The 57,671-nt window shown below is 41.4% G+C and carries 41 protein-coding genes and 3 pseudogenes (1 of these 44 running past the window's edge); 16 read left to right on the forward strand and 28 right to left on the reverse strand.

The features are described 5' to 3' along the window. Nucleotides 1-127: pseudogene (locus EAE92_RS09865) on the forward strand (IS256 family transposase); the annotation flags it as partial. Between the two features lie 1,287 nt (nt 128-1,414). On the opposite strand, the pseudogene EAE92_RS09870 reads toward EAE92_RS09865, so the two are convergent. The 11 genes and pseudogenes from EAE92_RS09870 to EAE92_RS09920 all read right to left on the reverse strand — a co-directional run. Then, nucleotides 1,415-1,687, reverse strand: a pseudogene (locus tag EAE92_RS09870) (ISNCY family transposase); the annotation flags it as partial. A gap of 117 nt (nt 1,688-1,804) precedes the next feature. Then, nucleotides 1,805-2,803, reverse strand: a complete 999-nt coding sequence (locus tag EAE92_RS09875) for an Rpn family recombination-promoting nuclease/putative transposase (protein ID WP_214067961.1) — start codon at nt 2,801-2,803, stop codon at nt 1,805-1,807. A gap of 1,714 nt (nt 2,804-4,517) precedes the next feature. Beyond that, on the reverse strand, nt 4,518-5,267 hold the full coding sequence (locus EAE92_RS09880) for a creatininase family protein (RefSeq protein ID WP_036782223.1): 750 nt from the start codon (nt 5,265-5,267) through the stop codon (nt 4,518-4,520). A 17-nt stretch (nt 5,268-5,284) separates the two neighbouring features. Beyond that, the gene (locus EAE92_RS09885; RefSeq protein WP_214067962.1) at nt 5,285-6,154 is read right to left on the reverse strand and encodes a beta/alpha barrel domain-containing protein; all 870 of its coding nucleotides are present in this window, start codon (nt 6,152-6,154) and stop codon (nt 5,285-5,287) included. A gap of 98 nt (nt 6,155-6,252) precedes the next feature. Continuing rightward, complete coding sequence (locus EAE92_RS09890) at nt 6,253-6,738, reverse strand: hypothetical protein (RefSeq protein WP_214067963.1); 486 nt, start codon at nt 6,736-6,738, stop codon at nt 6,253-6,255. A gap of 129 nt (nt 6,739-6,867) precedes the next feature. Beyond that, nucleotides 6,868-8,658 carry an aminotransferase class III-fold pyridoxal phosphate-dependent enzyme gene (locus EAE92_RS09895; RefSeq protein WP_214067964.1) on the reverse strand — a complete coding sequence of 597 codons (1,791 nt, stop codon included), beginning with the start codon at nt 8,656-8,658 and terminating at the stop codon, nt 6,868-6,870. Nucleotides 8,659-8,710: 52 nt separating this feature from the next. After that, a complete protein-coding gene (locus EAE92_RS09900) occupies nt 8,711-10,408 on the reverse strand; it encodes a beta-ketoacyl synthase N-terminal-like domain-containing protein (RefSeq protein ID WP_246545119.1) in 1,698 nt (565 codons plus the stop codon). A gap of 108 nt (nt 10,409-10,516) precedes the next feature. Continuing rightward, nucleotides 10,517-14,593: an SDR family NAD(P)-dependent oxidoreductase gene (locus EAE92_RS09905; protein ID WP_214067965.1), complete on the reverse strand. Its 4,077-nt coding sequence runs from the start codon at nt 14,591-14,593 to the stop codon at nt 10,517-10,519. 1 nt (nt 14,594) lies between these two features. Continuing rightward, nucleotides 14,595-17,891 carry a non-ribosomal peptide synthetase gene (locus EAE92_RS09910; RefSeq protein ID WP_214067966.1) on the reverse strand — a complete coding sequence of 1,099 codons (3,297 nt, stop codon included), beginning with the start codon at nt 17,889-17,891 and terminating at the stop codon, nt 14,595-14,597. Between the two features lie 114 nt (nt 17,892-18,005). Beyond that, on the reverse strand, nt 18,006-19,598 hold the full coding sequence (locus EAE92_RS09915; protein WP_214067967.1) for a beta-ketoacyl reductase: 1,593 nt from the start codon (nt 19,596-19,598) through the stop codon (nt 18,006-18,008). A 141-nt stretch (nt 19,599-19,739) separates the two neighbouring features. Then, nucleotides 19,740-21,110, reverse strand: a complete 1,371-nt coding sequence (locus EAE92_RS09920) for a condensation domain-containing protein (protein WP_214067968.1) — start codon at nt 21,108-21,110, stop codon at nt 19,740-19,742. 559 nt (nt 21,111-21,669) lie between these two features. Here EAE92_RS09920 and EAE92_RS25375 point away from each other — a divergent pair. The 3 genes from EAE92_RS25375 to EAE92_RS09940 all read left to right on the forward strand — a co-directional run bounded on the left by EAE92_RS25375 (nt 21,670) and on the right by EAE92_RS09940 (nt 22,979). Then, on the forward strand, nt 21,670-21,840 hold the full coding sequence (locus tag EAE92_RS25375; RefSeq protein ID WP_422616052.1) for a Tn3 family transposase: 171 nt from the start codon (nt 21,670-21,672) through the stop codon (nt 21,838-21,840). Nucleotides 21,841-21,957: 117 nt separating this feature from the next. Beyond that, nucleotides 21,958-22,104, forward strand: coding sequence for an Hcp family type VI secretion system effector (locus tag EAE92_RS09930; protein WP_214067969.1), 147 nt, complete (start codon nt 21,958-21,960; stop codon nt 22,102-22,104). Nucleotides 22,105-22,376: 272 nt separating this feature from the next. After that, nucleotides 22,377-22,979 (forward strand): hypothetical protein, encoded by a 603-nt coding sequence (locus EAE92_RS09940; RefSeq protein WP_214067970.1) that lies wholly within the window; start codon nt 22,377-22,379, stop codon nt 22,977-22,979. On the opposite strand, the gene EAE92_RS09945 is transcribed toward EAE92_RS09940, so the two are convergent. From EAE92_RS09945 to EAE92_RS09980, 8 genes are all read right to left on the reverse strand, one after another. Then, nucleotides 22,954-23,859, reverse strand: a complete 906-nt coding sequence (locus EAE92_RS09945) for a DUF4225 domain-containing protein (protein ID WP_214067971.1) — start codon at nt 23,857-23,859, stop codon at nt 22,954-22,956. The genes EAE92_RS09940 and EAE92_RS09945 overlap by 26 nt on opposite strands. Before the next feature lie 14 nt (nt 23,860-23,873). Next, nucleotides 23,874-24,305 (reverse strand): Hcp family type VI secretion system effector, encoded by a 432-nt coding sequence (locus EAE92_RS09950; protein ID WP_236548224.1) that lies wholly within the window; start codon nt 24,303-24,305, stop codon nt 23,874-23,876. Nucleotides 24,306-24,684: 379 nt separating this feature from the next. Then, complete coding sequence (locus EAE92_RS09955) at nt 24,685-26,199, reverse strand: MFS transporter (protein WP_214067972.1); 1,515 nt, start codon at nt 26,197-26,199, stop codon at nt 24,685-24,687. A gap of 172 nt (nt 26,200-26,371) precedes the next feature. Continuing rightward, nucleotides 26,372-26,977, reverse strand: a complete 606-nt coding sequence (locus tag EAE92_RS09960; RefSeq protein WP_036808733.1) for a DUF1062 domain-containing protein — start codon at nt 26,975-26,977, stop codon at nt 26,372-26,374. Nucleotides 26,978-27,580: 603 nt separating this feature from the next. Further along, entirely contained in the window at nt 27,581-28,879 is a 1,299-nt protein-coding gene (locus EAE92_RS09965; RefSeq protein ID WP_214067973.1) for a type II toxin-antitoxin system HipA family toxin, read from the reverse strand. A 3-nt stretch (nt 28,880-28,882) separates the two neighbouring features. After that, on the reverse strand, nt 28,883-29,134 hold the full coding sequence (locus tag EAE92_RS09970; protein WP_046395246.1) for a helix-turn-helix domain-containing protein: 252 nt from the start codon (nt 29,132-29,134) through the stop codon (nt 28,883-28,885). A 216-nt stretch (nt 29,135-29,350) separates the two neighbouring features. Beyond that, nucleotides 29,351-30,130, reverse strand: a complete 780-nt coding sequence (locus EAE92_RS09975; RefSeq protein ID WP_214067974.1) for a ribonuclease T2 family protein — start codon at nt 30,128-30,130, stop codon at nt 29,351-29,353. Nucleotides 30,131-30,217: 87 nt separating this feature from the next. Beyond that, on the reverse strand, nt 30,218-32,173 hold the full coding sequence (locus EAE92_RS09980) for a bifunctional 2',3'-cyclic-nucleotide 2'-phosphodiesterase/3'-nucleotidase (protein WP_214067975.1): 1,956 nt from the start codon (nt 32,171-32,173) through the stop codon (nt 30,218-30,220). Nucleotides 32,174-33,835: 1,662 nt separating this feature from the next. On the opposite strand from EAE92_RS09980, the gene EAE92_RS09985 reads away from it, so the two are divergent. The 5 genes from EAE92_RS09985 to EAE92_RS10005 all read left to right on the forward strand — a co-directional run bounded on the left by EAE92_RS09985 (nt 33,836) and on the right by EAE92_RS10005 (nt 41,096). Further along, entirely contained in the window at nt 33,836-36,718 is a 2,883-nt protein-coding gene (locus EAE92_RS09985; RefSeq protein ID WP_214067976.1) for an aldehyde dehydrogenase family protein, read from the forward strand. Between the two features lie 216 nt (nt 36,719-36,934). Then, complete coding sequence (rdgC, locus tag EAE92_RS09990) at nt 36,935-37,846, forward strand: recombination-associated protein RdgC (protein WP_105399777.1); 912 nt, start codon at nt 36,935-36,937, stop codon at nt 37,844-37,846. A 690-nt stretch (nt 37,847-38,536) separates the two neighbouring features. Next, the gene (locus EAE92_RS09995; protein ID WP_036808718.1) at nt 38,537-39,388 is read left to right on the forward strand and encodes a class I SAM-dependent methyltransferase; all 852 of its coding nucleotides are present in this window, start codon (nt 38,537-38,539) and stop codon (nt 39,386-39,388) included. 134 nt (nt 39,389-39,522) lie between these two features. Then, nucleotides 39,523-40,596 carry a Fic family protein gene (locus EAE92_RS10000; protein ID WP_246545120.1) on the forward strand — a complete coding sequence of 358 codons (1,074 nt, stop codon included), beginning with the start codon at nt 39,523-39,525 and terminating at the stop codon, nt 40,594-40,596. Nucleotides 40,597-40,664: 68 nt separating this feature from the next. Continuing rightward, a complete protein-coding gene (locus EAE92_RS10005) occupies nt 40,665-41,096 on the forward strand; it encodes a DUF29 domain-containing protein (RefSeq protein WP_036808713.1) in 432 nt (143 codons plus the stop codon). A 372-nt stretch (nt 41,097-41,468) separates the two neighbouring features. On the opposite strand, the gene EAE92_RS10010 is transcribed toward EAE92_RS10005, so the two are convergent. From EAE92_RS10010 to EAE92_RS10030, 5 genes are all read right to left on the reverse strand, one after another. After that, the gene (locus EAE92_RS10010) at nt 41,469-43,223 is read right to left on the reverse strand and encodes a GH39 family glycosyl hydrolase (RefSeq protein ID WP_214067977.1); all 1,755 of its coding nucleotides are present in this window, start codon (nt 43,221-43,223) and stop codon (nt 41,469-41,471) included. Between the two features lie 546 nt (nt 43,224-43,769). After that, nucleotides 43,770-45,518, reverse strand: a complete 1,749-nt coding sequence (locus tag EAE92_RS10015; RefSeq protein WP_214067978.1) for a GH39 family glycosyl hydrolase — start codon at nt 45,516-45,518, stop codon at nt 43,770-43,772. A 586-nt stretch (nt 45,519-46,104) separates the two neighbouring features. Beyond that, nucleotides 46,105-46,443 carry a helix-turn-helix domain-containing protein gene (locus EAE92_RS10020; RefSeq protein ID WP_036808705.1) on the reverse strand — a complete coding sequence of 113 codons (339 nt, stop codon included), beginning with the start codon at nt 46,441-46,443 and terminating at the stop codon, nt 46,105-46,107. Further along, nucleotides 46,440-46,745, reverse strand: a complete 306-nt coding sequence (locus EAE92_RS10025; protein WP_214068024.1) for a type II toxin-antitoxin system RelE/ParE family toxin — start codon at nt 46,743-46,745, stop codon at nt 46,440-46,442. Before EAE92_RS10025 ends, EAE92_RS10020 begins: the two co-directional genes overlap by 4 nt. A gap of 70 nt (nt 46,746-46,815) precedes the next feature. Further along, nucleotides 46,816-47,985, reverse strand: a complete 1,170-nt coding sequence (locus EAE92_RS10030) for an RNA-guided endonuclease InsQ/TnpB family protein (RefSeq protein ID WP_214068025.1) — start codon at nt 47,983-47,985, stop codon at nt 46,816-46,818. A 190-nt stretch (nt 47,986-48,175) separates the two neighbouring features. Between EAE92_RS10030 and EAE92_RS10035 the strand changes: the two are divergent. Continuing rightward, nucleotides 48,176-48,352: pseudogene (locus EAE92_RS10035) on the forward strand (hypothetical protein); the annotation flags it as partial. A 366-nt stretch (nt 48,353-48,718) separates the two neighbouring features. After that, nucleotides 48,719-49,399, forward strand: coding sequence for an ImmA/IrrE family metallo-endopeptidase (locus EAE92_RS10045; RefSeq protein WP_246545122.1), 681 nt, complete (start codon nt 48,719-48,721; stop codon nt 49,397-49,399). 104 nt (nt 49,400-49,503) lie between these two features. Here the strand turns inward: EAE92_RS10045 and exbD are convergent, their stop codons facing one another. Then, nucleotides 49,504-49,929 (reverse strand): TonB system transport protein ExbD, encoded by a 426-nt coding sequence (gene exbD / locus EAE92_RS10050; protein WP_015835631.1) that lies wholly within the window; start codon nt 49,927-49,929, stop codon nt 49,504-49,506. Nucleotides 49,930-49,932: 3 nt separating this feature from the next. After that, nucleotides 49,933-50,892: a tonB-system energizer ExbB gene (exbB, locus tag EAE92_RS10055; protein ID WP_214068027.1), complete on the reverse strand. Its 960-nt coding sequence runs from the start codon at nt 50,890-50,892 to the stop codon at nt 49,933-49,935. Between the two features lie 357 nt (nt 50,893-51,249). Here exbB and metC point away from each other — a divergent pair, with 357 nt between their 5' ends. The 5 genes from metC (at nt 51,250) to dkgA (ending at nt 55,677) form a co-directional block, all read left to right on the forward strand. Further along, complete coding sequence (gene metC / locus EAE92_RS10060) at nt 51,250-52,443, forward strand: cystathionine beta-lyase (RefSeq protein WP_214067979.1); 1,194 nt, start codon at nt 51,250-51,252, stop codon at nt 52,441-52,443. A gap of 143 nt (nt 52,444-52,586) precedes the next feature. Continuing rightward, nucleotides 52,587-52,937, forward strand: coding sequence for a type II toxin-antitoxin system PrlF family antitoxin (locus EAE92_RS10065; RefSeq protein ID WP_214067980.1), 351 nt, complete (start codon nt 52,587-52,589; stop codon nt 52,935-52,937). A 5-nt stretch (nt 52,938-52,942) separates the two neighbouring features. Next, on the forward strand, nt 52,943-53,440 hold the full coding sequence (locus tag EAE92_RS10070) for a type II toxin-antitoxin system YhaV family toxin (protein ID WP_214067981.1): 498 nt from the start codon (nt 52,943-52,945) through the stop codon (nt 53,438-53,440). Nucleotides 53,441-53,853: 413 nt separating this feature from the next. Then, nucleotides 53,854-54,525 carry a DedA family protein gene (locus tag EAE92_RS10075; RefSeq protein ID WP_214067982.1) on the forward strand — a complete coding sequence of 224 codons (672 nt, stop codon included), beginning with the start codon at nt 53,854-53,856 and terminating at the stop codon, nt 54,523-54,525. Nucleotides 54,526-54,798: 273 nt separating this feature from the next. Further along, on the forward strand, nt 54,799-55,677 hold the full coding sequence (dkgA, locus tag EAE92_RS10080) for a 2,5-didehydrogluconate reductase DkgA (protein ID WP_214067983.1): 879 nt from the start codon (nt 54,799-54,801) through the stop codon (nt 55,675-55,677). 98 nt (nt 55,678-55,775) lie between these two features. Here the strand turns inward: dkgA and ftsP are convergent, their stop codons facing one another. Then, nucleotides 55,776-57,197 (reverse strand): cell division protein FtsP, encoded by a 1,422-nt coding sequence (ftsP, locus tag EAE92_RS10085; RefSeq protein WP_214067984.1) that lies wholly within the window; start codon nt 57,195-57,197, stop codon nt 55,776-55,778. A gap of 388 nt (nt 57,198-57,585) precedes the next feature. Then, nucleotides 57,586-57,671 carry the 3' portion of a 1-acylglycerol-3-phosphate O-acyltransferase gene (locus EAE92_RS10090; RefSeq protein ID WP_214067985.1) on the reverse strand. The gene runs 658 nt beyond the window's last position, so the window shows 86 of its 744 coding nt (coding positions 659-744); its start codon lies off the right edge, out of view — the gene reads right to left on this strand; it ends in the stop codon at nt 57,586-57,588.

Below are 57,671 nucleotides of genomic sequence, written 5' to 3' on the forward strand. Positions count from 1 at the left end.
ACTGCTTTATCTGGGGCTTCTCAATGCACAGGAAAAATGGACAATGCCAATACAGAGCTGGAATCTAACGCTGTCGCAACTCTATATTTACTTTGAAGGACGTTTGGATAATGTGATAACGTTGTAACCGCTCAATTAGCGTGACACAGAATTCTGAACGCCCTCTAATAAATGCCAATATAATATTGTAAATAACCAGATTCGTATTCTGTTAAATAATTTTTTTGGATCTTTATGCCAATTGCCTATGAGCAATTATTTGACATTTTATAAACAAGTCTATTTCCCGATTGAGAACGTTATTAAAGCCAGTCTCTTTAAGAAAACAGCTTACCTAATCTATTCATATTCTTATTTATTCCCCCTGATTACATAAGCATTAATAGAGTCAAGTTTTTTTCACTGATGGTTTTATGATTGGCAGGTTTTAAACTGTTATTAAAACGCATTATTTTAACATCTGGTTTTAATCGGTATAAAATTTTAAATGGTATCTTTACCACTTTCGACGTATGCTTTCTATTAAGTTTAATCATACCCACTATCTATTTTTACTGATCATAATAATCACTTATCTGTTTGGACATTCATTATTTTTTATCCATTATTTCCCAACGCGCATTAATACTGACTCTGTTTTACCGACAATCTTGAGTGGTTTTAATAAGATCCACTATTTATTTTATTGATAAATCAGCCAGTAAATGGCCTGATGATATAAAGATATCCCTTTATGTTTTTTCAGATAATTAATTCAACCATTATAACTTAAACCCTATTAAACTAATCTATCAACCAATTTTTTATTGCGTTATTTTTATAGATTTTCTCGTAAAATAACAACAAAAAAGCATCTGAACATCCTCCTATTAGTTATATAAAATCTTTAATATCTCCCCATTATCACTTTTAAATAATTGTATCGGATTAGGTAAACGTAAAATAATCGAAGGATAGTATCGCAGATAAATGTATTAAATATGACAGAAAGTCGGATTTTTTTAGCCACTCTGTATTCTTTTAAAATCTGGCATTAATGAAGCACCTATTTTTTCAGTCCTTAGCTAACTACCCTCCTTGGATTCATATAACAAATAAAATATTAAGGTATAAATTTCTTATATCTTTTCATAAACATAAACGACTTATAGATTAATTTCACAGGTAATAAGGAATATGCAATAGGAATAATAACTACTACAACAGAACGAGTATTTGTTTCCACAAACAACTCACCTAATCGCTCTCCCCATGTTATTAGGGTGTCATTTCGTCCTCTATAAAGTTGCTTCAGTATGACCGGTTTCAGCTTCGCTGGGCAAACGTAAAAGTCCCTCGTATAGCCATCATCCTGAATAAGAACAAAAACGCCGATCTTGAACATCGGCATTTTGCTGTGGAAGAGAAGATTAATTTAATGCTTTAACGCTTCAATTTTATCCCGGCTCAGGCCGGTATTGGTGACAATAATATCTAAACTCACGCCATGCCGTAGTAAGGCACGAGCCGTTTCCAGTTTACCTTCCTTTCGACCTTCCTTTCGACCTTCCTCTCGGCCTTCCTCTCGACCAGCCTCTCGGCCTAGCTCAATACCTTGCTCAATACCTTGTTCGCGCCCTTTTTGTTCAAGCTGTTCTGCAATAGTCATCAACATTGTTTTATGCTCCGGAGATTGTTGCTTTAGTCTGACCGGTTTCAACTTCGCCGGGCAAACATAAAAGTCCCTCGTATAGCCATCATCCTGAATAAGAACAAAAACGCCGATCTTGAACATCGGCATTTTGCTGTGGAAGAGAAGATTAATTTAATGCTTTAACGCTTCAATTTTATCCCGGCTCAGGCCGGTACTGGTGACAATAATATCTAAACTCACGCCATGCCGTAATAAGGCACGAGCCGTTTCCAGTTTACCTTCCTTTCGACCTTCCTCTCGGCCTTCCTCTCGGCCTTCCTCTCGACCTGCCTCTCGGCCTAGCTCAATACCTTGTTCAATACCTTGTTCAATACCTTGCTCAATACCTTGTTCAATACCTTGTTCGCGCCCTTTTTGTTCAAGCTGTTCTGCAATAGTCATCAACATTGTTTTATGCTCCGGAGATTGTTCAATCAGTTGATGGACAAAGTGTGAGATATCCAGCGTATGTCCATTCAGTAAAATATAGCGTAATACAACATTGCGCTGCTCGATTGTATTATACCCTCCATTCAGGAGTTCCACCAATTGGGGGACCCATTCCAGCATATCCCGGCAGCGGATGTGTTTTTGCACCAGCTCCATCAGGGCAACCCCTTTATGCGTCAGGATCTCTTCATCGCTGAGCACACTGACGTCCACCAACGGAAACGCCTGGCGGTATAAGCGGGCAGCCTGTTCGGGGAACGTAAAACAATCCAGCCACCGATTTGAGTAAGGATACGGTCGAACCTCACCATGATAAAACAGCAGAGGCGCTACCAAAGGGAGTTCAGTATGGCCTTTTTTCAGGTGAGCCGACATAGCTGACATGGCATAATACATCAGCCGCCAGGCCATCAATGGGTCAGGGGTGGACTGATGTTCAATCAGGCAATAGATATAGCCTTGTCCCCGAGCCGTTTCAACCGAGTACAGCACATCACTGTGCAGTTGACGTAAATGCAGGTCCACAAAACTGCCGGGTTCCAGTTTCAATGTGGCTAAATCACACAACGACTGGACCTCTTCGGGCAGATAAAAGGATAAGAACTCCCTGGCCGTTTCAGGCTGCGTTAAAAAATATTTGAATAATACATCATGGTGAGGCCGTTTTTCTTTCTTTGCCACAATCTGTTTCTCTATTTATCTATTAGTCATCGCCACTTATTGTAAAAGCTATAATATCTCTGGAAAACTCGCAACCAAGTTACAAAAAACATTTTCCCAGATTTTCTCAGGCAAGTCTTTACCGAATGCATTAATAGAAGAGCCTAAAGAATAAAATACCAGCAAAGAAAAAACGAGAAACTTGGATTCACATAATAAGTGCAACATCGTTAATCCGGAAGTAAACATACTCGTATTCCCTTAAATCATTTTCTTGGGGATTTTTATACCTATTTACCATAATAAATTATTTAATTATTTTATAAACAAGTTTTTTCAATTGAAAACGTTATTAAATCCAGTCCCTTTAAGAAAACAGATTATCTGATTAATTTATTCATATTCTTATTTATTCCCCCTGATTACATAAGCATTAATAGAGTCAAGTTTTTTCACTGATGGCTTTATGATTGGCAGGGTTTAAACTGTTATTAGAACACATTGTTTTAACATTGGATTTTAAGCAGTATAAAATTTTAAATGGTATTTTTACCACTTTCGACGTCTGATTTATGTTAAGTTTAATCATACCCGCTTTCTATCTTTACTGATCATAATAATCATTTATCTGTTTAATCATTCATTCTTTTTTATCCATTATTTACCAACGCGCATTAATACTGATTCTGTTTTACCGGCAATCTTGAGTGGTTTTAATAAGATCCACCCTTTATTTTATTGATAAATCAGCCAGTAAATGGCCTGATGATATAAGGATATTCCTTTATGTTTTTTCAGATTTTTAATCCTACTAAATTAACCATTCACCTATTTTTCATTACGTCATTTTTATAGCTTTAATCGCTCCGCATTATCACTTTTGAATAGTTGCATCAGATTAGGTAAACGTAAAATAATCGGAGGATAGTATTGCCGATAAATGTATTAAATATGACAGAGAAGCGGCTGTTTTTAGCCACTCTGTATTTTTTTAAAACCTGGCATTAATGAAGCACCTATTTTTTTTAATCCTTAGCTAACTAATTATCGGTAAAAAGCAGTTTCAATTGTCTGGAAGTGAAAATGCAAGTAAAAAGATAAGCTGAGCCATGTTAAAAAGATGATAAACCGAACCTAGAGCCTGTAAATAATTCTACTTTCCACCTCGTATTTAACGATGCCATTTTCATTAAACTGATACTTGGTTTTCTCATTTTCACTTTAATAACTCTATGTTTCTTTTCTATACTTTAAAAACATAGAGAGTAAATGGTGTGTTAATGGCATTAAAATCAAAGCATATTTCTTTAATCATTTTTAATGCTGTTAATCTGGTTAATCTGGTTAATCTGGTTAATCTAAAATCTTATCTGCTTTCTTTAACGATTATCTCTGATTTTCAGTAAACTTCTTAAGACCATGTAAAATAAACTTAAAACCTGTTTTTCATGATGTTTTCTCTTCCAATGCCAACATAGCATCGAATTTTTTATCCGCTGAAAAAGAACATTAACCACTTCTTTTTATCTTTGATGATAAAAGTTTTTACCTGTTTTTTCATAATACGCTTGCCACTTTTTTCCCGATGTTAAAACCATACTGATAGACAGAAAACTACGCCTTAAACCTTTCCCTGAAAGACAAAGTTTTAAGGCGCATCTGATAATATAAAAGCAATAAACTTTTCCCCAGTAGCCAGGGCAAAATCAAAAAGACACAGTGATATTACGACTGATTAATCCGCAGTAACCAGTTCCAGTATTTGCTGCCTGACATGCTCGAAAATGAGTTCGCCTATCTCCGCACTTGAGCCGGATGTTTTAGAAAGAACGCCTCTCGTTGAAAACTCTTTTTTAATCGGTACTTGATAGATCCCGGCACGTGGCGGTTTATCGTGGTCAGGTCGCTCCGCTCTCACTAAATCGGGACGTAAATGCAACATTAAACTCGTTTCTGTTAACCCCGCATGTTCAGCGTGCCAACCGGGAAAATCAACTAAATGTTCACGTGTCCAATCATCAGAGACCAAACTCCACCAGCTAAATACGATAACGGAACGATCGTTAAAATGCCCCTCCGCCCGTAATGCGTCTACTGCTTCGAAAATAAAACCTTCATTTTCAAAATGACCATTAATGATCACCAGTTGTTTAAAGGGTAATGAACACAAGCTTTTAATTGTTCGGTTGATATAAGCGGTAAATGTTGATCCATCCAGATAAATCGTGCCAGGAAATTCAAGTCCACCACCACTCTGTGGCAGTGATCTGGCAGACACCGGCTGTACCGGCAAGGTGAAGCCATTAATATCCTCTGCTAACACACGAGCAAAGGCTTCTGGGATCACTGAATCCACATTCAATGGCAGATGAGGCCCATGCTGTTCAATCCCGCCAATCGGCCATATCAACGTTTTACCTTCAACCGCGGTTAAAACCTGCTCACTGGTCAGTTCCGCAAATTCTCTAATTTTATTATTATTCATGATGTTATCCCTTTTTCTCATACTTTTTCTGACGTTATGGCTTGCGTATATTCATGAACAATGCGCTGCAATGTTTTATACATATGCCGATGAAGCGCGGTATAAACCTGAACCGTATTCGCCCCTGCCATTAGGTATTCATGAACATCATTACCATCCTGTACGCCTCCCGACCCAAGTATCGGAATCGTCACCCCTCGCTTACGCAGGTTATAAATAGCGGCAAGCACCATTGGTTTGATCCCCGGCCCAGAGTATCCGCAAACCCCATTAAGCAGCGCTTCGCCATTCGCGGTGTCGAATGCAATTCCCGAAATGGTATCGCTCAAGGTTATCGCATCAGCTCCTCCTTCCATCGCAGCTTGAACTCGCCCATACAAATTATCGCCAAGCGAGAGTTTGACCGCAAAAGGGGTATCCGTTCGCTCCTTCACCGCTTTGGTGTAGTTGAATACACGTTCCGGTGTATCTTCTGTGAAGTCGTCCGCATGCAAGCATGAAATACCCAACTCCAAAGGGGCATCGGTCACTTCCGAGATACGAACAGCCAATGAAGCTAACGCCGCAGGTGATTCAGCATGGATAGAAACTATTACCGGAAGTTGTTCTTCCTTAAATTCACGTAGCAGCGTTAACCAATATTCAACGGTTTTCTTCGAATATGTCGTATTGTTCAACATCCCTGTACTGAACAAGTAGGTCTTTTCCGTATGCAATTTTTCTGAGCGCGGGTAAATCGTTTTTGTCACGACCGCCCCCGCGCCGTGAGCGATGAACTGGCGAATATTTTTAGCTTGATCAGAAAGCAGGCCCGACCCAACAATAATTGGGTTTTTTATCTTCATTCCTAAAACATCATAAATCGGTTCAATAACTTGATTTTCCATCGTAACTCCACAAATTACCCATTCAAGCAAACTTGTTATTAATCCGCCTTTCAATTCAATAGAAAGGCGGTATATCTCCAAAAGGCGCTCAATAGCGACTAAACTGCAAAATTCCTGAAAATCTCACCAATTTGCCGAGGATTATGACGAAAATCTTGAATGTCCAATTTCGACAAATTGCAAATATGCTCCAATCCTTTTAATAAATGGCTACCGCCACGCACTATCGGTAGTTTGGTGATCAATAAGACGGGCCGTTTCAGGGCTGAAGCCCAACCAAGTTCAATATGCGTACCGTCGGTGCGCAATAATTCATCATCCTGATGAACCGGAAGAATGGGCATGAAAAAATCACACTGCTGCATCCATTGGAAATCCCGTTTCGATACCATCTCCGGCGTATAATTTGGGGTATCAATGCCAAATTTCTCAGTTAAATGTGCCGAAAATACCTTGCCATTCAGTGTCTCTACCGTCTTAACCGCCAGTTGGATGGTCATTCTCAACTCTTCATGAAAACCACCATCGTAAATTGCGGATTGAATCGGCCCACCAATGAAAACGCTTTTGTTTGCCAAAGGCATAACGCTCTCCTTAATTTTCTTTACCCAACAGACTATGAGCCGTCGTTTCAAAGCACCGAAATCAGCACAGCCAGAGGATAGGATGCTTAATAGTTCAATAAGTTATCGCTCACAATAATCTAGTTTGATCTAGCTATATCGAGGAAGCAGGTTGTTTTCCTCAAGTTCATCCAAACTATCCACAAATGCCAAATAAACTTTTTCCAGATGAGTGTCATCATGTGCATCGGAGATAAACCAGCAACGCCATTCCCAGATATAAACTCCTCTCATCAACAGGTTGTAGTAAAGCAAATCCATGTTGTCGCGATGAATTAATCTAAAAAATGAGGAAAACGATCTTGCTTCGATGGGAACCCGACGACTTAAGAACAGTTGGTTCAAACGTGAAACAAACCATTCAGTACGTCGAGTCAATGCTTTGGTAAAAGATTCCCCTCTCCTTTTGATCTCCAACAAAGTGGCTTTGGCGGCAGCCATGCAAAGCGGATGTTGAAAATAGGTCCCGCCAAAGAATGTCGGCTCCGCTGCGGGGAAGCTGTCATCGTTGAAATTCCAGTTTCCGCCGTCAATCGAATCAAGCATATTCTTCCTACCGGTAATGACGCCCAATGGCATTCCACCACCTATCGTTTTGCCATAGGTCACAATATCCGCCTCAATGCCGAATAATCCCTGGATACCCGCTGGATGGGTTCTGAAACCTGTCACAATTTCGTCAAATATCAGCAGAATATCTAACTCTCTGGTCGCCAGACGCAAACGCCGCAAGTAATCTGGATTGCTCAATCCTGGGTCACGAGTCGGCACCGGCTCTACCAGCACTGCGGCAATATCGGTGCTATTCGTTTTGAGAAATTCAATGGCTTCATTAGAACCAAACTCAAACACCGAAACATCCGCAACCATATTTTCAGGTATGCCTACTGAAACAGGTTTTGTCGTATTTACTTCATCATATTCACTGGCTCTCGCCAGTACCGCATCCCAATGTCCGTGGTAACTGCTAGAAAAAAGGACAATATGATTACGACGAGTAAGCGCCCGAGCTGCCCGAACCGCATTCATTACCGCTTCCGTTCCACTATTGACAAAAGCGACGCGATCCATGCCGGTAATCTCTTTGATCAGTTCAGCCACTTCCAAGCCTATCTCATGCCGGGTTCCCAAACCAAAACCGTTGTCTATTTGCTGAGTAAGCGCTTTAACTACAAAGGGTGGGCTATGACCAAATAGATGCGCGCCAAACCCCATCGTCATATCGATGTAATCATTGCCATCAATATCCTGGACGATAGGACCGGCAAACTTGGTGCAGACAATCGGGTAAAGCAGCTCTTTTATGGAGGGTTTAAAGCCAATCCCAGAACGGCTGTCCGCAATATTTTTACGTACCGCTACCGAATGCGTTTTTGATTTAATCGTTCGCTCGTTATATTTAGATATAAATGAAGCCAGATATTTTTTTCTCTCCTCAGATTCAATCGGTAGCGCACTTCTCGACATCCATTGAAAAAAGCGTTCTTTGTTAGCCGGTGGAATATTTGGCGTATCGGATTGAGCAACTCTTTTTTCTTGATCAGCCAAGACAGGTTGAGGCTGAATTACCGCATGGTTATCTTCCGCAACTCTGTTTTTACCCACCACAATATTATTTTTATCCGCAATAATATTGCTTTTACCCGCCAGCAAAATATATTCACTGAGTTGACGAACTGTTTGTAATTCTGCGAAAAATTGCCGTACTGAAAGTTTTATACCAAATCGTTTATGAATAGGCTCCAATGCTTCAAATAACAGCAGTGATTCCGCCCCCAATTCAACTAACGGTATTTCCAGTTTTATCTCTTCTTTCGGTAAACCAAATGTTTCTGCAAAAATAGAGACTATTTCTCTCTGAATAATTTCAATATTACTCATATATCAACCTCACTTTCCTCAAAATGAAGACGATCTCTACCCGTTTTACAGCTCAGATTGCCGTTCTTTCAAATGGATAAGTTGGAAGCGGGAGCCGTTTACGATATTCGCTCTGGTAAAAAATATCCCAATTGATACTTCCTCCGACCTGCCAGACAGAGGCAGGCGAAATATACATCTCTTGCAATTCACTCAACGCAGGGGCTACCACCAGGGATTTATCTAACAGGCCCGATATCAGTTCATGAATATCACGTGCGACAATCGCCTTGCGTATGGGTAAATGTCGTCGGCCACGCTGCAAGGTAAATGCCACATCAGCAATATTCACGGCTGGATACTGTTCAAAATATTTCACTAAATCCAAAATTTTTTGCGCTAACGCTGCCTCGGTACGTGCACTCAGCGGGATCAGATGTGCCGCCGCCGAGGAAGGTGTGTCAGGCTTTGTCGCCGGTGGTTCGGCAACGACAACATGAACATTTGTGCCGCCGATCCCAAATGAGCTAACACCAGCAATTCTCGCCGCCTTATCGTTATCCCAGTCTCTGGATTCAACAGGCACATAAAACGGGGATTCAGGGTCCCGTAGTTCAACACAAGGAGATTCACAATTGATTGACGGCGGAATAATGCCTAAATTGACAGCATAGATGGCTTTTATCAGCCCGGCGATACCCGATGCACAATCAGCATGACCAAGATTGGATTTAATCGAGCCTAAAGCACAGGATCTGGCCGATACATCGTCAAATACCCGACCTAGCGCCCGTAATTCAATTCCATCACCAACAGGCGTGCCGGTACCATGCGCTTCAATCAAACCAATTTGATCAGCTCGAACATCAGCCGCGGCAAGCGCACGACGGATCACCTGCTCCTGACCTGAAACACCCGGAGCGCTATAACCCGCCTTGACCGCCCCATCGTTGTTGATGGCCGATCCCTTGATAACCGCTAAAATCGGCTCGCCATTAAGCAGAGCATCCTCCAGACGGCGTAATACCACGAATGCGGCGGCATCAGAGAAAATCGTACCGTCAGCTTTCTCGTCGAATGCGCGAACTCGTCCCGTTGGGGACAATATTCCCCCCGCATGGTAAACATAGCCAACATGAGCCGGATATCTGACGCAAACACCCCCTGCCAGCGCCATGTCACTTTCACCTAGCAACAAGCTGTTGCAAGCCATGTGCACAGCAACCAGCGAACCTGAACAGAAAGTGCCTACACTGACAGCAGGCCCTAAGCAGTTGAGCTTATACGCCACACGTGTTGCCAAAGCATCGACAGAACTTCCGCCAAATAACAGCATGGCGTCAGCAGGGGAATGGTTCAGCGTCGGCGCGACCTGCCAGGTACTCCGGCGAGAGCCGATAAACACTGAACAGATCCCTGCATCTGCCCCGCTGGAATAACCGCTAAGTTCAAGTGCCTCATGGCAAACCTCCAGACAAATCCGTTGCTGAGGGTCCATTTTAGAAACTTCTCTCGGCATTATTTGAAAATAGCTGTAATCAAATGCCTCTGGATCTTGGAGGTACCCACCACGCGGAACGTAATGCAATCCAGTTTCATCAGTATTAACGCCACGATGATGAAGTTCTTCATTGGTATAACTCGAAATCAGTTCTCGTTTCCCTAAGATCGCCTTCCAAAGATCTTGACTCGAGTCCGCATTAGGAAAACGTCCTGCTATGCTGGTAACCGCAATATCTGTTGAATAATGCATTTGTGTTTTTGATTTCATGCTAATTCCCTTTCCCGAACATGTTGGTCTTGCTGATCCGCGCTAGAGCATGATTTGCGCTAAAGCGCCCTGCTTTGATTGCGCTTTGTTTCTATTTGCATCGTTTTTTTATTTGCATCGTTTTTTCTCGACTTGCATCGAAAGAGACGCCACGGTGCTCGATTCGAAAAGATCAACCATAGATACCGCAACATTAAAATGAGCCTTAACTAGTCTCACCAACTCAGCCCCGACCAGTGAGTCTCCCCCTAAATCGAAAAAGTTCGATTCATGATCAACAGGGCAGCGCAGCACATCACGCCAAATGGCTGCCATATCATCGATAATGGATTTATTTGATGCCGAGGGAGATGCCATTGCAGGCTGCGCCGTATCCGCCGGCAATGAATTTTCCACAATATCATGCAACCGCTCATTCAAAGGTACGGTGGAGACGGCAAAACGCGGCTCTGCGTGGCAGGCGGAGAAAATAATATCCAATGCATTAACGACATCGGCATGATGTAACGGGCGAGCACGATTTGCGCTGTATTTGAAGCTATTTGATTCATCCCAACCTTCCCATCCATCCCAATCAATGGAGAAATAGGGTTTATCCAAGTGATGAGTTGAAGCAAACGCGGCACAAGCTTCGTTTGCCGCTGTATAAGGCGCAAGCCCCAATCCCCCCGCGAACACTGACAAAGATGAGACAAAACAACCAAACTTCAGAGGACGATCGGCAAATATTTCATGCAAAACAGCCGCCCCTTTTAACTTTGGCTGCATCAATTTTTCCCAATCATGATGGTCAGAATTTTGTAGCCACTGGATCGTTGCTTGACCAGAAGGCCCGGCGGCATGGACAAAGCAATTCGCTGCCCCCAGTCTGGATTCCACTCGGGCAAGTTCCGCCAGCACACCAGCTTTGTCTGTCACATCGGCGGTAATCACGGCAAAATCCGCCCCCATATTGCGCAATTGCGCTACCCGTTGGCTCTGCAACGTATCAGACTGAGTGAGATCTCTGGGTGTCTGACCGAGCAGGATAAGTTTCGCGTTAAACTTGGTGACCAGATATTGCGCAATGCCAAAACCAACCGTTCCTAATCCTCCGGTCACTAAACAGATCATGCCAGATGAAAGATTTTCGCTAACTGCCGGGTTTACAACGTCAAAATAGCGTTCCCAACGCCAACCCTGACGCATAGCAACCACATTCTGATCATGAGCAGTGAAAAGTTCAGCCACGATATATTGAGCATCATTGAGAGAGCTAAGTTCTTTGGCAGGTGTGTCGATAACTTTCATTATCATGCCAGGCAATTCCTGGCTGATCGCCGGAATGGATGCCAGCGCCGTAGCTCGCTCAACACTCCGTGGTTCGCTGCCCATCACGTCAACAAAACCGGGGCCAATCAATGTTAACGACATGGTTTTATTTCCCACGTGGGAAAACGCTTTCACCCAATTAAATAGCGTAAATGGGAATGGATTTTTCGCTACCGGCAGGTCATCCGTTGACGGGATATCGCCCAAAATGAAGAGGATATGATCGGGCGTATGTGCTTGTTGTTCCTTCAACCTTAGCATCAAACGCTGAATATTGATGGGATCATCAACGTTGACGCTAAACGCTGTTTTATGGAAAGCTGTTTCATCGCAAGAAGTGGCACGATCTTCATGCACTTCAAACACATTTTGCCCCCGTTCACGCAGTACATCCGCAATCGGACAAATTTCTTTATCGCTGTTATCGTAGAAAATCAGCCAGTTATGCTTAGTCGCCGATGATGATACCGGCGACAGGCGCTGTGTTCGTTTCCAGCGTTCAACATAAACGCCGACTGACTCGTCGGAAGTTTCAGAACTTGCTATAGGTTGACCATCAGGCTCTGGTTTGTACTCGGGTAATGTTGAATCTGTGTACCAGCAGCGCCGACGTTGCAAAGGTTGAACCGGTAGTGGGATACGTTGAACAACCTCCCTATCCCGCAATATCGACCAATCTATCACCACACCACGTTGCCAGAGCTTGCCGACCAGTTTGACTAAAGCCAGATCGTGCTCTTCATGGGCAGTCTCCAGACGAATAATATTTTCAGGGTTTGCCACGATTTCAGAGAAACTATCAGGCGAATAGTCCAATGCTAATATCACGTCATTTGCTGATATGACTTCATTCTGTTGCTGTAAGCTGGGAGAGGCTCCATTAATTAAGATAGCCTTCACATTATTGCCATCAATCATGCCGTGATGTTTAGACCAAAAACTTCCGGGCAAAGCGATACCACGCTCAGCGGAATGTGATGTCGCGTTTTCTAGCAATTTATCAACGACTTCAGGCAGGGTCAGCATGCCTAACGAGCAAGCAACCGCAAGGTCGTAACGACTATCGGATATGATGAATATTGGCGTCGAAATCATCTTCCGCCAACAATTGATCGCCGCGATTATCGCCACAAGATTGGCAATTTTTCCCTTCTCGCCATCATTTACTGTCATTTCAGCGATATCGATTTTACCGATGTCACAGGAAACATCTGTCGGCAATTCAGCAAGTAACCTATCCACTTCTTGCCAATAGCCAGGTATCTGCGCTGATAAGGCGGCTCGAATAATAGGACCAAGCGCCACCACCAAACGTTGTGGTTCAGAGATTTTTGCTGTGACGGTGAAATCTGCATTTTTAATACCATCAATCAACATTTTCACATCTTTAGCATACAAACAGGCTCGATATGGCTGATCGGCACGCCCTTCCGCATAAGTAAAAGCCACTTCATCAATATGCGTATCCGGTTCAGCCTCCAGCGTTTTTGCCAAATCGGCGCTCAATGTGTTCAAGGCATCGGCACTGCGCCCCCCTAACGGAACAGCTCGCCAGCCAACGTTATTTTGGCCTGCCCTTCGTACCGGCGCTTGTTCCAAAATCATGTGAACATTACTGCCACCGGCGCCAAAAGAGCTAACCCCTGCCCGTCGTGGTCCTTTTATCGGCCAGTTGATGGGAATCGTGTTGATAATGAAGGGACTTTGCTCAAGATTCATAGCAGAGCTAGCCCTGTTGAAAGTCGGATGTGGGGCAATGGCGCCGGTCTTGAGCGCCATTATCGTTTTGGCTAATCCGGCAACTCCCGCCGCCGCCGCTAAATGACCTACGTTAGCCTTGATCGATCCCAACGCACAAAATCTCTCACGATCCGTATTCTGGCGGAAAGCTTGACAAAGCGCGGCATATTCCACCGAATCCCCAAGCGGCGTTGCGGTACCATGCGCCTCAATCATTCCTAATTCATCCGGCCCAACACCGGCGAGCGCCTGAGCATCCAAAATCAGTTTTCGTTGCCCATCCACCCCCGGCGCCGCAAAGCCCGCCCGCGCTGAACCATCATTATTCGCTGCTGAACCGAGGATCACCGCATGGATGGTATCCCCATTGCTAATGGCTTCATCCAATGGCCGTAGCGCCACCAGCCCCGCTCCATCACCAAAGAAAGTCCCTGATGCCTTCTCATCGAACGGTCTACAATAGCCATCTTCCGAGAAGATCATATCGTTCTGGTAAAAATAACCCGGTCGAGAATAGGCATTCACAGAAACACCACCGGCGAAAGCAATCTCGCACTCACCAAGCAAGAGACTTTGTATCGCCATATGTACCGCTGTCAGTGACGTCGAACAGCCAGTCAAAACAGCCACACTCGGCCCGTTAAAACCGAGTTTGTATGAAATCCGGGCCGGGAGATAATCCTTATCATTAGTCAGCATAAGCTCGGTCCCCATTATTGAAACCAGATCACACTCAGACTTAATGACATTAGGCAAATAGGTATTCATCGAACTCCCGGTAAAAACCCCGATACGCGGGCGTCGGAAAGGATTACCATAACCCGTCGCTTCGGCCAATTCCCATGCGCATTCAAGCAGCATTCGATGTTGAGGATCGAGCAATTCAGCTTCTCGCTGGCTGATTGAAAAGAAATCCGGGTCGAATAGATCAATATCCGGTAAACACGAATCGACAGGAACATAATTTTTTGCCGTGAATATATGCCGTGCTACCCCACGGCGAATCAGCTCTTCCTGACTATATCTTTTGGCAAGTATTCGTCCTGCAACAAGATTTTCCCATAGCGCATCTAAGCTATTCGCCACAGGTAATCGACAAGTTACGCCAATGACGGCAATCGCATTATCAGACATCTTATTCCCCTTTCAGCAAGTGAGTTTGTTTCTCTTTCAACGCTTTTCTTGCATTCAACGTTTTCTGACGTCGTGTTTGGGTTGATTTATCCGCAACTTCTACCGGTGTCACCGATTGCAGAGGGCTTAGAAAATAATTAGCCAACTTTCGAATGGTTGGAAAACGGAACAAATCTGCAAGCGCCAAAGCGCCACATCCCGGTAATTGAACAAGTTGTGCATGGATTTTCGTCAGTGCCAGTGAAGTACCGCCGATATTAAAAAATGCGTCATCCAGCCCGACGGTTGATCTTCCCAACACGTCACACCAAATTCTCGAAATTTCAGCGAAAATCGAATCAGCAGGTAACACAGGCGCCGGTCTCAACGAACTGATATCGGTCAATTGTCCCGCTTTAATCAAGCCATTTAATGCTTTTCTGTCGATTTTGTTGTGAGCATTACGCGGCAATTCATCAGCCAACATAATCCTGCCAGGCAACATGTAGATGGGAAGATAAGCCTTGAGATGCTCACGAATAGCGGACTCTTCGGGAAGGTTATCCTTACTGACAGGGACGAATATTGCGACTAAACGATCTAACCCGTCGTGAGATTCAATAATAACGGCGGCGTCCGCAATAGCGTGATGGCGATTGAGGCAATCCTCAATCTCAGCAATTTCAATTCGATAGCCCGAAACTTTTACCTGATCATCCACGCGGCCGCAAAAATGGATTCGTTCCCCATCCCAATAGGCTAAATCACCGGTTTTATAGATACGTCCATGATGAATATAGGGATCGGCAATGAAACGTTGATCAGTTAACTGTTCAAGACCAACATAACCACGGGCAACGCCACGACCGCCAATGTAAATTTCGCCAACCTCACCTATCGGGGGTGTTTGCCCCGCAGGAGTTAAAAGATAGACCGTTGCGAAGTTTAACGGCTTGCCAATGGGGATCACATTGTAGCCAGTCAGCTCTGCCGTTACTTTCTCCACGGTGGTGTAAATTGTTGCCTCCGCCGGGCCATACATATTCCACAATGTCCACTGTTCATCCAAATAGGGCCGAATCGTGGCACTGAGTAGCGCTTCACCACAAATTACCCAATGCTTTATCGCATAAGCCCTTGGCCGAGCCTGAAACTCAGATAACAGACTTTTCAAACTGGATGGCGTTTGGGTGATAATCGTTACCTGCTCTGCCGCGATCAGATCCAGCAACTTGTCAGGTTGGTTGCGCATATCATCGGGCACAATGACTAAAACCCCACCGGAACACAGAGCGCCCCAAATTTCCCACACAGATAAGTCAAAGCTGGCTGCATGGAACCACGTCCACACTTCGCCTGGCGTGGGGGCTAAATATTCGTCCATTGCGTTAAAACAGGAAACAACACTGTTGTGTTCAACATCAATGCCTTTGGGGATTCCAGTGGAGCCAGAAGTGAAGACGCTGTATGCGATTGAAGAAGGCGTGCAATGATCAAATGTACAGTGATCAGGTGTACTGTGATCAACTCGCCCTGTCGCAATGGTCATCAGCTTAGCTGTACACCCGTTATCTGAGTCAACATCAGCGTTAACAACGATAACCTTCATCTCTGATTGTTCGACAATCTGCGCCAGACGGTTCTGCGGCAATCTGGGATCTAACGGTACGTATCCCGCGCCCGCACGCATAATAGCAAGCATTGCCACCACCGCTTTCGGTGAAGGCAACAATGCAATCCCGACGCGATCGCCGGGCACAACCCCATTTTGTCTAAGCTGAACAGCGACCTCCAGCGACCAACGCTGCAAATCCAAATAAGTTAATGTATCGGCGCCATAACGAATCGCTATTGACGCCGCTTGTTGCGTCACCCGTTGATCAAACAGCGAAACGAGGGTTTGGTTTGATACTTCTGGAAGAACGCCAGCATTAATCGGGCCTGATGGCAGATTGTAATCCTCTGATTCTGGCGCCAACAGAGTATTCATCTCTTCATCAGGATTTGCCATCAACATCTCAAGCACTTGCTCGAAGCGCTCTGCGAATATCCGAAGGCCCAAATGTGAGAAAAAATGTTTATCCGCTTTAAACTCACATCTTAAGTGGGAACCGGCATCCACAAAAAACAGGTCAATATCAAGCTGGCCTTCCTGCTGACAAACCCTGAATGGGGAAATAGTCTGTCCCGCCCATGATGCCTGAACAGAATCGTCAGCCATCTCCAGCGCAGCCCAACGCGATTGCCCCACCTGCCCTAACATATTCACCGCTGTCTGAAACAATGGATTACGATCATCATATCGTTCCACAGCCAGGTGTTCGACCATTTGGCTGAGACAAAAATTTCGATTATCAAGGGCCGATAACAATCGCTCCTTCGCTGCCAATAGGAAGTGGTTAAATGTCTGTTCGACGGATAAACGTATGGGCAATACATTAAACAAACAGCCGACAATGTGCTGATGAACCGAGTGACGCATCGATACCGGCACCCCCATAACGATATCGGCAGCTTTTGTCTCTCTGGCAATGTAAACACTCCATGCGGCTAACATGACCGTGAAGACCGATCCACCTATTCCTGAAGCAAGCCGCTTGATTTTTTGGGTTGTCTCTTCACCAATGCTAAACAGAATGGATGACTTGTCATTAGTGCCTTTACGCCAAAAACTATCCCATTGCAACACGGCTGGCGGCTGCTTTAAACATTCACTCCAATAAGCTTTCGACTCCTCCGCCGCTTCACTTTGGTAATACTCTCGTTCTTTGACGGCATAATCCTTAAAATCCTCTGCGGGCGGCAACCAGGAATCATCATCTTCGCCAAGTTCAGCCAGATAATAGTGTTCAAGCTGATCCCACATCAGCCCCAGTGAAGTAAAATCCGACACAATATGGTGAACACACATATGTAAAACGTATTCTTCCGCACCGACGACGTAGATACCAAAACGCAGACACGACGCTTTTTCTAATTGAAAAGGGATGGAATGAAAGTTCTGAACCGCATCCTCAAGCGCCTCCTGGCTCAAGTTCGTTGTATCGAAAACCTCCAATGCCGGCGGTAAGTGTTCGTTAATGACCAACCTTGGTTCGCCATTCACATTAACGAAAGTACTTCTCAGGGTGGCATTCTTAGAAACAAGCCGGTTGACCGCGTAACGAAAAGCATCAATTTGAAACGATCCGTGAATACGGAATGCCATGGAAATATTATATTTGGAATCGCCAGGGGTATAGTTGTCAATGAACCATAAGGCTCTTTGTTGCATGGACAGCAATTCTTCATCACTAATCTGTGAGTAATCTTTATACATAACGTGTCAAGCTCCATAAATACTTAAACAGTATCCCTACCCTCTGGCTAAGCCAGCCTCGTTACGGAGAGGGCAAAGTTTGTGCTTGGTGTTACTCCATCAATCAACGGCTCGTCAGAAATAGCGTTTCAACTTTTCAACCAGCTCAGAAATGCTACAGTCGTCAAAAAAGACGGACATGGGGACTAATTTCCCAATGATCCCACGCAACCGCTGAGCAATCGTCACCGCCGACATGGAGTCCATATCAATTTCACTCAATTTCGTGTCGGCAGTCACGTTTCCTCCTGCAACCAATTTTTTCAGCTCTTCTATCACTATTTCAGTCATCGCCTGACGTTGCTCTTCATGAGAAGGTTTTTCAGGCGTGACCATAGCATTATCACTTTGCGTAGAACTGAAAGCGGACTCTATATCATTCACCGGCTCTTGCTGGTAAATCAGCCGCTCCAGAGCAACCTGACTAAAGTTTCCAGCAATCAGCCCGGCATAAGGAGCAATATCCGCTCTAATGACGGTATCCATGACATTTTTAATATTCCCCCCAGGCTGCCATGCGATCGCCATGCCTGATAACCCAGTCGCGGCCCGATATCTCATCAAGGCATCCACGAATGCGTTCGCGGCAGTACATGCCCCCTGACCTGCAACGCCAATAATCTCTGACAGTGAAGAAAATGTCATGAATCCATCCAGGTTTAACCCTTGAGTTGCCAGATGTAGGTTCCAGCTTCCCGCTATTTTCTGGCGGAAAACTTTTTCAACCGAACGGCTGTTTAACGTGGTAAGCAGTGCGTCTTCAACAACGCTTGCCAAATGGTAGATCCCCCGTAAAGGGTGCCCCGTTCTATCGATACGTCGCAACACCGCTTTGACGTCCTCGATATCGGCTACATCACCTTGGAACAAACGGAGATTGCAACCCTGTGCTTTTCGCTGTTCAGACTCAGTAATTAAATTAGCTGGCGGAGCGGAGTGCCCCATCAACGTGACGTGCCTTGCTCCGGCCGCAAACAGACTATCCGCCAGCATACGCCCGGTATCGCCAAACCCGCCGGTGATAAGATAGTTTGCATTCTGTTTTATCTCCGTCTTTTCTTGGCTAACCGCTAGCGGTCCAACCTGACGCTGCCAAATACATTGATCATGAATGAGAAACTCTCTCTGTTGATGCTGATTTGCCATGATGGCAAGAACCGATGTTATCTCTTCGTTCCCAACCTGTTTAACCGGCAAATCAATCAAGCCAACGTCAACAGAGGAATACTCTTTCGCAATGACCCAACCTAATCCCCATAAACTACTACCAGACAATACTGTATTAAATTGCTCGCCAGACCCCTGCACACCTTGGGTAAGGACCCAAAGCCGCGGTTTTGCATCGTGATGGCGCTCAGCAACTTTATTAGCAATAAGGCGTAAACTTTCGAACTCACGTAATTCATTAGCCACAATATCCGCAGCGTTCAAGAATTCTTCGTGGCTAGCCAAATAGATCAGGGTGCCCGTGTCCCCTATTGAGTCAATTTGGGAGGCAGGATCTGCTCTAAGATCAATATCAACGACATCTATGCCTTTCGCCTCAATCAATTCCTTCACCCGGTGAGTAAAAGCGGTGTTTCTGCTAATGACAGTACATTGAGTTAATAACGGAGCTTCGGGCAATACGATATTACGTTTCACCCAATCCAGATTGAATAGTTGCATGCCACTCTTCTCCAAACCACGAAACAAAACATCACACGTGTAGCCCGTTTAAGCTGCACATTATCAAAACGCATCGGGCTTTCGTCCCCTATGCGTCAAATTTTACGCCCATAAAAGGCGAAAAAACGGTGAGATATGCTATTAATAACCAGAGAAAAACGGCTGTTCAATTCCAAGTTCTCCAATCATTTCTAACCAAAGATCCATTAAACGAGGTGGTAAAATCTGTAGATGGCAATCTGGCCTGGAAGAAATAGTGACTTCCATCATATCGGCATAGATCTCTATATCCATGCTCAATGGTATCTCTTGCGCATCTTCATCGGGTTTCCCAATACGTATTTTTTCAGGCGACAGTTCATAGCCAATAACATTGGGAGACCGTCGTTGATCACCAACGAAATTGAAAGAAATTGCAGGAAGTTCAGGCCATCCAAAGATGGAGTTAGGTACAAAGTAAGTCGCAGCATAATCCGCCGCTTTTTCCATCGCGTTATTGAACTCTTGTACCGCGTGCTGGAGAGTGCTATCCAACGATGGCTCTGGATCAATATTAAACTTAACTGTGATTGGAAATGATACTGACCCGACAAGATTAGCCACCGAGGTTTCCCAATATCCCACAAAATGAGGACTGACCCACAACAGCATATTCAGGCTGCCCTTCCCAAAAACAGCCGCCAGCGCCTTTAACCAACTACCTAACAATAAATCCGCAACACTGACGCGATGTCGTTTAGCCAAAAGGCGTATCCTATTTAAAGCTTCGCCATCAAGCTGCCTGATTTCTGTGACGGCTTCAGACAATCTGCTAATGGGGAGTGACTCAACACTTCGCCCACCGAGAATATTCAGGGTAGGTTGTTCAACTTGTTGTTCATCATCAGGGATAACAGCTTTTACGATTTGCCGATGTCGTTCATACAACTCAGCACAAAATTGCTCGTAATTTGTGGCACTCTCAAGGGTAAGGGGCTGACCACTCACTGACATTCTGTATGCCTTTGAAAGATCTCGCCATAAGATCCGGCTGGAAATACCGTCACAAACTAAGTGATTGAATATCAATACCAATCTTTGATCACGGGCACAATTGCCATCAAACAGGCAGTAACGCAATAACGGCGGATTTGCCAAATTCATGGCGGCCCTAACCTCAGCAATGTAGTTTGATATTAAGCGTCGGCGATCACATGGACTATCGGCTGGCTCTCTGACTTCAAAAGCTTGATGCAATAATTCACTGTCAGGCGGCACGAAATCCATCTTCATATCCATCCCGCTACCGATAAACCGTGCTCTCAGAATAGAATACTTATTCAATAAATATTCAATCGCTACCTTGAGGTGTGCCGGCTCCAATCGCTCCAAGGGCATTAATACTTCACCGACACATAATTGATCAACTCTCAGCGAATATCGCAAATCATATAATTGCCCTAATTGAACACGCATAATATTCACCTTTCCATTGCAAGCCCGACGGGCAGAAACGAAATGTGCAGATTCCATACTCTATCTGCATATAAACTAGTCGAATAACACAGCGTTTACTTTTGACTACCAGAGAAAGCGAACATGCAGAGTAAAAAAACGGGAATTGATAACCCGGTTACCCCACATGGAATGATAATTTGCGTCATTTATTAAGGTACTAAAAATACAGTGACGATTTTAAAAGTAGCAATAAAAAAGGAAACCTCCACGAATCAATCCAGATATTTGAGCTGGACCAAAATAATTAATCCATTATTACTATTAAATAAGTAATCCGGTTAACGTTTTGCTTTAACCATATCTTCACTTTCCGGCTTTTATGAATGCAATAGTTATATAAAATCAACGTGATACTTTCGGCATGGAGATATTAGATTTACTCCGTTATATTTTCCGTTTCTCGTATTAAGTGCCAGACGGTTGTGCCCGGTTCAAGTTGTTCACACAGAAAGTCCAACCAGGCCATACCGGGTCATGCCCTCTTGTTCTTTTAGGCACACTGGTCTGACTTGTGGAAGCTATCACCTCTAGTGTTATTTGCTGCCAGCCCGCCTAGCTTACAAACTCACTTCGGATGGTAAACAGCAGGTCAAGGAGATCTGTGATAAAGCGGGACTCCATCGTCAAGAGCACTCATGTCCTCAATCTGATTGACGATATGGCACTCAGAAAAGCGATCCGAAGTGCCCGAAACCGCACAGAAGCCTATCATCAGCTCCAAAGTAACCAGGTCAGCATTATTTAAATAAATCTAGACATTAATATTTATGTCATACATGATATATCTAACGATGCATCAGTTTTTATTGACTATTTTCAAATAAAGGCTTACTTAGGAATAAGTAACAAAGGAGGACGTGTTATGCAGCATACCACTTACATGGAAATTACAGGGGCAAATCAAGGGTTGTTGTCTAGAAACTGTTCAGACAATGATACCCATAAAGATAAAATACAGGTTAATTACCTTGAGTTATCAAAAGGTATTGATGACTTAAGTTATATATAAACAATAATTTTAGAAAAAATTTAGATAGTTCATCCCCTTTATTACTTAATGCTATTGATAAAAATGAAAATTTAGAATTGACTATTTTTCAATATGTTGATGGAAAAATAGCACATGAATTTAAATTTAAAAATGCGTTTATAGAAAGAATAGATACTAAGTTTTCAGACGACAGTTCTCCTTATGAAAAAATACAAATAAAAATAGCCTGATAACTAACATGGGTGATGGGCGACAGGAAATACTATCGCCCATAAAAAAGAGAGAAAATTATGAAAATGAAAAATAACAACATTTACCTATTAAATAAATTATCACAAAAGGAAAATAAATCCTTAAGAGATGCCTATGAAAGAGAAATGAAATACATAAGGGATGAGACTGAAAAAGAAAATAAATCTTTAAGAAATAAATATGAGAAAAAAATTAAATCTTTAAGAGATAAACAAGAAAAAAAAATCACATCGTTAAACGATGAACATCATGAGGAAAAAATTAAATCGTTAAACGAGGCATATGAGCAGGAAGTTCAATATTTAAACGATTCATATGAGCAGGTAATAAAACTTTCCAACGAGGCATATGAGCAACAAATCAAATCAACAGATAAATATGATGAGTGGCTTAGTGATTTGTTTCGTTGGGATCTACCCACAATAATCACACTCAACTCCATAATCATATTACTTTATTTCGTAAGCATATACGCAAGTAATAACAACCCATATGTAATGTTTTACATTTTTGCATCAATATATTTCGTTGCTATAATCCATATACCCATAGTAATATCATTAGATAAAAAAATTAGTTTCCTTTTATACTTAAAGGCAAAAATAATTTACCTTTTCAGTTATTTTCATCTTTCTCATTAAAAAGATATTTATCTAACAGCAAGTATGCTTTAATTGCCGTATTCCCAGTTTTATAAGTAAGCACCGCTTTATCACTGGTAAACATTTTTCTGTTATAATCACTTTCCATATATTTGAATAACCTAACTCCCCCCTTTTCAGTGAACAATCTATGTAAAAGTGGTACTTTTTCAAGACCACTTTTTGTTTCCACAGGTAAGTTTATAATTCTTTTAGAAGGATTATATTTAGCAAAAGCTGCAAACCCAAAATAAATACCAACGCCAAAGTTTACAGTATCATACGCTAATTCCCCAGAACCCTCATCAGCGCCCAAAAAAGAGAATCCTTCTTCTGTAAAATATTTAATGGGATTTACGGGATTAACTTCACCATCTGTAAATTCATACATGATATTGCTTGCCCCTTCCACTGCGTCGCCAATCCCTGTTACTGTCCCTAAAACTCCCATACCTCTAGACTCCATTTTCTTTACCCTCCCCACCTTCGTGCGAAAAGACATAACTCCAGCTCCGAACTGTACAATGCCTCCAATAATTTTTAACCCATTTTTACCATAAAATAGAAATCCATTTCCTGAATATTCTTGAGTCTTTAAATATGTTTTCCTATCTTTTTTTCTTCCTTGTTCATAACCATACCTTTCCGCATCCAATTCCATTCTTATTTCGGCTATGCATCTTTTTATGTCAGCCCAGTACTCCTGGCGCCCTTGATTATAATTATATAAGGCAATTTGAAAATCACTCCTTATCAATCTAACCACCTGACTAATTTCACGTAAATAGTTATTTTTAAGATCAACATATTCCAACAAATAAGCTGCTGAATATCTGGATATTTTAATTAATTCATCACCATAATAATCAAACTGTTTCATTGACGGCATTATCATTAGTACACCCTCTCTTCCCATATACTATAGGAGCTAGTCCCGGCAGTCACATGTTCCCACGTAATAGATTTAAATTTAATGGATAGAGATTCTTCTGGTTGTGCGTCATTATGTGTTATAGAGTTTGGACAAAAGAAATTTATATTAACCAAAGATGCCTCGGTTAATTTAACTTTATAATATAATTCAAGCCCACCACTCATCGAAGTTCGATAAAAGAAAAATTCACATGTTAATATTTCATTTGATGTTAACGCTTGTGATAATAAAGGAGAAGATTTATCGATAGGTTTACGTATATCTATAGGTTGAAAATTCACATTTTGATGCATTGATAAATTAGAAGATAATTCATTAACTAATATTTCATCTTCATGACCTTTTTGATATTTATTACCTATAGACTCTATAGTAGAACATCCGCCAGAGATTGAACTCTATTTCTTTCCTTGTAACTTAAGATAAATAATATTCGCCATCACTATACCCCATATAATTTCCTTAAAAAATCATAACATTACAAAAATAACTCAAATAAAACATTAAAAATAAAAAAATTATCTTATCTATAAATTCAGATACCCATGACCCATTATGTTAAACGGACGATTTTAGACACTAAAAATACCCGTTAGGTACGTTAAAAAGCCTCGGTGACAGACTGATTGCAAAAAGTGAAACCAGAATGTCTCAGACGTCATATCCATGAAGCTAAATGAGGAAGGGAGCCAGCAAAAATGCTGGCTCCCTTATTCAACCATTAACTTCTGATTAAGAAACGATGGGTGCAATCAATCCTACTCACCTATTTTACTGATGATGAACCGCAGCATGAGATGCATCACTCAATGAGGAGCGGCGGAAATTGAACCACACCAACGCCGCCATCATCAGGAGAAACAGGGACGCAATGCCCATCACAGAAAAAACAGCATCGTCGAACGCTGACTTAGCGAGGCTGACCAAAGCTTGCCCGGCATCCGGCGCCATATCTTTTGCCGCAGTCAGTGCGCCATCAATACCATCTTTAGCAATATCGTAGACTGGAGAATCCACTGGAATGTCAATGAAATAGCTATAGATGAATGACATAATGCTACCCATGATCGCAATGCCCAATCCACCGCCCAATTCATAGGAAACTTCTTCAACCGACGCCGCCATACCTGCCCGATTTGGCGGCGCTGCCTGCATGATAGTCGTGGATGCAGCGGTCATTGTTGCTCCAAGACACATACCGAGCGCAAAAAAGCAAGCTATCTGCACAGGCAGAGGTGTTGAAAAACTCGCCATGAGCGCCAGTATGGCAATGGCATACATCAACAACGAGGTTATGAGGAATCGCGCACTCCCTAAACGAGGAAGAACCCAACCACTCACCGGGCTTGCAACAATCGCGCCCAATGAGAATGGCAGAAAATATAGCCCGGATTGCAAAGGCGTTAATGACAATACCAGTTGCAAACGCTGGCTTAACACCAAATTAAGGCCCATCAAACAGGCGGAAGCCACCAGCCCGGCGATAACCGCCGATGAGAAAGCCGGGCTTTTGAACAGGCCAAAGTCAATCAACGGATGCACGCTGCGTTTTTGCCGTCGAATAAACAACGCCAGAAAACCTATCGTCAGGGTGAAAGTGACCAATATTGCGATATAGGAAGGCTGCCGTTTGGCAAATTCCTTGATGGCATAGGCGAAGCTTATCAAGACAACCATGATCTGCAATGAGCCAATAAGATCCCACGGATGAGACGAATCTGTTTTCGCCGTTGGGACAAACAACCATGACAGAATGAGTGTCAAAATCACCAAAGGAACGTTGATCAGAAACACTGATCCCCACCAAAAATATTCAAGCAATAAGCCGCCAATCAGCGGGCCTATCGCCGCGCCGCCAGAGGCAACCGCTGTCCAGACCCCAATGGCAAATGATTTCTCATCTTCATCTTCGAATGTCAAAGCGATAATCGACAGTGTGGCAGGCATCATGATTGCCGCCCCAATTCCTAATAACGCTCGAGAAACAACCAACATTTCTGGCGAATAAGAGTAGGCCGCCGCCAAGGATGAGAACCCAAAGATGATGAGACCGTAAACAAACAACCGCTTATGCCCGATGCGATCTCCCAAGGTACCCGCACCTAGCAATAACCCAGAGACGATAAGAGGATAGATATTCACTATCCATAACTTTTCCGTTGTATTCGCCCCCAAACTGTGGGTCAGACTCGGTAACGCGGTATATAACACTGTCATATCGATAGCAACCAGCGATAACGCGACTGAAACAGCAGTGAGCACCCACCATTTCTTTATTGTATTCATTTCATTCATCCATTCTTATACCCGTCATCTTTCAAGTTGCCTCTTTGTTGGCTGCACTCACTCACCCCGGTCACATAGTTATCTATGCTCCCGGGGATTCATTCCTTTGCCGTCGCGATGCATCTTGAAATCCATAGGGTATATATGTCATCTCCAGGAAATTCGGTGTCATCTAGACACAATGACTCTCATACTCTTGCAATAAATCGTTAACGTTAACGCTAAGAGTGATATCGCGTTTCAACTTTTTGTTTAATTCCGTTTCTGTTACCCCCTGAATAGTGCCTTGATCAACAAGTTTAGCCACTCGACTACGTGACAATGCAAGCTTTTTGGTCAGGATTGAGATCAATCTGATAGGAATGGGATATTCAAGCTGTATTGTGATCTCTGCCGCTGGAATTTGAGCAATGTCATGAAGCTCTTTACCTTCGATGATAAAGTCAGGAGCCGCGCCGAGTTCAGCTCTATTCTTTGCCAATACGCGATAATCAAACGCATACCGTCGTATTTCATCTTGATCATTATGCAAAAACCGTTCATACAAATTGCTTTCCAATTTGTTGACATGAATCCTGGAAAAAATATCAATATTCCAAGTGTAATCACACTTTTCGCATTTATAGATACTCCACACATCTAAGACTTTTTTTTGCGCATTAACCCTAAAAGTGCCGGCTGGATAAAACTCCTTTTTTACTTCACAGCCAGGGCAACGTTTCAAAATGGCCTGATAGCCTACAGGCCTTACTAACCAGATAACATTTCTATTTGTCATGATAGATCCAAGTTTAAATTGGTTGAGTTAGTTACTAGTTACGGCTAAATTGGTCAATTTCAGATCTGATTTTGATGATATTCTATAACATCAGATCTTGAAACCCTTTATCAATTCGTTGCTTAGATGGCAAAGAGACAGAAGACAGAAGACAGAAGACAGAAGACAGAAGACAGAAGACAGAAGACAGAAGAGCTTGACGTGAATTTATAAGACTGCAAGCAATGTTTTTTCGAAGGCGTTCTGAATTCTGCATCAGACGCCGTTCATTTCGGGATATCAGCGCCATAATAGGCATAATTCGATCCGGTTAGTGTTATGTGTTGATTTAACGATTGCCCAAACCGTTCAAACCGAATTGAGTTCCTTCAAAGAGGTAGACTATTTTGCCGAGCTATTTAATATCCTTGGATTCAATTAATACGTTCCGCTATTTTTTTCATAAAAAAACATCAAGAAAGGGAAAAAGAATGGAACCCCAAAAAACAGAAATTAAAAGATTAATATTGCACCCTCTAGAAAGAGTAAGAATTACATACAAATTCAAGACACATTCAATTGTTCGTTATCTTACAGTGGCACACCACCTTTCCAGTAACTGATTTATCCAACACGGAGTTTTTTAGCCTGCTTATCAAGCCCCTCAAAGATTGGACCGCTAATGTGACTAGGGAAGTCTTTGGGTAATTCACGCGCAACTTGGTCGATTACAGCTCCTGACATTTCCCCCATCCGCGTCATCAGACTTTCTGCTGTCTCAGTAGAAAATCCAACGTGTTGAGCGGTAGATAAAAAATGACGTGGCTGGATATACGCCCAATTATATTGGCGATTCTTTCCTCGTAATGCCATTGCCATTTTGGCCTTCTTCGGTGCTATCCCTTTCGTCGCAAAAATAGGGTAAGCCGACAACACATCGTAAAGTGGTGTCATCTTGTACGCTGATTCAGGCTGAATGAACATACTGAAATTTTTGCCATGACCATCAATCGCCGCCAACAGCCAGAATAGGATCTGAGACTTGAAGAACGTTTCTCTGTCCTGAGTTGGTTGTAGAGAACCGAGCAACAGCTTCATGGCGTCTGCAATGCCAGGTCCACCATCCGACTCATATTTGAGTGCCGAAGCAATACCTAAAGCCTGGCAAAGGTCTTCCTGTGGAAGACGCATTAGCCAATTCCCATCAGATGACCATCGGCGATCGAAGCGTTCAACAATCAATACTTTCAGCTTTCCGAAGGTTGCCAATTCGGCATTAGCTACAGGGAGGCCAAATGCCTTAGCAATCTTTAGGCAAAGCCATTCGTTTTCACAGCTTTCTCTAAGATCAATATTGTTTTGCTCTATCCGACCAATTGGCAGTTTGAAGATATGGCTTGTGGGTGTACTTCCTTGGGGGCGTTGCCAGCATTCCTGATGCCAGAGAAGCGCGGTTTTTTCTTGAGCTCCGGCTAATGAGATCCTGAAATCATCTCGCTCTGTCATTCCCAACGGGAAGCTTTGATACCCTTCTAGCAGCTCGATAATAGCATCATCATTGAGCGGTTCACCAACCATATCACTGACGGGAGGGATGTCCGCTCCTTCTGGATAAAGCTGAATGGCCCCTACACAGTCCCTTCCCACACTAGCCAATAGATCAAAAGGATGCTTGCTTTGTATCTTGAACCGAGCCTGTATCCTGGCAATAACCGCATCAGAATCTGGTAATAAGTTATCGAAGAAATTAAATACCTCTTTGCCTCTATGCCGTTGGGTGCTAAGAGGGATTGAAAGTGAAATGGCACGAGCGCCATTCAGGAGCAACCACTCATCTTTGTACTGAAATGACATCGCACCAGTGCCATCACGAAATAGCGTTCCTACCTCAAAACTATTAAGCGCAACCGTCAACGCCTTCATCGATTACCACTCCTCTTTCCAACCGGTGCTCGTTCTTTGTGAATTCCCGCGCTCTGATACATGGAGCTCCAGTTCCAACGCGGAGAGTAACTTGAACAAGGTTTCTATCTTACTGCCCTCTGGATACTTCTCGAATCCCGATACAGTGCTCTGTTTAATACCGACCCGATCAGCCGTTTCCCGCTGAGTCAATTTGCTTTTTTTGCGGGCCTCTCTCATTGCGAGTGCGAGCATTGCTGGTGATGTGATCTTCATAATTATCCCCTATGACGGATAAATACAAAATATACCCTGTAGAGGATAAATTCAAGTTTATCCCCTATAAAGGATAAGAAAAAAATATCCCCTGAAAGGGATATATCGACTATAGTAAGAAGAAAGGAAACCTGTAAAAAGAAGAGAAACCTGACCTACGCAACCGCAGGTCAGGCATATCACTGTGATCTTCCTGTATAGAAAAGAAAACAATCATTACTCACGCTTTGGACAATCAATCACGTCGAAATTTTTGCTGTAGCAAATGTACAATTCATCACGATTGATCTGAACGGTTTTTCCCTTCAATGATGGGTTATTTTTCTGGAGGAACTTAATTAACTGTTCATTAGATGGACGATTACTCGGCAACACCAACTCATCGAACAGCTCCTGCTGTTTACTGAAAAATTGCTCTGGCGTTGCAAACGCGCAAACACCATGTTTTTCCCACTCGCCTTGCAACAGATCTGCTCCGGGGGAAGCGCATAGATAAGGTTCAATCACCTGATAATCCAGTTGTGGCAAATCCCCTTTGCAAAGACGTGGATGTTTGCGAACATCAGACCAATCACGGCACTGCGCCATTGATTTACCGTTGCAGGTTTGCGCCCATAAGCCGTGAATGACCCAACTAAATTTGTTTTCGGAGAAACATTGCAATTTAAATTTTTCATATTCACGCCGCGCCTCAGCAAGTTTGTTACTACTTTTCAGTTGGTTAATATTCTTTTCTTTGCCCTTACAAAATGCTGGAGAATAACTAATAGCCAGTTTGAAATAATCTGTCGATGCGGTTGCATTCTGACCATAACGGTCATTTTTGGCAACGAAGTCATAATCTTTCGGCGGAGTAGCAGGTAAGATACAAGATGCACCCTCTTCCAATGTTGCTCGAAACTCTAACGAGTCAGACACTCCTGTTACTTCTGGTTGTTTCGCACAGCCAACAACCAGTAAAACGACTATTGCTGATAATAAATTAAAAAAACGCATCTTAATTCCTTATGGGAAATGATTTCCCTGTTGATGGTAAGCAAATAAAAACCTGCCCAAATCAGGGCAGGCGTAGGACAGTTAAAATTATTTTTTTTCAGTTAGATCAATTTGATATACCGCAAAACCGATATCATCGTTTGCCAAATATTTCATCGGGTATTGAGAAAATGCTTTGATAAACTTCGCCGCTTTCTCACTTGGAGACGTTTCAAAACGGATGTCCAGTTGCTTATCAGTTTTGATTGGCATAATTGACCAATTATTCTCGGCGTTAGTCTCTACCATCCCTTTCTGTTTAGACATTTTGACAATGTAAGCCGCCAAAATAGCGCGGTTCTCATCCGGTGAAGCGAATGCGATGTGATCTTCGCCTGTGCCGGCAAATTTACCGCCATAGGCACGGTAATTATTGGTAGCAATGAGAAATTTGGCTTGAGGATCGATCGGTTTGCCCTGGTAAGTCAGCTCCTTGATACGGTTCGCCCCTTGATTGATGATCTGGCAATCAACGTCATATTTAGCGGGCTGAGTCAGATCAATCTTATAATTCACACCACTGATCATGTCGAAGTTATAAGTACGGAAGCCGCTCCAGTTCAACAGATACTGTGGTTGAGTTGAATTTGGATCAATCTGGTTATACATACCGGCCGAACACTCCAGCCATTCAATCACATCAGCGCCGGTGACCTTCACAACAGCCAGCGTATTGGAATAGAGATACAAATCTGCGGCATTGCGGAAGGTTAAATCGCCTTTTTCAACTTCAACAAACTCCGCCGGCGCATTTTTACGTCCACCCACTTTGAACGGCGCCGCGGCGGCCAGAACAGGAATATCCGCTAAATCAGGATCACCCTGAATGAAACGCCGAACGTAATCTGCTTGCGCATCATTCACGATTTGCACTGTCGGGTCACTTTGAATCAAAGCCAGATAGCTATACATATTGGCGGAAGCTTTGCCAATAAATTTACCCACAAAGCTCTGTGTTCCCTGATGAGCTTGATCGACAATGTGCGCCAACTCATTATCGCGCTCAACCAGCGCCTTTTTATTCACTTTGTCATAAATCGGGCGCGCTTCCGCTGTCGCCTGCGTCACTTTCCATGTCCCGCCCTGGTTGTCGATAACCATATCAACAACACCTAAATGATCACCCCATTGGCCGGGCATAACGGCCGGAATACCGTTAACCGTACCTTTGGCAACATCAACGCCTTTAATGTCTGCAAATTCTTCACTTGGGAACACCCCGTGCGAGTGACCAAACATAATCGCATCAATGCCTTTAATTTCACTCAGGTAATAAACCGAATTCTCAGCCATTGCCTTATAAGGCTCCTTGGAAAAACCGGAGTGAGGAATAGCAATAATCAAATCTGCCCCCGCTTTTTTCATTTGAGGAACAAATTTTTTCGCGGTTTCAGTAATATCGTTAACGACAACTTTTCCATCCAGATTGACCTTATCCCAGATAACAATCTGCGGCGGTACAAAGCCGATATAGCCGATCTTAATGGTATGGTTTTTACCCTCCCGGTCTTTCACCGGCGTATCAACAATAATATAGGGGGTGAAATAGTTCTTACCGGTTTTCGCATCCATGATGTTGGCATTGATATAGGGGAACTTCGCACCAGCTATGGCTTTTTTCAGATAATCCAAACCAAAATTAAACTCGTGATTACCAAAGTTGCCTACGGTATAACCCATTGTATTCATCAACTGATGTACTGGATGAGATTCCCCGTTTTTAATGCCTTTTGCCGCCATGTAATCCGCTAGTGGGCTACCCTGAATCAAATCACCGTTATCGACCAGAACGGTGTTGGAGGCTTCCGCTTTAGCTGCTTTAATTAAACTCGCTGTGCGTACCAAACCAAATTGTTCCGTAGGCTTATTCTTAAAATAATCAAAGTCAATCAGGTTACTGTGAACATCAGATGTTTCCATTACCCGCAAATCAACTGTTGCAGCATGGACATTACATGCGACCAATAAGGTTAATGTGGAGGCTTTCAACACATTGTTAACCATTTCACACCTCTTTTTTAGGCTAGTTTGAGAGAACCCAAAATCAGCTCTCCCTTAACTGTCAACTTACAAGTACAGACAAGTCCTCGTTTCCAGAACCGTCCGTTTTTTATTTTCATAAGCTGGATTGTCGCTATTTACGTCATCATATGCCGTTCCAACGAACAAACGCAGACTATTGTACTGAGAAATTGGCAAACGTTTATCTCAACCAACAAGATAAATCTGTTTTTTTATAGTCAAGGTCTTTTCATTTTTAACACGTAAAGAGTGGTTCACGCATACCACTCTGCCAGGATCTTTCCCCTCCTTATTAACGCTAACACGATAAAATCTGCTATTTAGCCCCCTTTAACAGGGTTCCATTTCAATTAAGTCAGAATAAAATATCTATAATGCTTCATATTTAATTATTAGCTTTATTTCTGAACAGAAATCTCTCTATTCTGCTTAGTCAGGTAAAATATTCAGGCTAATAAATACCACTCACAACATTACTGTATAAAATAAGATTACTAACGAATTGAAAATATTTTCAAGAAATTAATTATTATCCATATTAGGTCTACTTGTATAAATTCTTACGGCATTTAATTGTAAAATAATTGTTAATTCACATCTAAATAACTGAAAATGTTTAGTTAAAAAGGTTATTTCTTTAACATTTCAATATTTCGATGTAATTTTTCACCATGCAGTCTATTGCAAGTATATAATAAATAAAAACAAAAGTTATTTTCGTGAGAAAATGCACAATTACATCGTTAAACACACAAATAATTACAATTATTTGTGATAATAATCACATTGTCAGGTAACTTTATCTTTTTAATTAAATTTCATTAATTATCTTATTTATGAAAAAATTATTTAACAGATTAAAGATTTAATAATTAGCTTTAATATAAATTCATTTTAACCATAAAATATTAAAAACAATAAAAAATAATATTATTTATTTTACATAAAATTAATCTAAAATTAGCTTTATTATTTTTTATAAATATAAAATATATATAACAGACATGTTAAAAATAAAAAATTCATTCTATGAATTAAACTTTAAATTTAAAAAAACAATATCAAAAACAAACAACAAAATTGAAAATTAAATTTTACAACAAATTATAAATATTACTTATGTTATTGATATAAAAGAAAAATAATAAAATATATTTTTAACTTTATATTTCATAGATAAATTTGGCTATACTAAAAATTCCTACAAATGACTTTTCTACTCAACATGACGCATTTATCAATGTCTCCACCATCTCACTCCATTCAGCAATGAAGAGAAAATAAAAAAATTTATGTTAGCCACTTGACCCGAAACAATAATTACATTAATTTTATTTAACATTATAAACAGAATCATTAAACTTTATCATTTCAGCACTCCAGTAGAGCCGAAAGAACTTAGAATAAGTTTATAGTAATAGTTAATTAGCGAGAGCTAGCGTTAACTGTTCATTCATTTTAAAGAAGTTTTAAGGTTAATCGCTGATATCAAAACAAAAAATATAAAATAATCTAACATTTTAAAGCATTTTTTCTCATCAGGATTACTGAGGATTTCCTGACAAGTTGATAACACCTCTACCGTCTTTATTCATCACCATTAACCCTAAAATAATCAAAACATTATGATGGAGGTAACTGCAAATGAAATGGTATCTCAAGGAAGCCCTCGAAATTAATCAGGCTATCCCCTATAAGGAATCAATCAATATCGAAGCGGGTTTTGGACCAACAGGGCTGCCACACATAGGAACCCTGTGTGAAATCCTCCGTGCCAATCTCATCAAAACCGAATTGGAGAAAGCAGGCAGAACAGTTAATTTTTATCTCATTTCAGATGATTTGGACCCTTTCAGAAAAGTGCCTTTGAATATTCCAAATGCTGAAACATTAACGCCTTATCTAGGCCAACCGATAAGCAAGGTGCCGGACCCTTTCGGCAATTTCCCGTCATTCTCAGAAATGGCGGAATATCAACTCATGAAGCTCGCCGCAGAATATGAAATAGAGTGTCAGCTAATCAGAAACTCTTTAGCCTATCAAAATGGCGATTACAATGACGTAATTAAACTATTCCTGCAAAATTTCTCAGTGCTAAACCAAATATGCAAGGAATCGACGGGATCTTTAAGACAAAGAACCTACAGCATGATCATGCCCATTTCTGAAAGAACCGGGGCGGTACTTGAGCACATCATAGTCACAGGCGTGAACCCTGCGTCGGGAGAAATAACCTATTACATACCTGGTGATGAAGTCATTAATAAACCCGGTTATGAATATGGCGTAGAAATTCGGGAATTCTATAAAAATGAGATATTAGATCAAGAGCAAACTATTTCGGTACTGAACGGTAAATCTAAACTCCAGTGGAAAGCAGACTGGGGTATGCGCCTCCTTGCCAGAAACATTCATTTTGAAATGCATGGTGAAGATCTGCTGGCTTCTGCCGCTGTTGTTCGCCAGATCGCGGGAGCATTAAACAGGCCGATTCCACGTTTTTACAAATATGGGCTTTTCCTTGATGATTCAGGTAAAAAAATATCGAAGTCGAAAGGAAATAGTTTCTCTTTGGATGATATTCGCCATCTGCTTACACGAGACGCAATTCGCACTTACCTCTCAAAAGAGCCGCAGAGATCGTCTAAATTTTATGTCGCGCTGGCGCCACATCTTAATGATCAAGTTAATATTTCGCAAAAAGATAGAAAACGATTATCTTTTTCGAAGATAGCAAGAATATTACACGCTTCAAAACCGACGAGTAAACTCGCTGCTGAAAGTTTTCTAAATCGCTATAAAAAACCCGGAGAATCCATTTCAGATCAGGAATTAGAAATCAGTTATCATTATTATATCAGGACATGCAAACACAAAAACCAAGGATTACAAAACATTAAAGAAGAAAAGTATTTCTCAGCCATTGCCGACTTAATAAGTACAAGAGAAATATCCACCAAAGATCAACTTTTCCAGCGCATAATCAGTACATATGAAGACCATTTTTCAGATGATAAACCATCCCAAATATGGTCTTTGCTCTATCGAGGGTTATTTGGCGATACCAAAGGCCCACGAATTAAAACATGGTTAGATTTAAATTGCATGCAGCATATTTTAACCCATTTTAACAACCCATATAAAATTTCATATCAAAAAAATGAGGAAAATATCGTTAATAACGAAATTAACAGATCTCAAAAAGAGAGATTAATAAACAATAGCATCGAGGAGGACCAAATATATATGACTAAGCTATACAGTAAAATTAACTTCACCGAAATCAGGAAAAAATGTGATGAACTTTCCTCAGCTTTACAGAAGAATCGCGAGGCGCTAGTTGAAGCACTCTCTGGCTATCAATGTAAAAACGTCACCGAAGATGAAATTCTCCGTTCAATAGACGTCTTGAATAATATTGAGAACAACAGAGCGTATTTCAAAAAGAAAATTTATGGCGTCACATCATTCCTCCCACTTAATCAACCCATTTACGCTTCCGTATGTTTTGGTTTTATCCCTTCACTTATGGCGGAAAACGTATGCATACGCCCGCCGACAGCAATGCATACACATTACAGAAAATTTGAGGAGGTTATTAATTTATCCGAATTTTCTCCGACATTATCTATTTCTTATGAAGATAAAGAGTTATTTTTAAGTCAACGAGTAAAAATAACGGATGCGGTAATCTTTACGGGAACGCCAGAGAACGCACTCAAAGTCCGTAAACATTTTAGAAAAAACACCTTATTTATTCTTAATGGCGCCGGTCATAATCCACTTATTATCTCAAAAGATGCGGACATTAATCTGGCCGTTGAAAGTGCGAAGCGCGTCGTTCTTTACAATCAAGGGCAGGATTGCGCGGGTCCAAATGCTATATTAGTACACAATGATATATACGATTTATTCAAGCAACGATTAATCTCTGATTTGAAGAATATTGAAGATAGAGTTGGACCTTATAGTGACTATAAAAATATTGTCGGTCCCAATAGCGATATCGATCACAGTATAAAAATTGCTTCAGTATTTAAAGTAAATAGACCCTATTGCACCTATGGAGGAGAAGTTAATCCCATCAATGGCATGATAAAACCGACGGTTTTCGAGAAAGAATTATCATTAGGAGGTAATTATAAAGAATTTTTTGCCCCGGTTTTCTTCTTACAAAGATATTATCAAGATCAAGATTTAATCCATTATTTTTCTGATCCTTTGTATTCTGCTAATGCGATGTATATATCTCTGTTTGGCACCAGTGACTATATCCATCATCAACTCAGCGAACGCCTTCACCAACCAGATAGTATTCTGAGCAATACTGATTTACATCTGGAAGAACACGGTTATCTTCCCTATGGCGGTCAAGGGCCGGCGGCTTCATGCCTTTGGTATGAAGGAAATCGGATTAGCGGCAGTACATTGCCACAGCGTGATATATACCACTATTTAATTGAACCCTTTGATCCTCTTCCCACGCCAAAAGGTGAAAAACGTCGCTGCGTTCAAGCGGGAATTTAAACCACTCCGGTGAATCCTCTTATTTCAACGGATGACCTGACCGCGCCGTACTTTCCACAAGTAAGCACGGCGTGTCTTAGCGCTTAATACAATCACGATACCGTCAATCAAGATAATTGACACAAGATACTAGGGCTTATCCCTAGGATTCGCTATTATGCTACCTTATGTTGGTCACGCTCACCGATTTATTGAGCAAAAATATGGGGTAATTTTATGTTGTGGTTCAAAAATTTAATGATTTACCGTTTAAACCGGGAAATTTCACTTTCTGCGGATGAACTGGAAAAACAATTGAGTCCGTTAGCATTCACCCCATGTGGCAGTCAAGATATGGCGAAAACAGGTTGGGTACCGCCAATGGGTTCACACAGTGACGCCTTTACCCATGTCGCTAATAACCAAATTCTGATTTGCGCCCGCAAAGAAGAAAAGATGTTGCCTTCACCTGTTATCAAACAAGCACTACAGGCAAAAATTGAAAAACTGGAAGGAGAACAACATCGCAAACTTAAAAAAACAGAGAAAGACTCTCTGAAAGATGAAATATTGCATACCCTGCTACCACGGGCATTTAGCCGATTCAGCCAAACTTATATTTGGATCGATATCGCCAACAATCTGATCGTTGTTGACGCTGCCAGTGCTAAACGGGCCGAAGATAATTTGGCATTATTGAGAAAAAGCTTGGGTTCTTTACCCGTTGTTCCCCTGACATTTAAAGACCCAATAGAATTAACCCTGACAGAATGGGTACGTTCCGGTGATCTGCCAGCAGGTTTTGCTTTAATGGATGAAGCCGAATTAAAAGCTATTTTGGAAGAAGGCGGCGTGATCCGTTGTAAAAAACAAGATTTGGTTTCTGATGAAATCGCTACTCATATAGAAGCTGGCAAATGTGTCACCAAATTAGCGCTCGATTGGGAAGAGCGTATTCAATTTATGTTGTCAGATGATGGCGCTTTCAAGCGCATAAAATTCAGTGATACTCTGCGTGAACAAAATGATGACATTGATCGGGAAGATTTTGCCCAACGGTTTGATGCTGACTTTATTCTAATGACCGGCGAATTGAGTGCGCTGATTAAAAGCACCATTGAAGCGCTGGGTGGTGAAGCGGAAAAATAACCTCAATTTTTAATACTATTTGCCGCTTTGAACTATTTTTCAAAGCGGTATTTTATGCCTTCCTCAATTCAAGGCCAGATATTTTTTAAAAAGCCCCCCTTTTCACACTACCAGCAATATTTCTTTAATTTACTCTGAAAAAATCATTTTGAGAACAATCAATTCAAAATTGGAAAGTAAGCCATCGCATTAATCAACGAAATAAAGGAAGCACGTAACGTTATTTCAGCAAAAACCGCCATCCATCCTAGTACAATACGAAGCTACCGCAAAAGTTAACCTTTATCAGCTAAGATCTATGTTCCCATGCCAAGCGTATATCCTCCATAACTCCATATTGATTTATCCGTTTAACCACTCTTATCTCTATAAAAAATTAGAGTAAACAATATTATTAAATGTAACATGTAACTAAAGTTATATTATTAACCTATAATTTACCAAAAGTGGTTTTTTTAATTGTTATTAAAATATATACAACAATTTTAATTTTTTTATGGCAATATTGTTTTGACAATAAACAAACTTTAATATAAAAATAAATAATTACATGAAGTTACATTACTATTATATATCGAAATACAACTCTCATTTTAGTCAAAAACGTCTTAATTCTCCCTCATCTAACACAGGCAGGATATCTTGACGAAAAACTTGAGTTTATCCTCAATCTGACACAGGTAAAAACAGATGAATAAAAAATTTCATGAGGCAAATCGTTTGTCGTGGAATGCCGCTACTGTTGCCCATAATAGTCATAAAGGCGATCAAGCCGCTTTTTTCAGGCAAGGCGGCAACACACTCTATCCAGAGGAACTATCACTACTAGGTGATATAAAAGATCTAAATATCTTACACCTGCAATGTAATTCTGGTCAGGATACTTTAAGTCTGGTGAAATATGGCGCCAATGTAACTGGGGTTGATATTTCTGATGAAGCAATTAATTTCGCCCGTCAGCTATCCAGCGATAGTGGCATTCCGGCCCTATTCCACCGAGCTGATATTTTTGATTGGATGGAACAAGCCATTACAGAAAATTTGAAATTTGATCGGATTTTCTGTTCTTATGGTGTATTAGTTTGGATTTCTGACCTAAAAAACTGGGCCCGACTTATTTCACAATTATTAACACCAGAGGGAAAATTTGTATTGATTGAATTTCATCCGTTCTCCCTCTATTTTAATGCGCAATGGAAGCCTCATTATGACTATTTCAGGGAAGGCGCAGTCATTGATGAAGGCGGAGTTCACGATTATGTTGCTAAATCCGTCGAAACCCTCTATCCAGGTGAAGTGATAGAAGAAGGTGTTAAAGATTTCCAGAACCCTCACTATACTTATGAATTTTACTGGGGAATCAATGAAGTACTCAATGCTCTGATACAAGCAGGATTACGAATTGAACAGTTCAATGAATACCCTTACTCAAATGGATGGAGTGGATTTGAAGGCATGCGTAATATCGGTGGCGGAAAAATGGTACAGCCGGAAGGAATGCCTCGTATGCCATTAATGTATGGTGTGCTTGCAGGGAAATAATCAGACAACCCTCGTAACAATCGCCAGTCTGTTGCTCAGTATCACCTTACTGGCGATAATACCGACGCATTCCAAAACTAAATAACAGAATTAAAGCTATTTACCGTAATCCTACAAATCCAATTAGGTATTCAATGAATTCAGTTAAAAAAGGCTATCAACCGCCTTTCTCAATTACAGCTAAAATGATCCAGTTAGTTGCTGAAATCAGTGAGAATATCGGGCGGTTAAGCACAGAACAGGAGCAAATAAAAGCCCAGAGATTAAGACGTATCAATCGGATACGCACAATTCACGGCTCACTGGCAATTGAAGGTAATTTACTTGATGCAAGCCAAATCGCAGCCATTATTGAAGGAAAGCGAGTTATTGCACCTATCAGAGAAATACAAGAAGCGCGTAACGCTATCTTGGCTTATGAAAAGCTCAACCATTGGTATTTCACATCAGAGCAAAACTTACTGGAAGCCCATTATGTTCTGATGAAGGGGTTGCTAGATAATGCCGGCAGTTATCGACACAGCGGCGTCGGTGTAATGGATGGAGAAAAAGTCATTCATATGGCTCCACAAGCAAACCGGATTCCAAAGCTAATGGGTGACCTTTTTCACTGGTTAGGCTCTACTGATATTCATCCACTTATTGCCAGTTGCATTTTCCATTACGAATTTGAATTCATTCATCCATTTGCCGATGGAAACGGCAGAATAGGCCGGTTATGGCAAACATTGATTTTAAGCCACTGGAATCCATTATTTGAATTTATTCCCGTTGAAAGTCTGGTTCATGAACATCAAGCTCATTACTATCAAGCAATTAATCTCAGTAGCCAACTCGTTGATTGTGCACCGTTTATTGAGTTTATGCTGCACATGATCCGTGATGCAATTCTGACATCTACCCATCAGGCTACCCATCAGGCTACCCAACAAGTTAAACAACTAATTATGGTACTGGAAGGAGAAATGAACCGTGGGCAACTGCAATCAGCACTTGGATTAAAAGATCGTAATTCATTCCGACAGCGTTATTTGCAACCCGCACTGGCAGCAGAGTTAATTGAAATGAGCCATCCAGAAAAACCTAGCAGCCCATTACAACGCTATCGTTTGACAGAAAAAGGGGTAGATTTAAAAAATCACCACAATATAGTGAAAAGTAACCAATTCCTATCTTTCAATGATGTCCCTGTTTTGACGGCACCATAATTCTTTGACACACTGCATACAGAACGAATTTATTCATTTTGTACACATAATCCAAATCGGAGGCTTCCATGGGAACCCGTTATGAAACCGACGTGGTAGCTTGGGCTAATGAACAGGCAGCATTACTACGTAGCGGTAAGCTGAGTCAGATAGATATAGAAAACATTGCCGAGGAGATAGAAGACGTGGGTAAAAGTGAAAAACGCGAACTAGCAAGTCGGCTGGCCGTTCTACTGGCTCACCTTCTAAAGTGGCAATTTCAGCCAGGCCGTCGCGGCTCCAGTTGGCAAAGAACCATCAAAGAGCAACGAAAATCTCTATTGCGGCGTATTGATAAGACGCCAAGCCTTAAAGGATGTCTGGCAGATAAAGAGTGGTTAGACGACGCATGGTCCGATGCAGTTGCAAGCGCTGCTGATGAAACCGGGCTGGATGTTTTTCCTGAATCCTGCATTTGGGATATGGAGCTAATTTTATCTCAAGATTTTTATCCAGAATAATCTCTTACAAACCTATTGAATATACGAACTATTAACGCTGGGTAAAACCAGCGTTAATAATATATCTCACTTTTAACCAAATTTATTATATGGTTTAATTCAATAAAATTGTAATACATATAATAACACCTATCATTTTATTAACCAAATAAGCGCCATAAAAATATTATTTTTAAACACAATCTAATTACATAGAAAGATAACCACTATTAAGCCATTAATAACAAATACCTATTTATTCATAATTGACCTTATTACAATAAATTATTCACCATTATGAGACAGGATCTTATAAGAGCCTGTCTAAATTTACTCTCCAATTATTAACATAAAGATAAAATAATCTACCCTAATATCTTCACTACATATAAATTAATGATGAATTAGCTCTAACGAATACAGTGTTACCGTTGAAGGTTTCGCTCCTTTATCAACCAACGTTAATTTATTATTAGCTATAGACACATTAATCTGACTAGTCACCTCAGGTGGTGTTATTTGTTCCAGCGATCCGCCTTGTTGAATACGATACGCTTTGACTTTAAATTTCTTACAACCTATATGATCAATCACCACAGTAACTCCCTGGTCACTATGAGTATAATCACGAGTTTTAGGTCTTAAAAGAGAATCTAATGGAAGTTGTTGCACCGGCTCCTTTTGCACTACCGCATTATTAGATTGAATGGTTGTCGGATCAACACCACCAAACCATCTATTCTTACTACAGGTATCCGTTAATTGATCTAATGTTCGGCTAGTATCCAAATAGTATTGTTGATATAAATCCGCAGGAATGGGAGCTACACTACCATCAGAAAAACCCTTATCCACTTTATAATTTGCCGCCAGGATATTAATTTTATTACCCGATTTATTTTCAGCAGCCAAAACCGTTAAACCGGTTGAAAAATCCTTTTGACCACTTAATATATAAGGGGTTTTCAACATCTTGGCAAAAAGACCAAAAGATTGAGCTGAATAAGTACAGAAATTTCTGACATTTGGATTTTTAGGGTTAGGTTGATCATTAAACAAACCAAAAGATAAACCATCCCCACGATAATAATGAGCCAAGTCAACTTTGGTATATTGCATATAAATCAATGAAGAGGCGATATATGCCGCGTTTTTTGGACTCTGTACTTTGGTAAATGTATTTCTCGATCCAAAAGGAGTAGAGTTCCACTCAGTACAAATACTCTCCGTCTTGGTAAAACCATAAATATGCAAACTATTCTGAATGGTATTACCCATATCAATAATGTTTTGCGGGTCTCCAGTATCAACATATCCATGCCAAGAAAAGAAATCTAACGGTACATGGCTATCCCGACAATATCGGAAAAATCCATCGATATAATGTCCTCCTGCATGATTACTAAACGAAATACCTGCCCCTCCCACTTTAGCATCAGGATCAGCAGCCTTAATTGCTTTCACTACTTTTTCATATAATTGATAATACTTTTGTGGATCATCCGTATTCCAGAAAAATAGCAAATCAGGCTCATTCCAAATCTCCCAATAGCTTATTTTTCTCGGCAACCCAATACACGCATAGTTTACACCATAACGATTCACCAAAGCTTTAACTAATGCTGCATAAACATCAAAATCCTCTGGTATTTCATAACCGCCATCAAGTGAACGCCCAATACGAAAAAAGAGTTGTCGCTCAATATTATCTGGGTTCAGATCTGCTTGATTATTTAGAACATCACGCAGATAAGCATCCGTCATTTCATAATTGGCATCTTTTAATGCAAGATTCACATCATGATTTCTCATTCCGATAGCCGCATTAGGAAAAATACTTCTGACATTTGCAATATCAGCAACCAGCTTTTTAGCCGCAGGTTTCTTTTCCTCCGGCACATTGATAATCATTTGATCTTGATTGTTTTTCCTATCCACCTGGAAATAATTATCTATATCCCCAATACCAAAGCCATCATGGAGCCGAACATGGGTAATTCCCATCTGATTAAATTCATTATCTAAATCCGGGAAACCTGGAGCTATCGATTTAGGAAGACCGTTGACACCATTAACCGCTTTAAGACGTGAATTATACCCTGCTGATAAATCTCGATGATTTTTATTAAATGAAAAAATTTTAGTCATAACATCCTCTATATTAATTAAAAAATTGTATCCCTATAAACCCAAAATAATATCAAAGAATAAATACATTCCTCTGACAACTCAATAACAATAAATGAATGGAAGACCTAGATAATAATTAAATATCACCTTTAACTACATCTAAAATTACCATCTATTACTTTGAATTTATTGAATTAAACAAACAATTACATTAACACAATTATTTCCTATAGTGAAATTGACTCTGTGATTTATTTAACCACAAAAGTATTAAAGTGGAAAAATATATACCAATCAACCCAGACTGATATTAATAACAATAATAAAATAGCACGCAATAAAATCATATAGAGAATAAATTATATTTTAAAATATCGTAAAAAAGATCATTAACACATATTACAAGCATATTTTCAGCCATAAAAAATCACCTTAATTCCAAATAAAATACATATAATTCAATTAGCTGTTATCAAACAGGCTCTTTTCAGAGCCTGTCATATTAAAATCATTTAATCTTCATTGATTAAATAATTTATTCCAATATTTCCATTGCATATAAAATTAATCATTATTTAGCTCTAATGAATATAACGTTACTGTTGCAGGCTTCGCTCCCTTATCCACTAGCGTTAATTTATTATGAGCTATAGACACATTAATTTGGTTAGTCACTTCCGGTGGCGTCATTTGTGCCAGCGATCCACCTTCTTGAATACGGAATGCTTTGACTTTAAATTTTTTATAACCTATATGGTTAATTACCACGGTAACACCCTGGTCGCTATCAGTATAATCACGACTTTTAGTTCTCAACATATTATCACCTGGAAATGGCTTAACAGGTTCACGTTGCACAACCGCATTATCAACGTGAATAGTTGTCGGATCAATGCCGCCAAACCATTTATTCTTACTCCAGGTATCTGTTAATTGATTCAATGATCGGCTAGTATCAAGATAATATTGTTGATATAAATAATCAGGAGCCGCATTACCATCGGCAAGACTCTTATCAACTTTATAATTTGCGGCAAGGATATTTATTTTATTACCTTCGATATTCTCGGCTGCCAAAACAGTTAAACCCGTGGAGAAATCCCTATTACCACTTAAAATATAAGGTGTTTCGAACATTCTGGCAAATAGGTAAAAGGATTGAGATGAATAGGTACAGAAATTTTTAACACTTGGATTTTTAGGATTGGGCTGATTATTAAACAAACCAAAAGATGATCCATCTCCCCGATAATAATAAGCTTTGTCGACTTTTATATATTGCATATAAATAAACGTGGAAGTAATATATGCCGCATTTTTAATACCTTGTAATTTTGAATAGGTATTTCTTGTCCCAATAGGACAAGAAGTCCATTCAGTACAAAAACTTTCTGTATCGGTAAAACCATAAGTATGCAAACTTTTTTGCACCACATTCCCCACATCAATAATATTTTGCGGATCTCCGGTTTCAACATATCCATGCCAGGAATAAAAATCCAACGGCACATGATTATCTCTACAATATTTCAAAAATCCATCAAGATAATCTTCTTTTCCTCTATCAGCAAACGCAATACCCGCCCCACCGACTTTAACCGAAGGATCGACAGCTTTAATTATTCTTGCAATTTTAGCATATAATGAATAATATTTTTCAGGATCGTTATTATTCCAAAAGAAATATAAATCAGGTTCATTCCAAATCTGCCAGTAGGTTATTTTTCTTGGCAAACCGATTCGGGCGTAGTTTAAAGCGTAGCGATTCACCAACGTGCTGACCAATATGGCATAAATATCAAAATCCTCTGGTATTTCATAACCACCATCACCGCTACGTCCAATACGAAACATGATTTGTCGCTGAATATTATTTGGGTTTAGATCAGCTTTATTATTCATAATGTCGCGCAGATAAGCGTCAGTCATTTTATAATTAGCCTCTTTTAATGCAAGACTAATATCATTATTTCTCATCCCGGCAGCCGCATTGGGAAAAATACTTCTGATATTTGCAATATCAGTGAGCAATTTCTTAGCCGCAGATTTATTTTCTTCTGGCACGTTAATAATTATTTGATTTCGATCATTGACTCTATCCACCTGATAATAATTATCCATATCGCCAATACCAAAACCATCATGCAACCGGATATGGGTAATTCCCATCTGATTGAATTGATCATCTAAATCAGGAAAACCCGGCAACAAAGATTTAGGAACACCATTAACACCATTAACCTCTTTAAGACATGAATGATGACCCGCTGATAAATCCCGGTGATTTTTATTGAATGAAAAAATTTTAGTCATAATAAACTTCTATCCTCTATATTCATTAATAAATGACATTTATATAAATAAGAATAATACCAGAGAATAAATATATTTCTCTGACAACTCAACAACAATAAATGAATAGAATAGTTAGAGAATAGTTAAATATTATTTTTAACTATATCTTAAAATTACCTTCTGTTAATTTTAATTCATTACAGCAATCAACAATCACATAGATATAATTACTTCCGCCAATAATCCAACCTGTGATTTATTTAACAAAATAAGCACCAAATAACCTATACTTCAATAAGAAGTTGATATTAATAACAACAGTAAAAAACACCCAATAAAATCATATAGTGAGTTATATTAAATAATATCGCATAAAATCATTAATATATAATCAGGAGAATTCGACTAAATAATCTCAGAAAGTCTCTTTTTCAATAACGATTATAAATAACGTTAATAAAGATCATAAAGTATTTTTCGCCAAAGAAATATTCAACAATATTGAGCCAAAAGGTTGAATCATTTTAAAATACCAAATACCAAGAGGCACCCATTCTAAATGCCTCTTATGTTGAATTACCCTAATGACTTCAATGTGTGGGTCTTAACCCACCGTAATTTGAACAGGCTTCCCTATACGGGTTAACATATTAACCAATGCGTCAATAGTGAATTTATTTACCTTTTTATTCACAACATCAGATACTCTTGGACGAGAAATGTTTAACACAGTTGCTGCTTCTGCTTGTTTCATTTTTTTATCCACAATCCATAAAGTAATTTCCTCCATTAACTGTTCTTTAATTTTTAGTATCTTTTCTATTTCTCGTAAAGAGGTTGCATGAAGTTGCTGAGCCTCTTGTTCAGTAAAACCTAACTCAGAAAATATATTATGTCCGGTTGGAGTTACCTTACGAATTTCAGTGTCAATTTTAGTGGTCATTTGATATTTCTCCGCTGCTGAATAACTGCGTTGTATCGTACTTTAGCAATATCCTTATCATGTTTATTCGTTTGTTGAGTTTTTTTCTGAAAACTATGCAATACATAAATAGCTTCATCGAATTTAGCAATATAAATACCTGTACTGCCTCTTAGCCATATTTCTTTTACGCCAGAACCGATGTCAGAAAAGGGTTTCCAATCTTCAGGATCTACTCCATGCTGTATTCTATGAAGCTGATAGCCTGCGTCTTTACGTGCATCTGTAGGGAAAGCTAACAAATCTTCATAAGAAGAGCCAATCCAGGCAATTTCTTTCTCTATACCGCTCGTGACTGCTCCCCGCCGTAAAAACGGCGAGGCTTCCCACTTCTCAGGCCGCCACCGTCTTTATGACGGATTTACGCTGGCCTCCGCGGGCAGAGACGACGAGTCCCGCCGCCTGTAATTCTGTTATGCCCTTGCGCTCGATGTTGAGCGCCGCATTGATATCGCGGTCATGTTCGACTCGACAGAAAGGGCATTGCCAAAGCCGCTTACGCAGCGGCATTTCCAGCATTTTGTGACCGCAGCAATGGCAGGTTTTCGAACTGGCGAACCACTGATCCAGTTTGACCAGATGGACGCCTGCCGCTGCGGCTTTGTATTCCAGTTTCTTGATGAAGCCATGCCAGCCCGCATCCCCGATAGCGCGGGCAAGGTGGTGATTCTTCATCATGTTGGCCGATTTCAGCGTCTCAACAATGATCGCTTGGTTTTCGTCAACCCTTGTTCGGGAGAGTTTGCGTTGAAAATCGGCGCGAGCATTCGCTACCCGCTCGTGTACGGCGGCAAGCCTCTGTCGTGCTTTACGGCGGTTGGCGCTGCCTTTTTGTTTCCGGGAGAGGGCCTTCTGTTTACGCCTCAGATTACGGCCGGCATTGATAAGATGACGGGAATTGGCCATCTTATCTCCGCTGGATTTGATAGCGTAGTGAGATAATCCCATATCCAAACCTGTCATCTGGGTTATCAAAGAGGGCTTCTCGGGCGCGGCCATGCCATCATCACAGAGTATCGAGGCGTAGTATTTGCCGGTGGCTGAACGACTCAGGGTCATGCTTTTCACCTCTCCGGTCATTTCACGGTGCAGACGGGCTTCTATCGGCGATAACTTGGGTATTTTTATTGCCCCGTCCAGCACCTTCACCCCGACACAATGATAGCTGGACTGCCTGCCATGCTTGCGTTTGAACGCCGGGAAGCGCGCTTCCAGCTTCGGATTAAAAAAGTTGGAAAACGCCATATCGAGGTTAATCACCGCCTGCTGCAAGGCGATGGCGTCATACGCTTTGAGCCAGGCATACCGGCGGGATTTTTTCGCCACTGACAGTAAGGGCTTGAGGTCTTTACGAGGGCTGAGGTTCACCCCGTGGCGTTGATAAGCGTGCTTCTTGATGTGGAGCGCCTTGTTGTACGCGAAACGAACCGCACCGAACTGAGCATTGAGATAATCAGCCTGTTCGGGTGTCGGGTAAATGCGGACTTTGGTGGCTCTTAACATCATCAGCGCTCATCGGGATAGTTGATGTATTTTAACCGCTTTTTTTGGCCGTGTCCCCCGGGCTGCCAATGAGCGTGAGGGTTAATAACCTGAAAGCCCTACGGGCTTTTCGCCTTATATCACCGCCCGCATTGGGCGAGGGTTTACGGCGGATTTTACTAAAATTCAATGAGATGCTCCTCATGTTAACTGTAATGGAGGAGCCATTTCTCTGGGCCGCCCACCAGGGGCATCTGGAGGGAGAATTTTGGCAAATGCGGTCTATCAACTACATCGGCAACAAGGAAAATTGGCTTTAGGCAGAACCGCCGCCTGTAATGCTGATGCGCCCTTGCGCTCAATGTTGCTCGCCGCATTGATATCATAGATATTTATCGATTACCTATTTTCCCCAATAAAATCACTTTACTCTCTTTAATTCACTCTTTGGAGGCCAATTTTTTCCAGTTAGAAGTGGAAATTAAATGGGATTAGATGGCAATTAACTAAAAGAAATAAACATAAATGGTAATAAACAACCATATGATTTGTTCGATTTGAAGTACATCAAAAAACAATTTAGATGATGTTAGATTGACAAAATTGGAAAATTGCACCAACATCAAGATTGACAAACTTGAATTTTTGCACCTTTAGAGAAAACAGCAAATGCCAAACATCCGCTACCCTTGGGAATTTCATCCGCAGTTAAGTGAAGAACGTTTAAGTATCATTGCAAAAGAATTAACTCAATGTGCTTGATCATACCTATGAGCAGCTTTCTACACCATTAGATGATAATTATACCCGAGGTACCTGTACATTTGGCCGACAAAGGCAATGTCTTATCCAGCTCTGCATGAAAGGTACTTATGATTGGCTGAAACTAACTAATCCTGGTATGGATACGACCATCGAAATAGAAACAATCCCGCTTCGTTTTTTTACTGATGACCCAGAAAATCCCAAAAAATCAGGCTTCTTTCGCCGTAATAGTGTAGATTTACCACGAAGTGCAATGGCTAAATATTTCCCTGCCCCGATAGGCGGGAGAATCAATTGGCGAGGTCTAAGCGAGTTCAAGTTAACCTGGAAAGTAAGTAAAGCCGCAATTATTTATCGGGCGCATCAGCTTTCCCTTTTAAGCGATACGCAATACAAAACGGCTTTTTTAGGGCTTAAACGTAAGGGAGAAGCTATTGAGGAAAAAGAGGATTATCTTATTCCCCATGAAAAACCTGAATTATTTCATCGAGCAATAAAAGTGCTTATTAATGATGTTTGTATTGATATTGAAGCATTAGCAAAGCGTCTGAAAATTACAGTGCCAATGCTGCTTGAATTGGCTAACGATAATTCACTTTATGAGCTTAATAATCAGACAAATTCTGCAAACGTCATCTCGATGTTTTCATTTCGATCCAGAATAGCATGATCACTTTCCACTCTGATCAAATGCTTCATTACACAAACCAATTATCACCTTAAATCTTAACCGCGCTCTCCAGCGCGGTTATTTAGTGGAGGAATCCGTGGCAGTTAACCCGATGAAACCGCTTCCATTCCCACCAATCCCACTTTCAAATAGCCCGATTTACGCAAAGAGTCCATCACACTCATCAGTGTTTCATAATCCACGGTTTTATCAGCCTGAAAGAAGATGGTTGTCTCTTTATTAGATTGGGTGGTCTGATCCAATACCGCTGCCAAAGTGTCATGATCGACCTGTTGATCACCGACATAAAGCTGGCGATCAGCCTTAACCGTCAAGAATACCGGTTTTTCTGGACGTGGCTGCGGTTTTGCCGACGAAGCAGGTAGATCCACTTTAATATCAACGGTTGCCAGTGGCGCTGCTACCATGAAGATAATCAATAACACCAACATCACGTCAATAAATGGTGTGACGTTGATTTCGTGCAATTCGCCGCTATCGTCCAAATCTTCATTAAGACGTATTGCCATAAATCACCTTGTCTTGCTATTTGCTAAATCCAGATCACGGCCAAGCAGTAATAACGACTGTGCCGCCATATCGCCAACCTGACCACGGTAAGCAGTGATCATTCGGGCGAAGATGTTATAAATCACAACGGCAGGAATCGCCGCCACCAGACCAAGCGCTGTCGCTAATAAAGCTTCCGCAATACCCGGCGCCACAACCGCGAGGTTAGTTGTCTGTGAGTGAGCAATACCGATAAAGCTATTCATGATGCCCCATACCGTACCAAACAGACCAACGAAAGGAGAAATCGCGCCAATGGTTGCCAGATAACCATTGCCACGCCCCATATGACGGCTGATCGCCGCAACCGAACGCTCCATACGGAAAGCAGCACGCTCTTTTGTGCTATTCAGATCAGTACTCTCGGAAGATAACTGACGTTCTGCCCGTGCTTCACCCAGTAACAAGCGGCTGATACTGAGTTTGTTGAAACCTTCGGCAATTTCCGCCGCCTGATCAAGACTCTTCACGTCCGCCAAAGCCAGTCGCTCTTTACGTAAACGACGACCAGCCGCCAACAGTTCTGTGCCTTTTGAGAAAAATAAGGCCCAGGTAATCACAGAAGCGATCACCAGACCAATCATCACGGTCTTAACAACAACGTCGGCATTCTGATACATGCCCCAAATAGACAGATCAGTCGCAAAACCGCTGGAAAGGCTGGCTTCATCAGCAGGAACGTTAGGCGCAACCTCATCCGTCGCAACCGGCGTCACTTGGGCGGCCTCCGTCGCAGATGCCGTTTGCGGTGCAATCTGATTCGCAGGTGGGGCGGTTGTGCTCGTCGTTGCCGGGGTAGAACCTGCAATTTGGGCGGTTTTTGCCGTAGTATTGTTATCTGTTGCCGATGCTGGTGCTGTATCAGCCAATGCTGAACCTGTCAGCCCGAACGCTAATATTATTGAAGCAGTCAAATTTCGCATCAGTTGGCCTTTACTCCCTTTGCTATAAACCTTGTTATTTAGCCGTGAATTACTGTTCGTCATCTCACTAACCTTATTTATACCGAGTCTTCACTCATCTTCACCAGATTGAATGAAAATGCAGGCTGATAATATCAAACCTTAAGTGATTTGATAGTAATTATCATTATTGTTTAATAAAAAAGTATTACCCCTTCACAAAATAAAGCTAAGGAGCCTCCAATCACAGGTAATCAGAATGAATTTTCGTCAAGTTGTTCTAATCCCTTTGTACAAAAAGGTCTAAATCTTTTAACGTGTTAACTCTATTTTTTTACACCATTTCAAAAATTGAAGTGTTCAAGGTAGCAATGGATCATGGCAGAAAAAAAACTAGAAACTTCACTGGTCAATGCAGGTAGAAGCAAAAAATTTACTCAAGGCGCAGTCAATCCAATCATTCAGCGAACATCATCGGTGATCTTCGATTCTGTCGCCGCCAAAAGACAGGCGACGCAAAACCGGGCCAAAGGTGAACTATTTTATGGCCGCCGTGGTACACAGACTCATTTCTCTTTTCAAGCAGCAATGGCTGAACTGGAAGGCGGCGCAGGCTGTATGCTTTACCCTTCTGGCGCTGCCGCGGTTAGTAATGCCATTCTCGCTTTTGCCGCCGCCGGCGATCATATTCTATTAACCGGTTCGGCTTATGACCCGACGCAAGGCTTCTGCGACAAGATATTGTCACGGATGAATATTACCACCGATTATTTCGATCCTATGATTGGCGAGGAGATCGCGGATCTGATTAAGCCCAATACCAAAGTGGTGTTTCTTGAGTCCCCTGGCTCCATCACGATGGAAGTACAGGATATTCCCGCTATTGTCCGCGCAGTACGGCGCGTCAATCCAGATATTGTCATCATGATCGATAATACCTGGTCGGCAGGCGTGCTGTTTAAAGCACTAGAATTCGGCATCGATATTTCGATTCAATCCGGCACCAAATATATTATTGGTCACTCAGACGCAATGTTAGGTATCGCTGTGGCTAATGAACGTTGTTGGGCGCAACTGCGAGAAAACTCCTATTTGATGGGGCAGATAGCCGATGCCGATACGGTCTATATGGCCAGTCGTGGATTACGGACTTTAGCCATTCGCCTGAAACAGCATGAAAAAAGCAGTATTGAAATCGCACGCTGGCTGCGACAACGAACCGAGGTCGCCGCAGTCTATCATCCGGCTCTGCCCTCCTGCCCCGGCCACAAGAATTTCATCCGTGATTTCAGCGGCAGTAATGGCCTGTTCTCTTTTCAGTTGAAAGAGAAATTAACCCCGCAGCAATTTACCGATTATCTGGATAATTTTCACCATTTTAAAATGGCATTCTCATGGGGCGGTTTTGAATCCCTGATCTTGGGTTATCAACCAGAAGAGATAAAAATGATGCGCCAATACGGTGCGCCACAAAGAACGGGCACCCTGTTCCGCCTGCATGTCGGGCTGGAGAATGTTCAAGATTTGATTGATGACCTCGCAGAGGGATTTAGTCGAATTTCGGTTGATTAATTTTATTGTTATTCAATGTAATAAACTGAAAAACTTAACGCTTGGAAATCAGCATGAAACAATAATATAGATATTGCCAGTACAATGCATTTGCATTACACTTCGTTAAACAGATTCTCAAATCAGCATAACGAGGTAGAAATATGCACGCATTACCAAGTGTTGAGTTCGAGGTTGGTGCAGAATCCAAACTTACCCGTCGCAGCCAGACAACCATCCCAACATCTGTTCGTAAAGCGCTTAAGCTAAAACCAGGTCATGACAGTATCGCATATAAGATTTTATCTTCCGGTGATGTACTTATCAGCCGTAAAAATAGTGAAGAAGAAAAAGATCTTGTCATGGAATCATTTCTGGACTTTCTGGCAAAAGACATTCGGAGACATCCGGAACAAGTACAACAATTAGATGAACAACTCATTAACCAGGCGAAGTCACTTATCGCTGGAATAGACATAGATCTAAGCAACCCATTATCTGCTGACGATGAGTAAAGACTATGTATGATCGAGTATGTGTAATAAACGGATGGGCTCTTTTTGCTCATCCGTGCTTTGTAGAACAATTAAAACAATCAATAGATAAGGTAGAACAACTTCAACAAAAATATCCAAATGACTACTTGAAAAAAAATGATACAAAACGCTTGGCTGCAATCATAAAACTCGTTACTGAAATTATTCCCAATGACCCAACTAATATAGCCTTTCGTTTAGGTGACACATTGGGTGGAAAAAGAAAACACTGGTTCAGAGCAAAATTTTTCCAACAATATCGCCTTTTTTTCCGTTTCCACGCCGAAAGTAAAATTATTATCTTTGGCTGGGTAAATGACGAGAGAACAAAAAGAGCATATGGTGATAAGCATGACGCTTACAAAGTATTTGGTGAAATGCTTAACGTTGGACATCCACCGGACGATTGGAATTCTCTTTTAAAAGAGTCTATTGATTCACCACATTTAACTAAACTTATTAATGATGAGGATAATTCGTGAGCGTACCAAAAATCCAACAAAGCGGATCAGAATTAATCTAGATGAAATTTAACATCGATTTTGATGAGCGAGCCTTAAAATGTACTTTGAAAAGGTTGCGATGAATCGCTCCTTTTCTATTTTTTTAACTTTTATTTGATGGTTATGTGCCCCAATTGATTCATTAGTATCAGCCATTAATTTTCCCTTATAAGGGATAAAGCCAAGCCATGCCAAAGCTTTTACTGTAAACTGACTTTATATATACAGATGAAATAAATTTATTTTATATACCCTATGGATTTCAAGATGCATCGCGACGGCAAGGGAGCGAATCCCTGGGAGCATAGATAACTATGTGACCAGGGTGAGTGAGTGCTGCCAACAAAGAGGCAACTTGAAAGATAACGGGTATAACAGTTACAGGATAAGCAATGGAAGTACTAAACGAAATCATGCAGGCATTATGGCAGCATGACTTTTCTAAACTTGCCAACCCCGATGTTGTCTGGATTATCTATGGCATTCTATTTGTGACACTGGTTCTGGAAAATGGCTTATTACCTGCCGCCTTTCTACCCGGTGATACTCTGTTAATCCTTTCTGGCGCATTAATTGCCAAGGGAGTCATGAGTTTTATCCCAACCGTTTTTATATTAACAACAGCGGCAAGTATCGGCTGCTGGCTTGGCTATCTTCAAGGGCTATGGCTTGGTGATACCAAACGAGTTAAGAATTGGCTGGCACAACTTCCTATTCAGTATCGCCAACGAGCTAACGAGTTGTTTTTCAAACATGGTCTGGCCGCTTTACTGATCGGCCGTTTTTTGGCTTTTGTCCGCACTCTGTTACCAACATTGGCTGGTATATCCGGCCTTAACAGTAAACGCTTTCAAGTTTTTAACTGGTTAAGTGGCTTATTATGGGTTGTCATCGTGGTCGGTTTTGGTTATCTCCTCAATCAGATACCGTTTATTAAGAATCACCAAGATCTGGTGATGAACATTTTGATAATTTTACCCATAGTGCTGTTGTTAAGTGGTTTAAGCGCCTCCTTGCTGATGTATTGGCGCCACAAGAAAATTTCGGCGGCAAAACGTAAATAAAAGTCATCATGGTTTACAAGCAGCAGCAAGGTTTTTATCCTTAACTTAATGTACCAATATTATATGGACTCAAGCTCAGCCACTAAGTGATATTCTTGGTATCGATGCATCACCAAATCGGTCAATCTATGCACTTGACCATGTGTTGATCACAATCATGGCCTGGATCACGCCAATTGTATTACTTTCTTCAATTACTCTTAATATCAACTTAATATCAATCGCCATGATTTTAGCTGATATTTTAAGTCTATCTTTTTATAGGAGTTAGTAATGGATAATCAACCTATTATCAGACTTGCTGATGGGAATCACATGCCACAATTGGGTCTTGGATCATGGGCCGCAGATGACCAACAGATAGCAGAAACAATCCATGCAGCACTAGATATCGGTTATCGGGCAATTGATACCGCCGCTATCTACAACAATGAGAAAGGTGTAGGCAACGCGTTACAAGAAACAGATATCCCCCGTGAGGATATCTTTATCACCACCAAATTGTGGAATGATAGGCACAATGATGTCCGCGCCGCTCTGTCAGAAAGTTTGGAAAAGTTGCAACTGGATTATGTTGACCTTTACCTCATTCACTGGCCGGCACCACCGCAAAATCAATATGTTAACGCCTGGCAACAATTGATTGAATTGCAGAAAGAGGGGCTTATTCGTAGTATCGGCGTTTCTAATTTCCAACCTGAACATATCCAGCGACTAATCAATGAAACCGGCGTTCATCCCGTCATTAATCAGATTGAGTTGCACCCGCTGTTACAACAACGTCAGCTTCATGCCTGGAATGCGACACATAATATCGTTACCGAATCCTGGAGTCCGCTAGCACAAGGAGGAGAAGACGTATTCGATAATCCACTGGTTCAACATTTGGCACAGAAGTATGGCAAAACACCCGCGCAGGTTGTTATCCGCTGGCACATTGATAACGGTATGATTGTGATCCCAAAATCAACCACGTTATCAAGAATTAAAGAGAACTTTGATGTGTTCGACTTCAAACTAGAAAAAGAAGATCTGACCGCGATGACTACGCTAGATATCGGTAAACGTCTGGGGCCAACCCCTGAAACATTCGTTGATTTCAGTGAATTCCTTGAGCTTCTTGAGCAAAGGAATGCTAATGATAAGTGCTGAAAAACAGCGGATAAAATTGATAAGGTGATAGTGGGCAAAACAGAATTAAAACGTGCGCGGCATCAACGCCGCGCCCCGATTTTGCTGAGCTATTTTCATTATTGATTGACCGGTATAGTCACTAATTGCCCAACAGAGCCGCGATCAGCCATTTCCAGAATCTGGCTGTAATAGAGGAATGGGAAGTGTTCATAAGAGGGCTGGTTCATATAAACCAGTAATTCCACCCGCCCATCAACCCAAACGGTATCCTTCCAACCATAATCTTGCGGTTGAGGTGTCCCACCATTGTGGTTAATCACCTTAAACTGCACACCTTCAATATGGAACGGTTGTGGAACAGAGGCATTTACGATCCAACGCTCCCACGTTCCTTGTTGGCTAGTAATATCTACCCGATTCATATCCCATAACGCACCGTTAATTCCCGGCATATTACCATCAAGGTAAATTTCCCGGTTACGGATTGCATTGGAAACCGGCGTCACATCATCAACCAGACGAGATGGGAGATCATCTGTCACCAAAGATAATAAACCTGTTGCCTTAATGGTCAGAACGGTGCTGGAAACCAACACAGTGGAAGGTTCAAACAGCCCACGTAACTTATCAAGTATCCCGGCTGATTCACCGGCGGTAACAACAACTTCTTCCTCTTTGGACATATCAATCAATACTTCACGCCGTTCTCCCGGCGCAAGGGAGAGTTGCTGAACGGCTATCGGCGCAGGCAACAGCCCCAAATCAGTGCCTATCATATAGAAAGGACGACCATCGCTGATCTGTAGCTGATATCGGCGGGCATTGGATGCATTTAGTAACCGTAAACGAATCCAGCCACGAGATACTTCAATGAAAGGATTTTGTACGCCATTCACTAACAGAGTATTACCAATAAATCCGCTATCAGAGGCCGGCTGATATTCAGGAACCCCAAAGTTATCCAACCGTTTATCCTGAAGAATAATCGGGAAATCATTAACGCCATAATGTTTTGGCAACGGCAAATGGCGGCTGGTTTCATCTTCCACCAACCACATGCCAGCTAAACCCTTATAAACATGCGGCGCCATCCGATTAGGTGTATTGGCATGATACCAGCAAGTTGCCGCCTGCTGACGAATAGGCAACACTGGCGACCAATCAGACCCCGGAGAAATCTGACGGGCAACCCCACCAATCAATGTACCCGGTAATTGTAATCCGCTGACAGTCATCGAAACCGGCTCCGATAGCCGATTGCTGTATATCAGTTTGACATCATCGTTTTTATGAACCCGTACAGTCGGACCAAGATATTGGCCATTAATCCCCCACACACTGGTTTTATATTGTCCATCAAAAGCCCAATGCGCTTTTTGTAAAGTTAGAAATAACGGTTGCCCACTACGGGATTCCAATAAAGGGGGAACCGGCAAAGCAGTCTGATGATTTTTGCTGGCCCGAACCCATAAAGGAGCGGCGCCGATACACATCGCCAAGCCTGATACCTGAATAAATTGGCGCCGACTAAATGACATATTTTCTCCGCGATAAACCTAATTAAATTCCGGGTTTATATGGCTCAAAAATAGTTGAGACACTGCAATCATTCACCCCGGCAGCGAATAACTCATTATTGAAGTTATTGAAGCTTATTATCCTTTTGATTGCGCTTAACAAAAACATTATTTATCAAGCGCTCATCATAACGCGAATATGAAGGGAATTAAACTATCTGAATGCATTACACGAATCTTTCCCATCCAGCGAAGTACATGTCATTTCCGACTAATAATAAATTGTGATCATGGAAAACGAACAAAAATCCTCACATATACTAAATATGTGAGGATTAAAGTACGTTTAAAAGCTATCGCCTTTGTCAGTCCCACACTTTATTATAAAAGAGTGGTCAAGAATAACCTGTTATGGGTACTTATCCTGTTTCTCCATTGCAGCCAATTCCTCATCCAGCTGCTCTATTTTAGCTTTCATTATCTGATGACAATATT

It is taken from the genome of Photorhabdus hainanensis (genome assembly GCF_018448965.1).
Taxonomy (GTDB): domain Bacteria; phylum Pseudomonadota; class Gammaproteobacteria; order Enterobacterales; family Enterobacteriaceae; genus Photorhabdus; species Photorhabdus akhurstii.

Bases quoted from the DNA above. Each gene is read 5' to 3' on its own strand.
- EAE92_RS09920 (WP_214067968.1), bottom strand. From the start codon at position 21,110: ATGGAATCTGCACATTTCGTTTCTGCCCGTCGGGCTTGCAATGGAAAG.
- EAE92_RS09905 (WP_214067965.1), bottom strand. From the start codon at position 14,593: ATGTCTGATAATGCGATTGCCGTCATTGGCGTAACTTGTCGATTACCT.
- EAE92_RS25375 (WP_422616052.1), top strand. From the start codon at position 21,670: ATGGTAAACAGCAGGTCAAGGAGATCTGTGATAAAGCGGGACTCCATC.
- EAE92_RS09885 (WP_214067962.1), bottom strand. From the start codon at position 6,154: ATGGAAAATCAAGTTATTGAACCGATTTATGATGTTTTAGGAATGAAG.
- rdgC (WP_105399777.1), top strand. From the start codon at position 36,935: ATGTTGTGGTTCAAAAATTTAATGATTTACCGTTTAAACCGGGAAATT.
- EAE92_RS09890 (WP_214067963.1), bottom strand. From the start codon at position 6,738: ATGCCTTTGGCAAACAAAAGCGTTTTCATTGGTGGGCCGATTCAATCC.
- EAE92_RS09995 (WP_036808718.1), top strand. From the start codon at position 38,537: ATGAATAAAAAATTTCATGAGGCAAATCGTTTGTCGTGGAATGCCGCT.
- EAE92_RS10075 (WP_214067982.1), top strand. From the start codon at position 53,854: ATGGAAGTACTAAACGAAATCATGCAGGCATTATGGCAGCATGACTTT.
- EAE92_RS09985 (WP_214067976.1), top strand. From the start codon at position 33,836: ATGAAATGGTATCTCAAGGAAGCCCTCGAAATTAATCAGGCTATCCCC.
- EAE92_RS10010 (WP_214067977.1), bottom strand. From the start codon at position 43,223: ATGACTAAAATTTTTTCATTTAATAAAAATCATCGAGATTTATCAGCA.
- EAE92_RS09940 (WP_214067970.1), top strand. From the start codon at position 22,377: ATGAAAATGAAAAATAACAACATTTACCTATTAAATAAATTATCACAA.
- EAE92_RS09910 (WP_214067966.1), bottom strand. From the start codon at position 17,891: ATGTATAAAGATTACTCACAGATTAGTGATGAAGAATTGCTGTCCATG.
- EAE92_RS09900 (WP_246545119.1), bottom strand. From the start codon at position 10,408: ATGAAATCAAAAACACAAATGCATTATTCAACAGATATTGCGGTTACC.
- EAE92_RS10000 (WP_246545120.1), top strand. From the start codon at position 39,523: ATGAATTCAGTTAAAAAAGGCTATCAACCGCCTTTCTCAATTACAGCT.
- EAE92_RS09880 (WP_036782223.1), bottom strand. From the start codon at position 5,267: ATGAATAATAATAAAATTAGAGAATTTGCGGAACTGACCAGTGAGCAG.
- EAE92_RS10070 (WP_214067981.1), top strand. From the start codon at position 52,943: ATGTATGATCGAGTATGTGTAATAAACGGATGGGCTCTTTTTGCTCAT.
- EAE92_RS10015 (WP_214067978.1), bottom strand. From the start codon at position 45,518: ATGACTAAAATTTTTTCATTCAATAAAAATCACCGGGATTTATCAGCG.
- EAE92_RS09895 (WP_214067964.1), bottom strand. From the start codon at position 8,658: ATGAGTAATATTGAAATTATTCAGAGAGAAATAGTCTCTATTTTTGCA.
- EAE92_RS10020 (WP_036808705.1), bottom strand. From the start codon at position 46,443: ATGACCACTAAAATTGACACTGAAATTCGTAAGGTAACTCCAACCGGA.
- EAE92_RS09980 (WP_214067975.1), bottom strand. From the start codon at position 32,173: ATGGTTAACAATGTGTTGAAAGCCTCCACATTAACCTTATTGGTCGCA.
- EAE92_RS09970 (WP_046395246.1), bottom strand. From the start codon at position 29,134: ATGAAGATCACATCACCAGCAATGCTCGCACTCGCAATGAGAGAGGCC.
- EAE92_RS09975 (WP_214067974.1), bottom strand. From the start codon at position 30,130: ATGCGTTTTTTTAATTTATTATCAGCAATAGTCGTTTTACTGGTTGTT.
- EAE92_RS09965 (WP_214067973.1), bottom strand. From the start codon at position 28,879: ATGAAGGCGTTGACGGTTGCGCTTAATAGTTTTGAGGTAGGAACGCTA.
- EAE92_RS09955 (WP_214067972.1), bottom strand. From the start codon at position 26,199: ATGAATACAATAAAGAAATGGTGGGTGCTCACTGCTGTTTCAGTCGCG.
- EAE92_RS09945 (WP_214067971.1), bottom strand. From the start codon at position 23,859: ATGAAACAGTTTGATTATTATGGTGATGAATTAATTAAAATATCCAGA.
- EAE92_RS10005 (WP_036808713.1), top strand. From the start codon at position 40,665: ATGGGAACCCGTTATGAAACCGACGTGGTAGCTTGGGCTAATGAACAG.
- exbD (WP_015835631.1), bottom strand. From the start codon at position 49,929: ATGGCAATACGTCTTAATGAAGATTTGGACGATAGCGGCGAATTGCAC.
- metC (WP_214067979.1), top strand. From the start codon at position 51,250: ATGGCAGAAAAAAAACTAGAAACTTCACTGGTCAATGCAGGTAGAAGC.
- EAE92_RS09930 (WP_214067969.1), top strand. From the start codon at position 21,958: ATGCAGCATACCACTTACATGGAAATTACAGGGGCAAATCAAGGGTTG.
- dkgA (WP_214067983.1), top strand. From the start codon at position 54,799: ATGGATAATCAACCTATTATCAGACTTGCTGATGGGAATCACATGCCA.
- EAE92_RS10065 (WP_214067980.1), top strand. From the start codon at position 52,587: ATGCACGCATTACCAAGTGTTGAGTTCGAGGTTGGTGCAGAATCCAAA.
- exbB (WP_214068027.1), bottom strand. From the start codon at position 50,892: ATGCGAAATTTGACTGCTTCAATAATATTAGCGTTCGGGCTGACAGGT.
- ftsP (WP_214067984.1), bottom strand. From the start codon at position 57,197: ATGTCATTTAGTCGGCGCCAATTTATTCAGGTATCAGGCTTGGCGATG.
- EAE92_RS09960 (WP_036808733.1), bottom strand. From the start codon at position 26,977: ATGACAAATAGAAATGTTATCTGGTTAGTAAGGCCTGTAGGCTATCAG.
- EAE92_RS10030 (WP_214068025.1), bottom strand. From the start codon at position 47,985: ATGTTAAGAGCCACCAAAGTCCGCATTTACCCGACACCCGAACAGGCT.
- EAE92_RS09915 (WP_214067967.1), bottom strand. From the start codon at position 19,598: ATGCAACTATTCAATCTGGATTGGGTGAAACGTAATATCGTATTGCCC.